The organism is Desulfosporosinus metallidurans (assembly GCF_001936615.1).
GTDB lineage: Bacteria > Bacillota > Desulfitobacteriia > Desulfitobacteriales > Desulfitobacteriaceae > Desulfosporosinus > Desulfosporosinus metallidurans.
On record NZ_MLBF01000043.1, the window covers coordinates 1 to 41,205 of the forward strand.

The window sequence follows — 41,205 nt, forward strand, 5'->3', positions numbered from 1 at the left end:
GAATATCGTATAATCTGGGTGGTCTGCGGTTCCAATGCCCATGTTCAGGCAAGAGACTATTCCTTGTTAGCTGTAATGAGTATTCAAAGTTCCTAAGGACAAGGGGTTTGCCACTTGTCATAATAAAAAAGTGGCTATTGGTATAGTTGTTTCGCAAAGCATCGCGCTTATTCTGGTAATCGCGCAATTTAGCTATCACCGTATCGTGAATCGGAAGACATCGGTGCTTGTAAAACTTGGTTTCCCGAACATGAATTAAGCCAAGATCAAGATCAACATCTGAATCTAAAAGATTACAGGCTTCTGAGGGTCTTATTCCCGTAGCCCACATCAGACCGATTGCGGTCGGGATTGTAAGGCGTCTCAACCCGTCAGGGGAATGGAGACGTGCAGACTCATCCATAATGATCGAGATTTCTTCTTGAATATATAAGGATTAATTCGTCCGTGACACTTTTTCAAAAGCCCTTTCGGTGGGACTTGTGCATTAGGATCAAATATGCTGATGTACTTGGCAAAGGTGCGCACGGTTTCCAAGCGCCTTGACATATACCACAGGGTGTAATTCGGTTTTAGCGTAACCCATTTGAAGGCAACGTCTGCTGTTAACGATCCGTTGTGCCCTATTGCTACCGTATATGCTGCAAATCGCCGCAGTTCTTCGGATTCAATCTTGATTTTATAGCCAAGAGCTTGCTTGTAGTTGATATAGTCTTCGACTTGCGCGGAGATGAGGTTGCTCATACAATCACCTCCGGCCATTTTCCTGCCACAAAAGAAAGCTCGGGAAAATTTATCTTCGTATAAATCATGGTTGTTTCAATTGTTTCATGTCCAAGGATATCTGCAATTGTCTTGATATCGGTACCCGATGAAATCATGTCTTTGGCAACAGTATGCCGAAACATATGAGTCCCGGTAAAATGCCGTAATCCAGCCCGAACAGCCGCGCGCCGCATCGTATCCCGAACCTGTGAAGTACCCATTGGGAATCCAGCTGATTTCTTAAATCTCACAAATAGAGTACGTTCTTTAGTATTTGGTCTTGCTTTAAGCAGATAGTTTACTATTGACTGGCCAGCTTTCAGACTTAGTGGGAGCTTTCTTTCTGAGTGATTTTTTGTTTTGTGCACACATACTGTACCATTCTGCCAGTCGAAATCATCTAGGCTAAGGTTGGCAACCTCCACACATCTTAAACCGAGATCGGAAAAACATCGATTGCGTAATCGCGTAGGCCAATCTCTGAATTTAGGTTGTATGTCGATAGAAATGTTTTTATCTTCCGCGGACAAATACTTTGGAACTTGCATTCTTTTCCACACTGGCGGCGTCATGGGTAATTTCAATATTTCATCAGCATTGAATCCGTCCTCGAATTCGAGAAACCGGAGGTAGTTTCTGATCCTTACCAATATTGTCTTACGACTTGCCGGACTTAAGTGCCTTAGCTCTTTCATAAGAAAATTTCTGACTTGATCCGGTGAGATTTTATTCCCATTCGCAATTGCATTCTCTATTGAGCAAAAACATAAAAATTGGCGGACCGTATTGTAGTGACTAATTAGGGTTGTTTCGCTTAAAGAGGCCACTTCTTTAAGATATGTATGGAATCTCGTGAGTTCGGCCTCAATAAGTTCATTGGCTTCATAAATCCTGGGTATTATGCGTTTGTTGAAGTGCTTTCCAGTTGTAAAGTGATAGTATGCATGAAGTGCAGCTTGTATTGTCCCAAAAGTTGAAGTTAGAGGTAAGCCCGCCGTATATCATACAATTAACTTTCTGAGTTGCTCTTCATCGGAAAGAAGGTGTGTTGAGTTGAAGGAGTTAAGAAAGCAGGATACCCGACTTGTATAGACTTCAACAACCCATTTGGTATAATTGTTTGTCATCAGGTGATTCTCAAAGTCTGACAAACTTGATGTGTCATACTTTTTGCGGCACATAATATCTACTCCTTTTTGCTTTATATAGTAGCAAAAAAGGATGATAGATGTTATGTGCCGAATATCTGAACAGAACCTACCAGAAAAGACTCCTTAAACCTGATTCAGCACATAACCAAACTCGGCACATAATTTCGGCCGATTGTAAACGGACGTATACTTCGTTCGACCAAATTATTAGTTAGCTCTAAGCGGCCGTCTAAAAGGATGTTTTCAAAGTACGGCCACTGATTCAGCGCATAGTTCACAGCCTCATAAGCGTGGGATTTGGGGACTGTAAGGGGCTTTGTCTCTTTAAGCCACAACAAAAAGGCATCCATCGCCGGTTTTAACAGGGCGAGGCGCTTTCTCTGACGCTCTTCGGGTTCGGCATCTTTGTATTTCTTTTCAATATGGAACAGGTGATCACAGTACTCCTGTCCCTTGAAGCAAACCGTCTTCTTTTGCTCCTCCGGATTCAGTGCTTTAATGGCGTCCGTGAATTTGCGTTTTATATGGGCAAGGCATCCAACTACCGTGATTCCAGGACCCAGACGATGGTAGACTTCGTAGCCATCTGAATGCAAGTAACCGGAATAGTCCTTAAGGAACTCCTTAGCCGATTCTGAAGCCCGGCTTTCGTGAAATTCATAATAGACAATTGGCTCGTCATGCGCTCCGCTGCAGTAAACCCACATATAGCATTTCTTCTTGGATTCCCTGCCATCCTGTTGCACAACTTTGGTCCAGGTTTCATCAGCATGTAAGACGTCCTTGCTCAGTAGGGTACTTCTCATATGGGTATAGATCCTTGAAAAGTATTCCTCCGAACATTGGAGTATCCAGTTGCTCATGTTCTACCTGGAGATACGGACGCTGTCCATCCGGTCAAACTCACGCTCGATCCGGGCGAGGGGCATCGCATTGGTATATTTACTGTTGATGATGCCGGCGATCAGCTCCGGTGTGGCGAAGCTTCCGGGAATCGGTAAGTTGGGCATGTCGGCACGAACGAAGGGGATTTTATCGCCTTCGCTTTGGGCCTTTTCACACACACGGCAGGTATAGACATGACGGCGGTGTTCCTCGACTTCGAAATGGGCCGGTACAAGCTTTAGTGTCCTCGTAACTTCAACCTTCATATCGTGCAGAGAACTGTCACACACCGGACAGACTTGCTGTTCTGCCGGAAGCTCATGTTCAATGACGGTAACCTTCAAATCTTTGAAGTCTTGTTCGCGTTTACCCTTTTGTTTGGGTTTTCTGGGGGTCCTCTCTGTCGCCTCTTCGAAGGTCGGTTCTGGCTCCCCCTGTCGGGCAGTGGCTTCAGCTTCGTTGAATAAGGAGAGTTGATCCAAGCCCTCAGGATAGGGTACAGAATCACCGCTGGTACCGTACTTCTTTTGAGTATTCAAACGGATCATCTCGATGAGACGATTCATGTTCTGAGTCAGCTCGGCAATGGCCTTTTCCTATCTTTCGCAGAGCGCAGCCAGTTCTGACTGTGACATTTCCCTGTAATTCAGTTGTGGTTTTTGAGGTGATTTTATCTCGTCATTCATATTCTCATTATATAAGAGTATAGCGTAAATTCACAGGATAATAGCGGTAAAAAGCCTTAAAATAGGTGGAAATAGGGCGATTTCGTTAAGTTTATTTAGGTTTTTTTTGCAGATGCGATTAAAGAATAATCCGCTGCTTAACAGGCTTATGTGCGGATGGCTGATCCATAGATAAACCATCCAAAAGCCATCTAAACTGAGGTTCGGAAACCTCAAGGACCTGCTTGTTTTCGTAAAACTTCCAGCGAAAGACGCCGCGGCTCAATTTGCGGTAGTACAACCACTAACCATTATTGGACCAATGAAGGATTTTACATTTGTCACAGGCTCGGTTACAGAACACGTAAAGACAGTTTTCGAAAGGATCCATTTGTAACTGTGTCTGGACCAATGTAGCGAGACCTTCGATGCTTTTTCGCATATCGCAAGGTTTGCAGGAAAGAAATATTCTGAGGCCGACAGCGTTCAGGCTCATAAGGGACGAAGAGCAGCAATGGCCTCACGCAGAGTCTCCGCTTGAAAGCCTGAAATACAGCTCGATGGAAACCGTCCCAATCTTAACAATGATCGGAACTTCCTTGACGGAGGGTTGCTTCAACTTCAATAAAGGCTTCTTGTTTAAGGTCAGCTTTGTCTTCGCGGTTGCACTTAGTCAACCAGTATCGGAGTGTATTGATGCTTAGGTTGTTTTCTGAGCACCATGCAGCAGCCGTTTGGCCGGAAGCACGGTAAGCGTTTACCTGCTGGCGTCTGATCTTGGACTGCTCGTCAAGAGTCATGGATAATTCCTCCTCAATTAGTCTTGAGGTTATTATCCCAGTTCTAAACAGGTATTGCTATCCCCCTGTGTTACGATAGTTGACGTAGAGACTTAGGAAAAGTATCCTTGAAGGAACACAGGAGGGAAAACGGCATGAGATATCCAAAAGAGTTAAAAAGTTCTATTATTGCGAAGATGTTACCGCCAAACAACCAGTCCCTTAGTCTGATTCAGCAGGAGACAGGCGTCCCAGAGGGGACTTTGAAGTTGTGGCGGAAGGAAATACGGGGAAAGGGATTTGCAGCCCCTGCTGGTGAGCAGCAAAGTGAGCAGTGGAGCACACGCGACAAGTTTCTCATCGTGATTGAGACATCCACTCTCAGTGAGATCGAACTAGCAGAATACTGCCGCAAGAAAGGCTTGTATGTTGAGCAGGTTAAGTCCTGGCAGGACAACTGCATACAGGCGAACGGCGGTGTGGCCCAGGAACTAGCCACTTCACAACGGCGAGAAAAAGAAACCGAAAAAGAACTAAAGCGAGTAAAGAAGGAACTCCAGCGGAAAGAGTCAGCACTAGCTGAAACAGCAGCCCTGTTAGTTCTAAGAAAAAACATCAATGCGATTTGGGGACCAAAGGACGAGGAAGTCTAACCAGCACTGCGAATCGCGACATAATTATTAAGCTGGTAGAAGAAGCAGTAACAAGCAGAGCACGCCAACAGATGGCTTGTGAAGAAATTGGCATATCGGTACGAACATTACAACGTTGGTGTAAGGATGGAGCCCCTAAATCCGATCAGCGACCCTTGGCAAAGCGCCCTGAACCGGCGAATAAACTCACGGAAGCAGAATGCAACCAACCTGAATTTCAAAGTTTGCCACCCAGTCAGATTGTCCCGATTCTTGCGGATCAAGGTATCTACATCGCCTCTGAATCAACCTTCTATCGAGTCATGCACGAAGCGGGTGAACAGAATCATCGTGGTCGTTGCAAGGCACCCTCCAGCAAGCCTAAATCCACGCATTGCGCTACCGAACCCAATCGCTTATGGTCTTGGGATATTACATATTTGCCGGGCCCTGTTCGAGGACTCTACTTCTATTTATATCTCATCCTAGACATCTTTAGCAGGGACATTGTCGGATGGGAAGTCTGGGTCGAAGAATCAGCAGAAAACGCTAGCCAACTCATTCGGAGGGCGGTCATGGCTCAGAATATAACCAGACAAGAAAGCCCTTTAGTCCTGCATTCCGATAATGGAAGCCCGATGAAAGGCGCATCCATGCTGGAAACACTCTATCAATTAGGTATTACGCCTTCTAGGAGCCGCCCGAGGGTTAGTAATGACAATCCTTATTCGGAGTCTATTTTCAAGACCTGCAAATACCGTCCAAGCTATCCAATGGGAGGATTTGCAACGATTAATGATGCCAGGACATGGGTCAAGGAATTTGTCCATTGGTACAACTACAACCATCACCATAGCGGTATCAAATTCCTCACGCCACACCAGCGTCACAGTGGCCAGGGAGAAGAGATACTTAAGAAACGGCACCCGCTCTATGAGGCTGCAAAAGCTCGTCATCCGGAACGTTGGACACGTCAAACAAGGGACTGGTCCTTGCCCAATGAAGTATGGCTTAATCCAGAGAAATCTCAGGTTGAGGATCAAGTGAGTCTAAAACGGATGCGTCAAAGTTCTATTTAATGAAGTAATGAGTTAAGTGTCAGGGTGCCACGCGGGATACCGCAGGCTGAAGGCCGAGGATATGCGCGCTGTCATCCCAGTGACACTAGCGAACAAGTAAGCTGAAGGACCGAAGGGACTTTTTGATCCGCAGATCACAAAAGTTCCTTCTGGCAAGCGACGAGCGTCCGGGCTTGTTTCGTCGTGATTAACACATTAGTAAATAAAGTAATTTTGGTCAAATGCGACAACTATCTTGACAATGCAATTCTTACACCAAATTCTTTTAAATTTCTAAGTTCATTGGCAACACTATCATAATTATTAATAAAACTACTCTCTGTTACTTCCAATTCAAGACTTGTTGGCTTTAACCCAGAAGATTTGATCGCCTTCATAACAATTTCGCCAAATTCCTTTTGCCTAAATTGGATGGGGGAAATATTCACCGCCATAACTAAGTCACAATCATGTTTATCTTCAAACTTTCTACAAGTAAGAATTGCAGTGTTTAAAACCCACTCGCCGATCTGGATAATCAGGCCTGTTTCTTCGGCTATAGGTATTAATTCCATAGGATTCAAAAAACCCATTTCAGGATTATTCCATCGTATTAATGCTTCAAAGCCACGGAGTTTCCCTGTAACGGTATATTGCGGTTGATAATGCAAAACAAATTCATTTCTATTTATTGCTTTCCTTAATAATCTTTCAATATTTGATTTTTTCAAGAGAATTCAATGTTTCATCTTAAATCAAAAAATTCGTATCGATTTTTCCCGAGCCGTGTCTTTTCCGTCTATACATTTTAGTAATCTTGTTGACGTTTCGATTAAAAGAATATCCCCCATGGCATGTCCTAGAGTGTCATTTACTGCTTTAAAGTTGTCAAAATAAGGATTACTATGATCACTTGAGTTGCTTTCTTTTTTGATAATTTAATTGCATTTTCCAACCGTTCTAAGAAACGAGCCCTTCTGGATAGATCTGTTATATCGTCGTAATAAGCCATATGTTTTATTGTTTTTTCGTTTTCTATAATAGTTGTTATATCCTGATTTGTGCCTATTACTCCAATAATCTCTTTTCTTAGATCAAATAAAGGTGATAGAGTCACATCATAATAGCCAACAACACCACTTCCAACTTTTCTTTCATATCTATAAGTAAAAGAATTAACTTTACCATTATTAATAACACTTGAAAATGCATTATTCCATTCTTTGATATAACCAGAATCTATTTGGACATCATTTATAGTCTTTCCGATAATTATCTCTTTTGGCAAACCTACGACTTCACAAAACTTTTCATTGATTGTAGTAAAAGTTCCATTCAAATCACAACTAAAAATTACATCATGGGAATTGTTCAGGCGGAACAAGCGGTTCCGGTGGCCGGACTCAAAATTAGGACGTGGGTGAGTTGATGATTACTCTCAAAAATATCGTCAAAGTCTATAAAACGGGTGATCTCGAGTTAAAAGCGCTAGACGGCGTGAATCTGACGGTGAAAGAAGGAGAATTTGTGACTATCATGGGCCCTTCCGGCTCGGGCAAGTCGACCATGATGAATATTCTCGGCTGTTTAGATACGGCTTCCTCCGGCGATTTCATATTGGATGACTTAAATATTAACCAAGCCAGCGAGGATGAATTAGCGGAAATACGCAACCGCAAAATCGGTTTCGTCTTCCAGAGTTTCAATCTTTTATCCCGAACAACGGCTTTAGAAAATGTAGAATTACCCATGCTTTATAACGGCGTAAACGCTCGGGAAAGACGGGCCAAAGCCTTGAATGCTTTGACAGGCGTGGGGCTATCCGAGCGTATCCACCATAAACCCAATGAACTATCCGGGGGGCAACAGCAGAGAGTAGCTATTGCCCGCTCCCTGGTCAACAACCCGGTGATCATTATGGCCGATGAGCCAACTGGTAATCTCGACAGTAAGTCCAGTGTGGAAATAATGAGTGTCTTTCAACAGCTCAACACCATGGGAATTACCATTATCTTAGTTACGCATGAACCGGATATTGCTCAGCACAGCAATCGCATTATCCATTTTAAGGATGGACTTATTGATCGAGATGAGATGGTTGAGGATAGAAGCATGGCCGAAGGTGAGCGTCTAAAACTAGACTTCCATAGGAGAACGGAGGTGGCCAGCTAATGAATTTTATTGAGAATGTTAGGATTGCTATGCGCGGCCTGAAGTCTAATAAACTCCGCTCAATTCTCACGATGTTGGGAATCATTATCGGTGTGGGAGCTGTCATCATCATGGTCGCCATCGAACAAGGAGCGAAGGCTTCAGTAGCTGGACAGATTCAAGGGTTGGGCTCCAACTTACTCATTGTATCCCCGGGTCAGTCCAACACAGGTGGGCTCAAAGGTGGAATTGGAAGTCTAACCAATATGACCATGGATGACGTAAATACGATTAAAAGCGGAGCGGATGCGGTGGCCAATGTAGCACCCTCGACCAGCAAACAGGTTCAGGTTGTTTTGGGGAGCCAAAATACCAGTACGCAGGTGATCGGTACAACACCTTCTTACGCTGATACGCGTTATCAGCAAGCAGACATTGGACGATTTTTCACGGATCAAGATGTCCTAAATAATGCGCAGGTTGCTGTGGTAGGTACTTCTGTCGTGCAAAACTTACTTGGTAATGCTAATGCCAACTTTTAGGCCAAACCATAAATATCAATCAGGTCCCTTTCGAAGTCATTGGAATCTTACAAAGTAAGGGTTCAAGTGGGACGAGCAATAACGATGACCAAATCTTGGTGCCGATCTCCTCTGCTCAGACCCGGCTTATTGGTTCTAAAAGTATCCGAACGATCTATGTCGAAGCTAAAAGCTCCAATTTAATGGAAACGGCTAGCGCAGAAATTACCCAAATTCTAAGGCAGCAGCATGGCCTTAGCTTTGGCGCAGCTAATGACTTTACCGTTACCAGTCAATCCGATATTCTATCAACCGCCGAGGGTGTATCCCAATCGTTAACCCTCTTACTCAGTGGAGTGGCGGCGATCTCCCTCTTGGTTGGGGGAATCGGAATTATGAACATTATGTTGGTTTCTGTAACGGAGCGTACTAGAGAAATAGGGATTCGTAAAGCTATTGGGGCAAAGCAAAAAGCTATTATGTTTCAGTTCTTGATTGAAGCAGTCATCTTAAGTATGCTTGGCGGCATCATGGGCATTTTGTTCGGGGCAGGTGGTTCGGCATTATTGAATAAATTTGCTGGCATGACTACCCAAATGTCAACGTCTCCAGTGATCATGGCGTTTGCCTTTTCCGTTGCAATCGGGATAGTTTTCGGACTATTTCCAGCCCAGAAAGCAGCCAAATTACACCCAATTGATGCTCTACGCTATGAATAGGCAAACCTTTAAGAGCCTTGCACCACTTGCGAAGTGTCTGAAAAGCTCTTGTTTATCCATAGGGCTTTTGCCTATTCGAGTTATTTTAAAGAGTCTAAAACCTGTTGATAGATATCCTGTGGATTGAATGTGCCCCGAGTCTGCTGACCACCAGCTCCGCCTTGGGGGTTAGTGCCATTTTTGTTGTTCCCATTTGAGTTGTTCGAGTTGTTTTGGTTATTTGAGTTCTGGTTATTCCCCTTAGCAGGTCTCTGTGTAGCTGTAGCTAAATAGCTTTTTTGTTGGTCGGTAAGAACAGCGTTAATTGCGTCTGCCTTTTATTCCTGTCGCCCTTTCGCCAAACCCACACTTCCTATCAAGCTATTTCTAAGAATACAACTAAACTTTAATAAGGATGTGATAGGCGCCTTAAGATTTTATTAAGATTGATACGCTTGGACAGGATTTTTGTTATGAGCAGAGAATATTTCAAATCGACAAGTGGTTTTTAGTATAAAGTAACAGAAAGAGAGAGTGACATAATATGCTTTCGATAATTGCTGGACTCGCCTTGAGCGCCCAAATGTAACCCGTTGGTTCAGATATTTGGATCCCACTGTATAACATCAAAAGACACCCTGCTAAGGTGTCTTTTCGTTATCCTAGGGAATTTGTCACTCACATGAAAATAATTAATTCAGCATAAGCATGTTTTCAAGGACGTATGGTTAAAGTAACAACAAGGTTCCATAATCGAGGAGGGTAATCGATGGATAAATTGGATAAATTGCACGATACACAGGAGAAAGCCGAACAAAATAAGAAGCATCGAGGTAAAGGGAATCCAAGCAAAAATTTACCCAATAAGCAGCACGGTACTAATAAATAACCCTTCACGAAACCATGATCTTGACGATCATGGTCCTTTTTATGCCCATTTCCCCCTTACTCCCATTCAATCGTCCCAGGAGGTTTGGAGGTAATATCATAGACGACGCGGTTGACCCCTTGCACTTCGTTGACAATCCTCGAAGATATACTTTGCAGGAGTTCATACGGAAGCCTTGCCCAATCAGCCGTCATGGCATCTTCGCTGGTGACCGCTCTCAGGATGATGGGATACTCATAAGTACGCCCATCTCCCATCACGCCCACGCTTTTAATGGAAGGGAGGACGGCAAAACTTTGCCACAAATCACGATACATTCCCGAACGACGAATTTCTTCCAAAATGATAGCATCCGCTTCCCGCAAAATGTCCAGCTTCTCACGGGTCACTTCTCCTAGAATTCGAATAGCCAGTCCCGGCCCCGGGAACGGTTGACGCCAGACTATCTCTTCACTCATCCCCAGTTGAATTCCGAGTTCTCGCACTTCATCTTTAAAAAGCATCCTCAAGGGTTCGATCAATTCAAATTCTATATCGTCCGGCAAACCCCCGACATTGTGATGACTCTTAATCGTTTCCGCAGTTTCCGTCCCGCTCTCCACAATATCGGGATAAAGTGTCCCTTGGACCAAGAAATCAACCTTTCCAAGTTTTAACGCCTCAACTTCAAAGACGCGAATAAACTCATTGCCGATCGCTTTGCGTTTCGCCTCAGGGTCGGATACCCCTTCGAGCTTTTGCATAAACCGTTCATGGACATCTACAAACACTAAATTAAGTTGAAATTGCTCTGTGAAGATCTTTTTAACCTGCTCTGCCTCATTTTTACGCATGAATCCATGATCAACAAAGACACAGGTCAATTGATTCCCTATTGCCCGATGCACCAAGGCTGCTGCTACAGATGAATCGACTCCTCCGCTTAAAGCACATAAAACATGCCCCTTGCCGACCTTGGCTTGAATCTCAGCGATTTGCAACTCGATAAAGGACTCCATCGTCCAGTCCCCAACGCAACCACAAATATCGTAAAGGAACTTTTCTAATATGGCTTGTCCATCCGGGGTATGTTTTACTTCCGGATGAAATTGAACACCATAAAAATGACGTCCAACATCCATCATTGCTGCAACCGGGGTATGTCCGGTATGAGCAGCGACCTTAAAGCCCTCGGGTAACGTCTTCAAAGAATCACCATGACTCATCCAACACGGACGTTCTCCACTCAAGCCTTCCCATAGACCAGTTGCATCATCAACCGAAAGGATTGCATTTCCATATTCACTGGCTTCTGGATGTTCTACAGTTCCACCTAATTGTTGGGCCATTAGTTGCATTCCATAGCAAATTCCCAGAATAGGAATCCCCAAGTTATAAATCTCAGGATCCACTTTGGGTGCATTCGCCTGATTGACACTTGCCGGGCCACCCGAAAAGATAATGCCCTTGGGCTGACGAGCCCGAATCTCCTCAACGGAAGTCTTATAAGAAATCATTTCAGAATACACATGCGCCTCACGCACACGGCGAGCTATTAATTGGTTATACTGTCCTCCAAAATCTAAAACCAAAACGACTTCCTGTGTCACGTTTTATCATCACCATTTCCTATAAAATTCAAAAATAAACCCTTACGATCCTTCATGCAGCCGTGTGCGAACAGGCTAAGACACTTCCTCCCGATTAGTTCACCTCATAGGCTTCTTGCTTTAAGATCCCAACATAGGGTAAATTCCGGTACTCTTCGTTGAAGTCGAGACCATATCCCACCACAAATTCATCCGGAATCGAAAACCCATTGTAATCTGGAAAGACTTCAACTTGTCGTCGGGCAGCTTTGTCAAGTAGAGTAACTACCTTTACGCTTAAAGGATTCCGTGCTCTCAAGTTCTCTTTTAAGTATTTTAACGTCAACCCTGTATCCACGATATCCTCAGTAACCAAAATGTGAACATCTTCAACACTTCGTTCTAAGTCCTTGAGGATTCGCACAACGCCAGAAGATTGAGTTGACATTCCATAGCTCGACAACGCCATAAAATCATAGGCGAGAGGCAATTTGATCTCTCGTATGAGATCAGCCATAAACGGAACGGCCCCTTTTAGAATTCCCAAAACCAAGATTTTCTTTCCTTCGTAATCTCGGGTAATTTCTGCGCCCAATTCAGCTACACGTTTTTTTAATTCTTCCGGGGAAATTAAAACTCTTGCAATATATTCTTCCACTATGGACACCTCCGCTAATCAACATATGTCAAAACTATATCAGAGGAATGTCGAATGTGCAAATAAATTTAGGGGCAGGAATAGCCCCACTACTGGGTATATCCCTGCCCCGTTTACACGCCCTAAATGTCCGGTGTTTGTATAGTCATCTTCTTTCCAATATCCTTAAACTCAAGTGTCATCGTCATGGGGTCGGACTTAGCTTTATTTTTCGCTTCAATTGTGGCTTTTACGAGCATTTTGTCAGATTTACGAATATAAAGCGTATACTGGAAATCGGTCCAAAATACCTCCATCATTTGATTCTGCACACTAGGTTTTAATTGACACACCCATACTCTGTCTCCATTCACTTTCTCCTGACCGCTAAGCATCACCTCCCCAAGCTCTTTCATTTGTAGCGATGACAGGGGGTTGAGCTCCGCCAGAAAGACCTCCTGTGCCGCTGGAGCATTAGCAAACCTAATCCACCTCTTACTAAAAGGATCTTTACTATAGGTAGAATCTCCGATTTTGATCATCTCTACTTCGCTTCCCGTCATCTGCCCTAAGACTCGTGAGTTTTCTCCTTCTTTTTCTCCCTGAATCTTAGTGAGAACCCGATCTTTTCCCTCAACCCATTGATGCTGGGTCAAACTGTAGCGAAAAGAGGTCGCTGAGTTCAATCGTTCTATGCCGTGTGTAACTAAATTCGTGGGGTCTGGCTGCCAAAAAAGGCGTCCAACAAGTCCCCCCAACAACACGATACTGATTCCGATGAGTAACCCTAATCCTCTTTTCTTCATCACATGCCCCCCTGGCGGAGTTCTTACCTTACTAATATGATGACTAAGCTTGCTCTATTCCACTTACGGGCTAAACATAGGCCATCCCGCTTATCATCAGAGGAATATTGATGGTGAGCGGCTTAGTAGCCTTTGGGCCAATGGTCACTCGCATATCGATGCTGGCGCTTTCCGGAAGCGATAATTTTGACATAATTGAGGTAGAAAACATTAACATATCATAGCCGGGAAAATGCTTGGGAGATCCTAATGGTCGATTGATGGTCTTTCCGTCTTGAGCTCGCATGTTAAATTCAATCATGTTTAGAGTCGACATTCGTTTTAGTGAAGTGATGATCTCCGCAATATTTTGGGAATATTTGTCTGAAAGTAACCTGGCAATCGTATAATTACTGATTTTATTCACGTAATAATGAAACATAGGTTTAAACATCGGTAATCCAAAAATAAGTGGTAAAAGCTATCGATTAATATGCAATCGAAAGGGAGCACCACACAGGGCGTAACCTTGGGTGCATTTGTGGGTATCATTGAGCAATACGTTTCGATTACCAATAGTGCTTGCATTTGGCCTCTTGACTTTTGCGATTTTTGCACCTTGGTTTGGACCTTTTCAGCTTCTTATCATTAATAACCTCCTTGTAAGGGAAAACAATTAGGTTCATCTATATAATTACAGCTGCTTCATACAGCGCCCTCTTCGCAAATGTTCTTAAAAACCTTGGTATTTTTGAGTGGCCTTATGAAAGGGTCATCATACCATTTTGCATCTATCTAGCATGGCACTCAATATCTACGTGGGGATATTTGAAATTAAATCTGGAATAGAATTTATTGGCACTTTTTTGACATTGTTAGACTTCGCCTTTTGATAGATTTGCCGCCTTTATTCTTGCAAACTAATACCCATCCGTCATATAGTTTTGTCTGTAAAGCTGGCCAAGCATTCATCGATAATTCTTCAATATTTGTAATCATATTTAAACCTCATTTCCGTGCTCTTCGTGTGCATTATTCCACCGTCACGCCCGCTCCGGCTGAACAACTCACCCTCCCAACGTTGAAATCAGCGCGGGAGGGGTACATTCGGAAGAACTAATATGTACCACAATACTTCCATTACGGTTCAAAGATTCAAGAAAACAGAATTTACATCACCAACGATATCGGTATCCAGTTGTCCAACTTCTGCCATGCTCTTTAAAATTTCCATAGCTTTATTATGATCCATAGGTTTTCTATAGGGTCTTTCTTCTCTAAGAGCCTGATAAATGTCTAAACAGGCTATTAACCGTGAATTAAAATCAAGATCTTTGGCAATCAATCCTTCCGGATACCCTGAACCATCCAATTTTTCATGATGATTGGAAGCCCACTTTGTAATTTCTTCAAACCCATTAATTTTTTGCAAACTAAGACTAGTTATTTTTGGATGCTTCTTTATTTCTTCAAATTCTTGTTTGGATAATTTTCCCGGCTTATCTAATAAATTATTACTAATGGCTAGCTTACCAAGATCATGCAAATCCGTTGCAATCAATAATTTTAATGTCATTATAGTGTCCATCTTATAAAATTCGGCCATTTTCTTAAGTTTCTCTGAAAGACCTGAAGAATGTGTTTGAGTATACTTAGATTTAGCATCGATTATTTTTGATAAGGTCTTTGTTATCGTGTGTATTTCATTATAATTTAGCTCATTGCTAAAAATAGGTGTAACTTTTTTTAAGTTATCATCTATGTTCTTGTCAGAAAAAGCTTCCCAAAATTCATGCTGATTAGCAATATTTAAAAACACATCTGATAATAAAGGGGAAAAAAATGTATTTCTATGTTCATTAACAAACGCAGTAACTATTTCTTGATTAAAAGCGCTTCTCAGATCAAAGGCCAAGTCCAATGTATCTGAAAGGGCAATAATTTGGGCCAAAAGAGGAATTTCATCTTCTGATAATCCGAAAAAGCCGGAGCCATCATATTTTTCATGATGATATCTAATGATATTTTGTGGACTTGTCAAGAAGGGGAAATCTCTAAGATTATCCTCTCCTATTATGCAATGTTCCTTTTTACTTTCTAAGAGATTAATTTTTTCTTTGGCCGTACCCTTTAAATTATCATGCAGAATTTTCATACTTGCTCCATTGTCATGCATTATAGCCAATGAAGCCAAATCAAATATTTCTTCATTAGTTAATTGAAGTTCATGAGCGATTTTCACGGAGATAAAGGCTATCCTTTTAGAATGATTTGTAGCCATTCCAAATATATCAATTTCAATAGTGTCTAATGTATTCGCTACGGCTCCTAAAAATTCATTTAAGTTAAAGTCCATTCCTGCATCTCCCTACGGTTCTAATCGTTTTTGTTAAATCAACCCCAGTATTTGTTATATCTGAAGTTTACAATATCAAAATTACTATTATCTAAAACCATTTTAAGTGCCTGCATAATACTTTTGCTAATGTTGTAGTACCAGAGCCTGATGCCCCTAATATATGTATTCTATTAATCAAACACTATCTCCTTTTTCGATCTTGTCCAAATCAACAGCAAGCAAAAAGCTTTACTAACTACGTTTTCCCGACACATCCCAACCGCTGAAATTCAGGCTGTTTTATGGGTTCGAAACTTCAATACTACCATATATGATTTCACCAATTTTTCGATTTTTGTTAAATATCTAACATTTTACTTTTTAGCCCTATGTTAAGATTGAATAAGACAGTTAAGTTGTTAGCTCCAATAACTTGAGGTATAACGTAGCTCAGAGAGGAGGTGATATCAATATGGAGGTGCGCATAGTCGCCTGTGGCATCTTCCAACTGGAGCTTGAGCGAGTACTAGAGGAAATAAGGGCGGAATGGGCATCTGATGCCGAGTTCAAAGTTACCTATACAGCACCAGCTTTGCATGTAAACTATGAGAAGCTAAAAGATGGCATCATCGAGTCTCTAAATATTGCGACCGAAGAAAAGTTAGTACTCTTTTTCGGCTCTATGTGCCATCCTGAGATCAGCGATATTACGGAAAAATATCAAGTTATCAAGTTACAACCCAGGAATTGTATTGAATTGATTTTAGGTAAGGAAAAACTGGAGGAGATAGAAAAATCGGTTAAGGTCTTTTACCTTACTCAAGGATGGTTGCAGAACTGGCGGGAAATTTTCAAGCAGGGACAGGGCTGGGACGAGATTGACGCAAGGCAGAATTTTGGTTTCTACGATAAGATTTTGCTTCTGGACACCGGTGTTTCTGAGTTCAATGATGAGGATATTCTAGAGTTTTTCGAATATACACAGGTGCCAATCGAAATTGAGAGCGTTGAGCTGGCAGTTTTCAAAAAGAATGTGGCTGAAACGTTAAAGAAAGCATTAACAAAAAAGGCCCCTACTTTCATTGGTTAAATTTCGTTACATACTCAACAAAACGTTTAAGGAGTGAATTTGTATGGTTATAACTCAAGAAATTAAAGATGTGGTATCAAAGGCTCCGTTTATTCCCATCACCACTGTTTCCACCCATGGAGAGCCGCACATGATCGTGGTGGGCAAAGTGGCGGAAATAAGAGAAGGGGACATACTAGGGTTTGGTATCTACAAGATGGAGGTTACCCAGCAAAACATCAAAAACAACGGAATGATGCAGGTTGTAATAGCAACGATGGAAGGTGGCCCGAAAGGCTTCAGGCTTACAGGCAAGGCATGTATAGAAGAGAAACTGGTTTTGTTTAAGGCAGAAAAGGTAGAGGTGCTCCTGTAGAATCTTCTGAAAAAATAATAATCCCGCCCATAACAGGCGGGATTATTATTTTTCAGTTTTTATAGTGGTGTTGGACCATTTTTTGATACACTCTATTTATAGGAACCGTTGATACAGGAGGAGGAAAAAGTATGAAACGTTGCATCATCTGTCTTCAGGAATTGGACCTATTTCAAGGGCTAGAACGAGAGCAATTTGCTAACTTGTGTCAATGTACAAAGAGAAAGAGATTGTCCAAGGGACACTACCTCTTCCATCAAGGAGAAACAACAAGCACCATATACCTGATAAAATCGGGTAAGCTGAAACTTGTACAAACTGCCCTGGATGGCCATGAAACAATTCTGGATGTATGCGGCCCCGGTGAGGTCCTTGGTGAAATGTCCTTATATCAGGAACAAAATGAAAACTCAAGCGCCATAGCCATGGAAGAGGTTCGCATCTGTTGTTTCAGCAAACTTCAATTTGAGTCGTTAATAAAACAAGATCCTTCGTTTGCCATGAGGATTATTAGCTACTTAGGACAAAAGCGTTATGAAACCATGTTGAAGCCAAGTAAGGAGGCCGGACTAACTGTTAAAGAGAGATTGTTGCGACTTTTTTATCGTTTAGCCGAACAATATGGACGAAAAACGCCAACCTCGACGTTGATAGATCTGAAAATTACCCAGCAGGAATTAGCTGATATGATTGGCTCTTCGCGCGTAATGGTCATTCAGGCACTTAAAGAGTTGAAAGCGGCTAATATAATCGACCGAGAAAAAAGATATTTTGTCTTGAAAGATGACCCTTGCATCAGTGTTCATACGTTTAATTAAATGTACCTAGAATACTGTATGAATGCAAACTTTCTATATAAACATTCATGAACCTTTAATGGTTCATGAATAGCATGAAAATGTCATAAGAGTATTCAATGGCATCTATGATTTTCGATTTCTCTAATAGGCGGGTTTGTTAACCGTTCTTTTTGTGGTGGTTTGACCAGACTTTACACCGGCTGGGTCTAGCGGGGCAGAATGTGGGAGCTGGCAAGATGGGCAGGGAATACGCTGTTGCGATGTGCCTATCCTCAATTTTTGGTTGCTAAAATCTCATAACGATATGTGGTTATGTAATCATCCCCGAAAGGATAGCGGATTTTACACTCTGCAGACAGGCTGTTGAGTATTCGAAATATTTCTTCTCTACTATTTTGGTCAGTTCCCATCCTGTCGAACCACCGTGGCAATTCATACTGTTCTTTAAACATAGATGTGTGATCTATTGTCAAAGGTAGTTCCTTTAATAACTGATGCCATAATCGTGGCGAATAAGAACACTGATGTGAACTATCTCTTAATAACTCAATACGATTAATTTCTTTCTCCGTTTCCTCCCCATCAATAACCGAACAATCGAGAATGTAAAATTTACCCCCAGGCTTTAATACTCTACACATTTCCTGAAGGGCCCTATTCACATCGAAGAAATGATGGACCGCAAACCTTGATGCAACGATGTCAAATTGACAGTCTGAAATGTTCAAGTTGTGTACGTCTTCCGCCCTAAACGTAATATTGCTTATGCCCGCTTGACTTGACCCCGTTTTCGCCTCTGCCAACATCTCTGGAGTAATATCAATTGCAACTACCTGGTTCGCGCATTTGGCTAACGCAATAGCAGTATGCCCTCCTCCTGTCGCAACGTCTAAAGCAGAAGCGTCTGAACGAGGCTTTATAAGATTAATCATTCTTTCCAGATCTGTTGGATTACCGTGAGTAGAACTTAATCTGTAATCCGAAGCTCTTTGCCCAAAGTTCTTCCGAACCTCATTCTGATTGCTCATTCTATTTCCCTCCTCAAATTAGGCAGACAGAAATTTAATTGCCAACGAGCATAATGATGGAACACTTTTTCCTTTAATACCCACGGTTATGTTCGCTTATTTTATCAAAAAATAAATACGAAAAATAGTTTGGAGGAGGAATTGACTTGGCAAAAATCAAGGATAGAAATACCTTAGCAATTGTATCAGGGTTCATTGGTTTAGCAGGGCTAATGTCTGTTGACATACTCTCTCATAGCGCAAGTATCTCTAAGAGGTCATATAGGGAGGCTTCAGCAGGAATTTTTGTCTCAAAAAGTGAAGCGAGGAGTTTGAGAGGACAAATCCTTGGTGTAATAATGAATTCTGCTGTGAGCATTTTAGGAGCTAAATATATAATCAATGACATGTCGAAAAATGGGCGGGATAAAATTATACCAAAAGGAATATTAGCAGGAATTACCATTGGAGCAATAGCTACAGTCATTCCAAATGTTGTTCCCAAGAATAGCGTTAAGCCTAAAGATGCAGCTAGCAACCTATCTTACGTTTTCAGTAACATAGTTTATGGGTTGCTTACTACTTTCTCAGCAACTAAATTGGGGCATGATTCACTTTTCGACGCCCCACCTCAAAACGATTACTTGAAGCCGACTGAGCAAACAAGTGAGCAAATGAAATTAGCCAATGCTGCGTGCTAAGTTTAACTATTTGTTACTCAACTTTAGCTGCTACAATCAGTAAGATAAACCCTGATATAGGCGGGGTTATAACCCACAATTAAGTAAAATAAGAACTGCCAGGTTCCTGGCAGTCTTATTTTCGCTTTGTTTGTAACACGACATTATCAATTCGACACATCACAATGCTTACAACAGTAATACCAACATTGTATTTCCATTTCCAAGTATGAGGTTAAATGATTGGTCATTATCCTTCAAATAATTCTTAAGGGAATCATGCACGAACGGAAGCAATCTGATTTTTCAACATCTTTAAACTCAATTTAATTGTATCACAGACAAGCAATTCAGCGCCACCTTCGAGTAGCAAAGGTTCATTTTTGGTGTTCATAGTCTAAACGCTTATACCCTCCAAGCTTGTTTTTGCCCAAAGTCCGATTTTCTCTCATTTTCACTATTTTGCTATGGTGTCCATTTCCGGTTTTTCTCGTTCAGGTTATACCTTGTACTTGAACAAATATCTTCTATCTAGGGTTAAATAGCTAATCTGCGCCAGTGGAACGTTGTCGTCTTTGCCTGGCACAAATAGTCTTTCGTGTAGCCCGTCGTCAACTACTTTTTTACCAGTGATTCTGATAACTTCACCAACCATTCCCCAGTACCAATATCCCTTGTTTGAACAGCTTTTAATTTTTGCTTTCACTAATGATTCTCCTTTTGAATGAGCGTTGATTTAGCCAATAGCGTAATTTGATCGAGTCAGCGTAATTCTACTTAAATTAAACTTGACGAACAGATTCTTGGAGAGTCTGAACTGATTTTAAAAACTGTTCATTTTCTGCATCATCCATACTCAGCGGCAAGCGCTGGAGAATACCTTCTTTGCCAAGGACGCTTGGTACACTAAGGGCAACTTCTAGCTCTTTATATTGATCATCAAGCAAGGCGGAAACTGTTAAGACGCTTCGTTCATCGTGCAAAATAGCCCGCAAGATCCGCGTACAACTTAGACCTATACCATAATAGGTTGCCCCCTTACGATTAATTATTTCATATGCTGCTTTTCGTACTTCAGCCGTAACTTGTTTCCGGTAATCCGCTCCGCATAACCCACTACATTCCCGGCAAAGCAAACTGATTGGAGTTCCCGCCACGCTGACCGAACTAAATAATGGCACCTCTGAATCGCCATGTTCACCTACTACATAAGCATGAATATTCCCAGGGCTTAGTTGGCAGTGCTTACTGAGAATATAACGGAAACGGGCTGTATCCAAAACTGTTCCCGAACCGATCACACGGTGTGCCTTAAGTTCCGGATACGTTCTCGCAATAGTCGTCAGGACATCCACTGGATTTGTCACTAGCAGAAAAATGGCTTTCTGTTCTACCTGTAATACTTGATTTAAGATTAAACGCAGTATCTCAACATTTTGCTGGGCTAGTTCCATACGAGTTTGTCCAGGCTTTTGGTGGGACCCGGCAGTGATCACAATGACATTAGCCCCTCGACAATCCCCGTATTGGCCCGCCCGTATCTCCATCGGACTAGTGTAAGGGAGGCCATGGCTTAAATCCATGACCTCTCCTTCTGCTTTATCTTGATTACTGTCGATAAGAACAAGTTCCGTACACAATCCTTGGATTAAAGTTGCATAGGCAATACTTGAACCAACAAATCCGCTACCAATAATTACGACTTTACTGGGATTTATGTTCAATTCAAAACCCCCTTTTTGGGGATTATAATCTCCCGAGCAGTAATGTATTATTCACTAGATAAGGTAGTGCTAGGGTCAACATCCCTTCTGGGTTTCACTACTCATGTATAATCTATTTTACCCTATTCGGGGTATAAAAGAGGCCCCCACCGTTTTTGGGTGAGAGCGAAACAAAAGGAGAGATGTGTAATTAAGAATTATTATGCCCGAGATTTGGTTATTATACGGAGATGAAAAGACAAAACCTACCAGCTTACAGACTCACTATTAGGATATAATAGAATTAGAATGGTAGCTGAGGCTTCTTGAAGAAATACCACCGCCAACTTACAAGAAGTTATCCGTTCCATTTATTTGATGACACCCTATATACAGTTAATGTGGCTCCTTGCTCATTCTTGAAAATCGCAAGGGGAAATTCAGGCGGTGTCCCTTCAGAAGGGAGAATTGTTGGATCAGCCGTAAAGATCTCACCGAGCGCATTGTGGATTGCTATTGCAGCTTCAAATCCAACAAATCAACACCAGCACATAATAACATTCATCACACAAAGAGAAGATGAGCAAAATGAAACGGATCAAAATTGGAATCGCACTCATTACAATGTTCGGTCTATTATTAGGTACAGCCAGTGTCGCAAGCGCTAAAACCGTTTCCCGAGTCAATCATACGAAAGTATCCCAAAGCACAACCAAGAGCACACACCATCAGGCAAAAACTCAAGCCTCTAAGAAGTCAGTCCATAAGTCGGCTAAGTCATTGGTAAAGAGGTAAGAATGATGTTTAAAACTACTCCTAAGTCCAAAAATCAGCAAAGTCGCTGCCGCTGCCGTTGTCCCTTGAGGTGCGGATTGGAAGAGATCATGGAACGGCTTGGACACGCCGACGATGAGATCACCAGAAGAGTCTATTTGCATGTTACAAAGACAATGAAAAAAGAGGCTTCCCAAAAGTTCAGCGAACTAATGAAAAGCCTCTAATTTTTTAAAGTGAAATGTGGTCATGATAGGGGTGCTATGTTACAAGATCCCTGATACCAACTGTTTCAGGACAACCTTACATCATGCCGCCCAATTAGTTTTGACTGAAACATCTTTGCTAATAAGCCAATTGCTCTCGGATAATCATCAATGATGGCAAACAACATCGCCTTTTTACGTTTCTTTGGATTGAGTGGGTCTGGCAAATAAAGGGTATGTTGAAAATCTGCCTGCCACATGAGATGAACATCCTCCACTTCAAAGCGTCGATGCCCCCTGGACGATTCCATCGCCTGCAAGAGTTCCTGGCGGCTGACACCTGCCTTGCGTAAGTGCCGGGATAAGGTACTTGACGCAAGGGTTCCCTCGGAGGCCATAGCGCTATGTTCTAATAAGTAGATGATCTGCTCCACACTACGCTCGGGTCGTTCACGGCGTAGCTCAATCGCTTTTTGTAAAACGGGAGATGGTGTTCCATCACAAAGTTAGGAAGTAACGAGGTCGATCTCCCACACTTGATACATTTAAACCGGAAGATGGAACTGCAAGCACGGAGGCGAGGGGCGGAAGGAACTTAGGTGCGTTACCTTTTTGGTCTTTGGTTTCTTATTTCCATCCAATCTAATGGACGGGAAATAGATTTAAAACCGACTTTACTGTAAACTCCATGGGCATCTTTTGTTATTAATAACCATTGGTAAACATCTTTTAATTCGTTATGAGAAAGGATGTAATTTATCATTTTCTGACCGATTCCTTTTTTTCTATAGTTTTCATCTACATACACGTCAAGAATATATGCAAATCTTGTTTTATCAGAAATTACTCTTGCATATCCAACCTGACGTTTATCCTGTATAAACGCACCAACAACCAAAGCAGAATTAATTGCCCCCTTCTTTACCTCATCAATCTTAATTCCAGGACACCAAAAAGCATTTGAAAGCATTTTCGTTACTTTTTCAAAATCCATTTCTTCTATTCCGTCTTTAATAATTTCTTCCATATACCTTCCTCCTCGACTACTACAATAATCCACAACTCGATCTCGCGGTAATGCGTCCGATTTCAGCGTCATAATAGGGATACCAGTCATCCGTCACATATCCCCACGCCCCAAGTTTGGCTAGACTTTACCCCGGCGGGGGTAAAATGTGCGATTTGGCAGGATGGACTAGGATTACGCTGTGAAAATTGTGGCGCAAAATTAGAGGCTACCACCGATGGCTACCTTCTATAAATGGTTTAGTCTTATTTATTATCAGCAAACTTTTTATAGCCTTGTAATGACTGCGCAGCGTAGTTAGAAAAACCGCCCTTGCCTTCAATTGCCTTGAAATTACCAATGCGGGCTCGTAATCATGCGGTTTTAGCAGGTCAACTTTACATAATTACTTTCTTGTCATAATTCTATTGAGACAAACTACGGTCTCGACGTGCTACGTCCACAGCAATATCACTACTAACACAGAGGAGTTTGGTCAGAGACTTCCCCCAGTGGGAGCTTGCGGGTGGGGTAGTAACAGAAAGCGGAATAAAGGGAAGCAAAAGTTATACTGTAACATTATATCACGTAAAATCTCCATCAGGTGGAGAAGTGTTCTTGGCCTTTAAGGACGATAAACTTATTAATAAAATGGAGGTCAACTTACAGTAGCAAGGTAGTTTTACCCTACGCTGGTATTCCAAAGGCTTGTTGACCCTTCTACATAGAACGCATCTTAATTGTTCGGTTGCTTTTTTTAAATAAAAAGCAAGTCCTTCGCCTATCTTAGAATCTTCTGACGACGAATACTTACCAAGGTATGCAAACGTCCATGGTTGGATAAACTTTAAGAATCTGGAATGAATATTTCAAAGGAGTCTGAGCATGAACTATAAAGTTACCAAGGAAACTTTATGCACATTGGATACCTTAGGAAATTGGTGGTCAGTGGTTCTTTTTGTCATAGGGATATTAATAATCGTTGCTTTTCTGTACATAGACCGTGGTCAAGCAGTTTCCAATATTATACTCTCCGCGGGGTGGCTGGGGATTGTGACAGCTATTTTTCTTATTACTCTTTTTAGTATGACACCTATCCCCACGGAAAGCTTAACGATTATGTGTTTAAAGTCTTATGGGATTGGTTGGGGAATTTTTTACTCTTGGGTTGGCTCTACACTAAGTTCAGTAGCAATTTTTTTGTTGGTGCGAAGTATTAGAGAACCAATATTACAACTAGTAATTTCTCAGGAACGTTTTGCCGCTCCGGTACATCATCCAAAAGCACCGCAAATCTCAACCAAGATTACGCATCACCCAACAAAGAGCCACGTCTCTAAAAAGTCAGTTCATAAGACAGTTAAGACCATTAAATCAGTTAAGACGGCCAAGTTGGCAAAAACTAAGCCGAAAGCAAAGCAATCTACTGTCCATGCCTAATACCACAAAAGGGGCTGTCCCAGAAATCTTCCGGGACAGCCCCTTACTTTACTCCATTTTTAAACGTATAAAAGTAGTCTTTCGTATCGCAATACCCTAACACAAAACCCTTGAACTTTCCTCATTTTCCTAAATCGTCAGACTTTGTACCTTCCAACCAACTCACTCAGTTTACCAGCCAGTTGTACCTTACTAAAATGCGTTTATGTAGTTGATGCAACGCTAAAAGCTAATAAACTTACTCGTACCTTAAGGCATCAATTGGATCCATTGCGGCGGCTTTTCTCGCCGGGAAGACCCCGAAGACGATGCCGATCGCGGCCGAGAAGCCGAAGGCAACCAACACGGAATTCAGGGAAATACTGGTATTCATCGATAAGGCCTTTCCTGCAAGATTAGAACCCACATAACCGAGGGCAATGCCAATCCCCCTCCCAAGGCACTGAGCACGATCGCCTCGATAAGGAACTGCAACAGAATATCCATGCCTTTAGCCCCGATCGCTTTTCGAATTCCGATTTCCCGTGTTCGTTCTGTGACCGAAACAAGCATGATATTCATGATTCCAATTCCGCCAACCAGCAAGGAAATGCCCGCAATTCCGCCAAGGAGCATGGTCAAAGTTTGGGTTACTCCTTGCATGGTTGCTAACATATCGGCCTGATTCTGAACCCTGAAATCGTCCGCTTTGCCCGCCTGGATTTTATGGGCTTTTTCCATCGCTAACGTAATCTCATCTTGAGCCGTTTGCATAAGGTCCGCTGAAGAAGCCGATACCAAAATATTACGCAACGTCTTTTTACCGAGTAATCGCGCCTGAACGGTTGTGATCGGAGCTGTAATCATATCGTCACTACTCTGAAACCCGGTTGACCCTGTGGCCGTTGTTACCCCAATAACTTGAAAAGGTACGTTTTTTATTTTAATGACTTGCCCAATGATTGAAGCATTCGCATCTCCCATAAGGTTTTCCACAACAGTCGGGCCGAGTACAGCAACTCTTGCGTTGCTCTCCACATCTGCTTTTGTAATAAAGCGGCCACTGGCCATAGTAACATTTTTAATGACTTCATAACTCTCTGTTGTCCCACTTATTTGCGTGCTGGTGTTTCCAGAACCCAAGACCACTTGAAAGTCGTTATCCGTAAACGGGGCTACAGCTTTCACGGCTGTTCCAATTTTTATCTTGTCTGCATCATCAATGCTTAGGGTGTTTGAACTGCCAACCCCTCCTTTAACCCCTCCTGAATTCGACTGCCCCGAGGTAATCGTAAGAAGGTTCGAGCCCATGCCCTGAATCCGGGCAGTGATTGAAGCGGTTGCTCCATTCCCGATTCCGACCATGGCAATGACAGCTGCTACTCCGATAATAATACCGAGCATTGTCAATGCTGATCGTAGTTTGTTCGCTCGTAAAGCCCTGAGAGACACCCGGATACTTTCAAAAAAGTTCACTTTCTACTCCCTCCTTAATGACCTGTGCTTGGCTTTAGGTGCCTGGCAATCAAGTTACGTCTTTGCATTTATTTTTAGATTCATTGGCTTGTTGCTAAACTTTCTTTATGGGATACCAGGTGGATGCATATAACACTAATGTAAAAAAGGCAATACTGGTGCCTCTATCTGTAATTATTTCCGACCCTTAGTCCCCTCTCTATATCACTTATACCCAATACTTTAACATTTTTTTCTTAAAAACAGCTTAGAAATATTAAGGTACTTAATATTTAACTGAAGATGGGGAGCAAGAACCAAGCAGGTTAAACGATAAGTAGATGAAATTTACACATGTAGTATGAAATCAAGCATTCACTTTATAAAATTCCTCCGGTTCAATCCCGATTCCACCGATTCTCAGCCAGCTTTTTGCTCCGCCTGACGAAAAGCCAAACAGTAGGGTAACCAGCAACAATCCAACCGCTAAAAGTCCCCAGAGGTATCTATACCTTCCTAACTGTCGATAATCCCAGTTCACCCATAAAACTGTAAAAAGTCGCACACTAAATGGTACAGTAGAACTGTTAGTACCACTTGATAAAGTAGAAAAGTTTATGTTTGACAAAGACATAATAAGACAAAACAAAAGTTGTAAATACCGTTCAATGCACCGAAAAGGGTGGTTCTACATGCCTGATTATGAGATTGTAGAACGCTGACAAACCACCCAGTCACAAAATTGTAGTCGATTCGATTCCCTGGTATCAGTTCCAGTAACCCTCGATCCACCCAAGCCTGATAGACGACTTGCTTGGAATGTTCGGCTTCCTCAAAGGTTACGTGGGGCATCCAATAGTGTTGAAGGCATAAGAACTTGCCTCCGGGCTTAGGGACTAGGATGGTCGCCGAGGTTAAATCGGTTGTGCTCGCTAGGTCAACCTCGCCAACACAGTAGACGTCATAGATCTCGTCCATTATAAGTCAGTTGCATTTTTTCCGGCGGCATGTCCTTAAACAAGTCCGTGAGCCGATGGATCTCAGTTTGGAGCGCCGTTTCCTTGAATCGTTCTTTGTTTCCATGGCAGTCACTCTTTTGCGAAGACTAGATCGCCCTTACGATCAAACCGTAGCCCATCCCCACATTTGCTGTGGTGCAGTTCATGGCATACCCGGCATACCAGTTTAAGATTATCCCAACAACACTTTGCGGGGTCGGTTCTTACGTCACGGACTGAAATGGGATCTTTATGGTGGACGATCTCCCCTGGCGCTCTGTAATCTTCGCACAGACCAAAGGCAATTTTGGATGGTAGGGGCACACGGCAGCGCGGAAGCGAGACAATGGGGAGACCGGGGGGATGAATGGTTCTTACTTTTGTCCCTCTTGCATAAAATGGACAAAGTAAAAGGGAGGTAGTAGTAATGAAAAAACGGAATGAACTTACCGCTGTTTGCATTGGAATAGGAGTTATAGGACTAATCAAACATTTTACGGATTTCCAGACGGCGGTTACTATAGGTTTGGGCTTTACCTTTGGTTTACAACTTTTACGATTTACACCTCATTCGAAAGTTTAATGTCTACCGCAACAGTGCCTTCACTTTAACCGCAAGTTCTTGTGCCATCTGTTCATTGTGGTGGTCTACCCGCTTCATAATGTAAAACAGTTCAACCAGAGCAACGATCCCAGGTATAAACGTCCAACTAAATAAGGTGTATACTAGGTCCAACCCAATCTGACCCACATAATATCGATGCGCACCGACATGCTGTTTAAATCTTAATAATCGGGAGATCACTGTAATGACTCACAAATATATTAAAACCAGCAAATCTGAACACCCCCCCCGCCGTATAGACAAAGTCCTCAAAAGAACATATACCCTGAAACCCGCTCTACAAGCGGGTTTCAATGTGTTTTCTATTGAGACAACATAAGGTCTCGACGTGACTGGTCCACGGAAACATATTCACCACATGTATTTCACATAAATCACATCAGAACACAAGATGATCCACCGTTTCTTCCAATTCTTCTTTAGATGGCTTGCTGTACCGCAAGATCATATCCGGCTGAGGGCTTGTACGATAGATAGTTAGCCCAAGATAGTAGATTTAATCTTGTTTCTAAATGCAAAAATCCAGAGCGTTAAAATCTTGTGCGATAAAAACATCCGAATTTTCCCCAAAATAGAATGCGTCGTTTACTCAAGATAGCTAGCTTGAGCACAAATCTCACACCTCACACCTCACTCCTTGAGGTATACACACACATCATTACTTGCTGAAGCTGGAGTTAGTCTACCGGAAATCATGGAGCGCCTGGGCCATAAAGACGATGAGACCACAAAGTTTGTCTATCTAAACGTAACAAAACCATGAAAAAAGAGGCCCCAAAAAGTTCGGTGAACTGATGAGAAACCTCTAAGAGCCCTCATACCCCTCTCCGTGCGTTTTACGTCTTTTTCTTTGAATAACTCAATATTCGACAGATGATCATCTCCTTAACAAACCAAATCCTCAGTAGTTACTTATTACCATATTGTTCCACATACCCCAACCTATGCATATTATGTACTATCTCTTAACAAAGGAGGAAATGCAAATGGCATTCGGTGGTGTTGATGTAGATGATTGCAGACCAAGAAACCGTTTTGGAGAAGGAATCGCAATTGTTGTCGTAATTATTCTTCTGCTTATCGCAATGGGAATCGTATTCTAATTAGAAAGGGGAAATTGCCAATGTTTGGAATGGGTTATGGTGGAATGAGTGGAGCATGTTGTCATCCATCAGTTGCTTCTTATGGCTATGGCGGCGTCGGTCGTGGCGTCGGTGTAGGAATCATTGCAGTTGCTATTTTAATTCTTATCGCTTTAGGTGTAATCTTCTAAAAAATACTATTATTAAAAGGGCTATCATCTGAAAAGGTGGTAGCCTTTGCCGAAGCCTACGTAAATCCTGTTCCTCAAGATGCCGAAGAATTGAAAAGAAATCTTATTCTTGGTTTACGGACTGGGGGTAATTCCTTTTTCGTTGTGGTCTCACTCATGATGGCATCCGGTATTGCTAGATAGCCATCATCCGAAATCTTCTCGCGTTCCCTTCACTGCTAGGCAATTTCATCTGCACCCTGAATTTCAGCCATGGAAAGTGTTGCGTTACTCTTTTTAGCTTCTGTTGACCTTAGACTCGCAATATTTATCAGTTGCTCCATTGTATTCCATGGATCATCAGCACGTTCTTCATGCCGCCGTCCCCCAATTGCTCCTGCCGAAATACTTATCTCTATTCCGCGGACAAAACTGTGCCGGCCTATAATATCCGCCAAACAGTAAGCTAAGGCTGCTCCTTCGTCCAAGTGCGCAGGTAATAAAACAGCAAATTCATCTCCCCCAAAACGGCATAAAAAGGCCTCCGAAGGAATATTTTCTCTTAACAGTTTGCTCACTTCGATTAGAATAATGTCCCCCACTGTATGACCGTAAGTTTTATCAATTACACCAAAATTGTTTATGTCAAAAAAAACAATGCTGATTTCTTGCTTATTTTCCAGGAGTCGAACACCGTGATAATATATGTAATCACTCTTATAAAGCCCGGTCAACAAATCAATATGAGACCCCAGTTGTATTTCGAGCAGGTTTCGGGATAGAATACCGGATAGCCGTCCTTCTTCCTCTACTAAGAAGACATCCAATCCGGTCTCGTCAAAAAGTTCTTTGGCTTGCCAAAGCGGCATTTCTGCAGGAACTGTGACCGGGTTCCCTCGCATAGCATCCGCAATGATTCGATTGGGATGTGTTCTCAATAGCTCCTTGTAGGTTATTACTCCCACCAGATTGCCCTCATCCATGACCGGACAACAACCATTTTCTGTTTCCAATAAAAATGACCTTATCTTGGAGACTCCATCCATTACATCCACTGCGTAAAATTCTTTAGAATAAATATTTGCGACTCGCTTAATATTTATCATAAGTCGATAGATTTGCTGACATGTACAGTAATATTGACATGGGCTTTGATAATCGAGCTTGCATCAACAATCTTTCCCCCCTCTTCTAAAATGAACTCACTTAATTTCTCTTCAGGGATCATGTTCATAAGTGCATTGCGTATTACGATGGCCTCAATGACTGGGTGGTCAACTTTAATGATCTTGTATTGATCCGGGCTGAGGACATCAACCATCCTTTTCAATGCCTCTGGACCTATAGGTGCATTACGGCCCACTATTACAACGTCTTGCATAGGAGGCATTTCAAATTCAGTCAGATGCATTTGGATTTCTGCTTTTTTGGTTTCTTTCATAACGCTCACGGGTAGACCTCCGTTTTCTTTTTGATTGTCATAACTAGTTTGTCCAAAATAGTCTTTTGATACTTCTACAAAAAACACCGCTTTGGCTACTTATCAACGAGAAAACAACTAATCGCTCAATTGACTTATGCACTCCCATGCCATCGAACCTTTCTCATCCCACTTCTTTAAACTCCACACGCCCAATAAACCGAGTTAAATCCTGCATTAAGTCCACATATATCTCCCAATTGAAAATCTACCATTATTATCAAATAAAAGATGAATAAGGGGTCAAGTTGGCATTTGCAAGGATACTGCCTCGACCTCCAATTTCTCTCGTATTGAGAGTAACGATAGCATTTTCCGGGTATAGAATGAGGAATTCTCGAAAAGCCTGCACGACTTTCGGGTTAAAGACTTTCCCCGACCAGGCAATAATCATTTCGAGAGCATGGTAAGGTGGTAAGCCTTTGCGATAGGGTCTGTCTGCGGTTAATGCTTCATAAACGTCGGTGACGGCTACGATTTGAGCATCGAGATGAAAGTTGAAGCAGTGCCCCCAAGGTCAAATACTTAAGTCTCTTCTCTTTATATCCAAACGCATACCGGTAATTGTTGCTAATAAAGCGACGTTCACGCTATGGTAACCGTTCCAACAACCAATTCATTTATCTTTTCCCTCCTTCCTATATACCTGCTCTTATCTTCTTTAACGTTTATATTGTTAACGTTGAATTAAATCTGTTGCTATAGAAGGAAAGTAGAGACCCCTGTATGTTTACCTATAAGTATTTAGTTTATATCGACTTACAGTCTTATGTTACACCACCACAATTGATAATCCCACAAATTTTTCTCGACATATTTCGCATGAGACAAAAGACAAAAGCAGGAAACAGTTTTCAACTGCTCCGGCTAAACTATATGCTACCTCTCGCGGTGTGACACGAAAGTGAAAATTGAATATTAAGTCTTCAACCATAAAAAGTAAAATTACCATAAAGAAGGAATCTCTCCTTTAAAGTTGTTCCTCTTAACGAACTTCCGAAAGAATTAAGGCCTGGCGACTGCTTTTTGTACAGTGATGGACGATATGTAGCAGCACCTGAGGAAACCGTGAAGAGACGGGCGAAAATAAAAAAGCTTATGGAATCTATGTGGAACGATAAATAGCCTAAAGAGCCCCCAGCGCAGCAGCTGAGGGCTCTTTTGAAAGAATGATCAAATAATTATGGCAAATTTTCTTCTTTTCCTGTCACTCTGGGTCTGGAGCCTTGTACTCTTATACTACACATTAAAATGGCTGTCCGCAACGGAGTGCAGCACGCAAATTCGGGACTGATTGAATCTGTAAGGGCGATCGAAAGATCCGTTGATGAATTGAAGAAGGCCAAGGAATAAATCATAGAACAAACCTTCGCACTTCCATATTCTCCAAAATTCAAAGCCAAGAATGACTGGTAGCGACAACTTGACGGCCATAAACCCTGTAGGGCTTATGGTGATATAAAGGGATTTGCTTTAGAGCTTGACTTCTTAAAGGCTGTGAAACCATTTTTATCTCCCCACCGATATAATATTTTATAATATAAACGAACTTCTAAAGTGTTCATAATATTCTCGATGGAAATACTGGATACCGTGGGGATAAAGATAGGCGAGCAGTTTCTCTAACTCCCGACGATGAGTTGAGTCTTCACATTAGCCTCTTTCCAACTAAACTATGTCTGATGAAAGACCTTCCCATTTATTTCCACAAATCGTTCATTAGCTTTTCAGCTTCATCTTTAATCCGTTTCGTTTCCTCAATATCGACTTCGTACTTTCCATTAATTGATTTTAGAGCATCGCCTTCTTTAGCTGTTGCAGCAATATCGGTTTTAGGAATATCTTTCATTGCTTGACCATCGACTTTAACTATCGCTAAGGTTTGTCTGCCTTGGTTGGTCCATGCATTAGATTTCGATTCAATTCGACTTAAAAGTAACTTAGGCTTCAAGTAATTTTGATGTTTGTTAAGAAGAAATCTTACGCTGTTCTACACCTAGGGCTTTAAGTATAAGTTCCATTGGACAAAAACCTGTTAATGCCGAAGTCATTAACATAATACCTACAAACCCGGTAAAAATCAGCCAATAGTTGCTGACAAATACGGCTAACAGGACACTAACGAACACAAAAAAACCGGCGATCAAGCGAATCCATGAACCTTTACCGTTTACGATGTACATAATTCTACACCTCCTATGCTATATATCCCCGAAAGGCAGGGGGGGTATATCCACAAAGTATAAGGTATTCCTTTCTAAAGATCAAGAGTTACTTAAAAATTATTGCCCATAACTTTCGACAGATAGCTCGGTTCTTTAAAGGAGAAATCCGTAAGAAAGCAAAACTATCCACTTTCAACCAAGGGATACCTGTCTCAATTTGATAGAGAAATCCTAAAAGAGGTGAAGGAAACATGACGTTGTGCTGTTTATTTATCTTACTCTCATAATCTATAAGAATTTCCTGCCGTTACAAGATCCGAATAACCTTTGGCTTTTATTTTGATGACACTAAAGCCATTGCTCTCGTTTTCGTAGTAATTCTCTCGACAACCCCGCCTAAATACTCCATTATGAGCCCTGCCAATCATACTTCAATAGACAATGCACTTCGTAATATCTTTTCCTTACTTGGAACCAATTCTTTCTCCCATACTTACACTACATTCCATTCCCTTTGCAGTTTGCTCTATGATATCCTTGTCAATTTTACATACATCTTTTTTTAGAAACAAGATGACGGTTGAACCACCAAACTTAAAATAACCTTTTTCATCTCCCTTTTCTACTTTTTTATTATTGTATGTTTGTATAATGGAACCTACAAAAGTAGCACCTACTTCAACATACAGTATCTCCCCAAAATTTTCTGAGTCTAGAATGCTCCATTCGCGTTTATTTGCGCAGAAGATCTTCTTGATTCGATTTAACGAAGTAGGATTTACGGAATAGTAAAATCCTTTGATCTTTGTTGTTGGACTACAAGTTCCATGGTCCACAAAATGAAATCTGTGATAATCTGAGGGGGGCAACCTAACAATAAGGCAACTGCCTTCTGTATAGTTTGAATCTATAGAATCATGTCCTATTAGCTCTGCTAAAGAATAAGTTATCCCTTTTATCTGGATAAGCATCTTTATATCAATGTTCTCATAAGCCAGAATTTTCCCATCACAGGGAGATATTAAAATCTTCTTATCACTCTCTATGTTAATTTTTTCCTTTTTTAATTTTCGATAGAAGAATTCATTAAAGTTATTAAAACCCTTTTCAGGCATTTCAAAGCGTGCCATATCAATCTTAAATTCGTTTACAAATTTTTTTATTTTAATTTTGCTTATAGCTCTATCACAATAATACCCGCAAATTCTAGAAGTAATCTTTTTCTTGACAAACAGCTCTAAGATTTTCATTCCCAGAGGGGAGGAGTATATCCAATTAATATAAGATTCTCCTGCCACTAGTTCAATTTCATATTTTTCCGTTTTTCTATTATAAAACTTAATCATGTTTACCTCATTTTTTCTTCATCATTTTTTCTAAACAATATGCCTATTAAGTAAGAAGCCTACATTCAAGCCTCTTATTATAAAGCACTCATATGCTTTAAACCTTCTATATTCCTAATTTTAACTGCAGTCAAATGAAAGTCAATAATTCCCTCATCTTTCATTTTACTCATTTCTCTTGACATGGATGGACGGGAGACATTTAGAAAATCCGAAAGTTCATTCCGATTTAACGGCAGAGTAATATTTACATCTCCTTCCCTACGATATTGTTCCAGCAAATATGTACTGATTTTCCCTCGCATACTCTTGATCGTAAGATATTCAACCTTCTTGTTCAACATCATCGCTCTCTCAGAGATTACCCTTAAGAAATTCTGAATAAGAGTCCTGTGCCATGAGCACATCCTGTCACATTCCCCGACAATTTTTCCCCTCGGCAAGAAGAGAACTACACAAGTCTCTTGTGCCTGAACAGTTGCTGGCCAGTTCATTTGGCTGGAAAAGGCTATTATTTCGCCGAAAATATCCCCTTGCTTCAGAAGTGTCATCACAATCCTGTTCCCTTCAGCATTCTCTTTACTAACCGTTGCTGCACCCTTAAGAACTATGCCAACGCTTTCATAAGGATCCCCACCGGTTACTATATAATCGTTTCTGTTGTAACTGCACACCCTAGGCTTCAAGCAATTAAGCATGGCTAGAATATCAACTCTTTCAATCCCTTGGAATAAGCTCGTTTTTGAAACTTCTTCAAGATATTTTTCAAACATTTTCATCACCGCCTTGTTTATGTATCCTCAGATACCGACTTAGTTCTTTTATTGTAATATAATGAAGCTGTTAAAACAAATCGTTTGAAAGGGGTTCTAAGCATGAAACGAAGCATAATAAAAATAGATGAATCCAAATGTAACGGCTGCGGCCTTTGCGTGACTGCCTGTCACGAAGGAGCCTTACAACTCATTGACGGAAAAGCACGTCTTATTTCCGAAAGTTATTGTGACGGTCTTGGTGACTGTCTGCCTGAGTGCCCGACCGGAGCTATCGTCCTTGAGAAACGTGAAACGGCCGAATATGACGAAGAGGCGGTCAAGAAGCATATAGAGAAAAGCAAGCCTCAGCCTGAAGCTGCTCTTCCCTGTGGTTGCCCTGGTACCCAAGCAAAACTGCTTGCCAAAAAGCAACTTGAATCCACACCCGTTCTCGCCAATGAAAACTTACACTCCCAGCTTGGTCAGTGGCCCTGCCAGTTAAAACTAGTACCCATAAACGCATCTTACTTAGATAACGCTCACTTACTGATCGCAGCTGACTGCACAGCCTTTGCCTACCCGAACATTCACCAAACGTTCATGCGCAATAAAATTACTCTGATAGCCTGTCCCAAACTAGATGACATTGATTATTCAGAAAAGCTGACTGCGATACTGAAGCAACACGAAATAAAAAGCGTCACAATATTAAAAATGGAAGTCCCCTGCTGTGGAGGGATTCTTCAAGCTGTAAAGAAAGCCTTGTCAAACAGCGGAAAAATGATTCCCTGGAATGTTGTAACAATCTCAACCGATGGAAGAATTTTAGAAGATTAATTTCAGTGAGCTATCGCTAAAACAGGTGGATAGATAAGCTTAGACAAGCATCTATCCACCTGTTTTATTTTACATTATCTTCGTGAGATAATACCAACCATGTTTAGCCCAAAGACATTAGAATCTTTGCTTACAACTCTGTTTTTACCCTTACTTTTGGCTTGGTATAATGCCTCATCTGCTCGCTTTAAAAATTCATCCCCTGCTCTGTCAAGGGAAGCGCATCTAAAATTCCCTCCCTTGTAAGATAGATATAGGGATAAGGTTACAAAACCAACCCGAATGTTCTTTGACAACTTACTTTTTGACATTCTTCCTAAGTGGATGCTCTGATTCATTCTGTTCGAAAGGTTGTGTTCCCTTGTCCCAGTTTCTTAACGATTTCGTGGTCGGAATCGATGTTTCTTTCGAATTCTCTATTGTCGCCATGCTAGCACCAACTGGGGAACTTATCCGTAAACCGTTTAGGATTGATCATTAATCCTACCGGCTTTCGCAAACTGCACGATATTCTTAAAAAAGAAGAAGAGCGGTTAAATCGAAAGCCCATCTACTTCGTAGAATCTACGGGTATCTTTCATTTACCACTCTTCTTGAGATCGAATGACCTCAAAGGTTTTGTGCTAAACCCTTTGTGTAGCCTTAAGGCCGAGGATATGCTCGCTTTCATCCCTCCTATTCCGGGGGTGAATCAGGAGCAGGAGTACAGGAAACTGGAGCCACATGGGTGCTCTCTGCCGAAGGTAAAACTATTGCTGATGCCGAGAGTGACTTATCCAAGGTGGTCAAACAACAGATCACACTTACCCTGGAGAAAGCCCAAAAACAACGTACCCATCTCAACGCATGGCTCGAACAACTTCGCTAAGCAAATAAAAGCGAAAAGACCTTTCGCGCCTATAGCCATGGCTTCCCGAAATATCTTAATCACACCCCTACCATGGTGTAAGTAAGTTTACCCGGCACTAGGCCGGGATTTTTTAGTTATAGGCTTTATTAAAAAGATGTGCTAACTCGGCGGTGGATGTTTGACCCCCATAAGCATGGGCGTGAGCAAATCATTCCTCCGTAATCGCCATCTGGCCGGAGCTTATATAGTACGAGCTACAATGCATGCCGGTTTTATGAGCGTGTTGACTTATCTACCATTTAGACTTAGCCAAGCACCATATCGATTGAGTAATTCACAGATAAGTTTCATCTATATACTCTATTTACTTGGAGCTTTAGTAGCTCCACGAGCCGGTCGTTTGTCCGATCGCCTAGACGTCGTTACGTTCTTGGCTTCGAATCTAGATGAAATAATTCCCTAAGCGTCACAAAGCGGTAACCATTAACTCGTAGTTGGTCTATCACCTGTTCTAGCGCTTTAACCGTTTGACTCCGCATACCGCCGCCATCGTGAAAAAGAACTATTGCGCCTGGGAACACATTAGAAAGTACGTTTTTCTTGATGCGATTAACACCTGGTTTACGCCAATCTCTGCTATCTGCGCTCCAAAGGATAACTTCATAGCCGTTTCTGTTAATAATCTCTGTTTGACTTTTTAATGTGAATCCCCCTGGCGGACGATAAAAATAAGTATGAATGCCAGTCGCCGCATATACAGCTTTATCGGTGCGCCTAATTTCATCGAGTGTCTTACTCTGAGAATAACGCTGAGAATAATCGTGGGTATATCCATGGTTGCCAATCTCATGTCCTTCCTTGAGCATTCGACGCAATAAATCTGGGTTTGCTTCTACGCATTCTCCTAAGACAAAAAATGTTGCTCCTACCTGTTTCTTTTTTAGAATATCAAGGATTGGCCCTGTATAAGCAGGATCAGGACCGTCGTCGAAAGTAAGCACAACCACTTTTTCTTGAGTTTGATCGATGAAATTGGTAGGTATTGGTTCTAGAGATGGTACGACCCCTAACCATAAGACATACGTCAAAGAGATTGCAAGTATAACGAATGATATTATAAAAGTGATTTTTGGTCTTCGTAACACTAAAATCTTCATTGCAGCACTCCTTCTTGTTATAAATTATTATGAGTGCCTATTGATTTCAAGTACCCTAGCGCTAAAACTGGGGCTTTACTTAAAAGCGTATACTATTAAGACAGAGAGCAAGATTTCCAGCGTCATCTCACGTTCGGCAAGTTCCTCAGTGCTTGCTAGCGGTGCGAAAGGCTGTTCTTCATCAGGATGGTCAGACTCAGCAGAGATTATACTGCTGAGCCTTTCAAGTTGCCCCTTATGGTACATATTCCATCTTACCCAGACACCCAATCCGCAACATCCGGATAGTTAATTCTCAAGGCCACCTGACTTCAAACAGCGTCCTAATTGCTGGTGATCACGCTTACCGACATTGACGGATGGCGTGACAATTTTCGTGGGGTGAGCATTGGGTACCATTTTGGTACCCGTTAGCTTGAGCGAATCCAACCTCAGAATGAGAATATACTGAATGCCGGTTTTTAACATAAAATAGAACCCTTATACAAATACTTAATTCTATAGTAAACATTAAAACACAGGAGGAAAAACATGAATATAGAAGAACAAAAGAACTTTAAACAGCCACCCCAGTCTTATTGGATGGCTTCTACGCTCCAAACTGAGTATCCAACTTTAAATGAGGATATAAAAGTTGATATTGCAATTATCGGAGGTGGTATTACCGGAATCTCCTGTGCCTACATGCTTAATAAAGAAGGGATAAAAACAGCAATCATTGAGGCTGATCGTATTCTACAAGGTACAACCGGGCATACGACAGCAAAAATCACCTCCCAGCATGGACTGATCTATAGTAAAATAAAACATCAAATGAGTGAGGAATTTGCCAACCAATACGCTGATGCAAACGAGTCTGCTATCCGTATGATTGAAACGATAGCCAATGATAATCAAATCAAGTGTGATTTTATTCCTCAATCTGCCTATATATATTCATTACAAAGTGAGTATATTGATAAGATAAGTGATGAAGCAAAAGTCGCCTCTTCACTTGGGATTAAAGCTACTTTCCTGGATGAAATACCCTTGTCCTTTCCTGTAAAGGCGGCTGTGCGTTTTGATAATCAAGCTCAATTTCATCCACGTAAATTTTTGCTGACTCTTGCTAAAGATTTTATAAATAGTGGCGGCAATATATTTGAACAAAGTCGCGTTGTTGATATAGAAGATGAAGGCGCCTATGTAATCAGGACGAATCGAGGAAAAAAAGTCACTGCTGAAAAACTAATTATTGCCTCCCACTACCCTTGTTATAATAAAACCGGACTATATTTCACCAGAATTTACCAGAATAGGTCATATGTAGTTGCTATTAAGGCAAGAGAAAATTATCCGGGCGGGATATATATAGCAGCTGAAGAATCCGGTCACTCACTTCGTAATCAAATGTCTGATAATGGTGAATTGATATTAGTAGGCGGTGAACAGCATAAAACTGGGCAGGGTGAGGATACATCCAAAAACTATGAAGCATTAATAGATTTTTCTAATGAAATTTATACAGTAGAGGATATTCCTTATCGATGGTCTACCCAAGATTGCATGACTTTGGATGGGCTCCCTTTTGTGGGACATTTCACATCAAAAACTCCAAATATGTATATTGCAACTGGTTACGGCAAGTGGGGAATGACCAACAGTATAGCTTCCGCAATGATTTTAAGGGACTTAATAATTAGTGGAAAAAGTCCTTGGCAAGATGTATATAACCCCTCACGTCAAACCATATCCGCTTCCGCCAAGAATTTTGTTATTGAAAATCTTAATGTTGCAGATAAACTAATAGCGGGAAAAGTTTCTCCGTTGCCGGAGCATGTTGAAATTAAACCCGGTAAAGGAGAAATAATTGAAGCAAATGGAGAAAGAGCTGGAGCACATAGGGATGAACAAGGTACATTACACGTCGTAGATACAACATGTACACATATGGGCTGTGAATTAAAGTGGAATTCTGCTGAAAAATCCTGGGATTGCCCTTGCCATGGCTCAAGGTTTTCCTATGAAGGAGATATAATTGAAGGACCTGCAGTTAAACCCTTAGATTTCCACAAGGATGTAAACACAATTGAAAAGTTAATCAAAGACCATTTTTAATGGAATTATCGGATTAGAAGGGACCTTCACATGAGGTAGCTTATTAAAATTGTTTTATCAACCTTAAAAGCACTTTACAGATAACTCGGTAACCGGATGTTTCTACTTCCGTTTCATTTTATTTATTAAATAAAAAGTTATAAAACCAAAGGCATGTCTACCGGGAGGGGGCTTTGCCTCCTTTTATCCAACTCCCCGGAATGTCGGAGTAGCAAAACGCACCACATAACGCTGTGACTTTCAGATTCGCTAGCGGAAAAATTTGGGTGAAGGGGGTTACCGTTTTGGACAACCACGAAGTTATTGAGCAAACACTGGCCAACTACGAAGCAGCTAATGACGCCTTATTAACCATTTGGGAACAGCTAGATCCGGGTACACTTTGCACCCAAGTAAAAGTTAACATAACTCCAATCTTTTAGCAAAGTGGGGAACTTCTTACCTGGAAATGTTCAAGAGGTCTGCTAGCATAAAAGGAGGCATAGCCAAAAAACATGACTAATTACACCCCTACCGATATCCTCAATTTTATAAAAGAGTTACTTAAGGACGATACTAACCTAGTGAGTGTGACTATGAACCCTCAAAATGAACCCTTGCAAACCGAAGCGGGTACTACTGTATTGTTAGTCCAGAATGCTATTAAAATTGAGTTTAAAGACATCAACAAATCAGATTGTTTTCGTTGCATTGACATAAAAAAAAGATGTAATTATATCCCTACACCTCAGAGTTAGTTGCATTAGATTTAAAGCAGCTGGAAATAATGTTTAGAGAAGTAAATCCCTTAAGAATAACTCAGCACAGGTGTTGTCCATAAAAATTCTGTTGATCGAGTTGCGGATGTAATAATAAGTCTGTGCAATTATCAATTCCAATAAAGTAGAAGAAACACTTGATTTTGATACCATATATTATGCTTAAATTAAAATTTCCCTTTTAAACTTACTAACTGGAGGAGTTAAGTCATTATGCCGTTACGGACTTTTTTGTTAAAAGGTAGTTGGATGTTATTAATTCCATTAATAAATTCAATATATTTACTCCTTAACCATAGCAACGAACATGTTCATATGCTTGTTACTGTATTTGATAAAAGTATTCCTTTTAAACAGTTATTTGTTGTACCGTATATCTCATGGTTCGGGTTAATTTTTATAGCATTAATCTGGTTTATGTATCAGGATTTTAAGTTATATATATTTAGTATTATCTCAATTATTTTAGGCTTGCTAATAAGCTTCATAATATTTTTTCTATTTCAGACTACAGTTCCAAGACCTGAGATTCTTGGCGATGATATTTCTTCTCAGCTTACTAGATTTATCTATACGTTAGATAACCCTTTTAACGCTTTTCCTAGTATACATGTTTTAACAAGTTATATTATCTTCCTGGGATGTCAGCAGACTAAAGGCCATTTTCCGAAGATTTCATTAGTAATCCAAGGAGAAACTATTCTAGTAATCTTAGCGACATTATTCTTAAAACAACATACTCTTCTCGATGTATTAGGCGGACTGATACTTGGTGGAAGCTTATTTAAAATTGTTGATTGGTTTGAGGGTGCATTTTATTATAATAAATGATAGTCTTTTCCTGACTTTCTAAATATCATATTTAAAC

48 protein-coding genes and 6 pseudogenes are annotated in these 41,205 nt (G+C 41.3%); 21 read left to right on the plus strand and 33 right to left on the minus strand.

Annotated elements, in window-relative coordinates; translation table 11 throughout:
• The 7 genes and pseudogenes from DSOL_RS19315 to tnpA all read right to left on the minus strand — a co-directional run.
• Positions 1-403, minus strand: a 403-nt coding sequence (locus DSOL_RS19315) for a tyrosine-type recombinase/integrase (protein ID WP_170871565.1), incomplete at its 3' end; no start/stop codon positions are given.
• Complete coding sequence (locus DSOL_RS19320) at positions 364-744, minus strand: hypothetical protein (protein WP_075366443.1); 381 nt, start codon at positions 742-744, stop codon at positions 364-366. The genes DSOL_RS19315 and DSOL_RS19320, both read right to left, overlap by 40 nt.
• Positions 741-1,727, minus strand: a complete 987-nt coding sequence (locus DSOL_RS19325; RefSeq protein WP_345788407.1) for a tyrosine-type recombinase/integrase — start codon at positions 1,725-1,727, stop codon at positions 741-743. Before DSOL_RS19325 ends, DSOL_RS19320 begins: the two co-directional genes overlap by 4 nt.
• A 323-nt stretch (positions 1,728-2,050) precedes the next feature.
• Positions 2,051-2,779 carry an IS66 family transposase gene (tnpC, locus tag DSOL_RS19330; protein ID WP_075366445.1) on the minus strand — a complete coding sequence of 243 codons (729 nt, stop codon included), beginning with the start codon at positions 2,777-2,779 and terminating at the stop codon, positions 2,051-2,053.
• Between the two features lie 3 nt (positions 2,780-2,782).
• The gene (locus DSOL_RS19335) at positions 2,783-3,367 is read right to left on the minus strand and encodes an IS66 family transposase zinc-finger binding domain-containing protein (RefSeq protein ID WP_075366446.1); all 585 of its coding nucleotides are present in this window, start codon (positions 3,365-3,367) and stop codon (positions 2,783-2,785) included.
• A gap of 238 nt (positions 3,368-3,605) precedes the next feature.
• Positions 3,606-3,962: pseudogene (gene tnpB / locus DSOL_RS29610) on the minus strand (IS66 family insertion sequence element accessory protein TnpB).
• An 82-nt stretch (positions 3,963-4,044) separates the two neighbouring features.
• The gene (gene tnpA / locus DSOL_RS19350) at positions 4,045-4,266 is read right to left on the minus strand and encodes an IS66 family insertion sequence element accessory protein TnpA (RefSeq protein ID WP_075366448.1); all 222 of its coding nucleotides are present in this window, start codon (positions 4,264-4,266) and stop codon (positions 4,045-4,047) included.
• Positions 4,267-4,400: 134 nt separating this feature from the next.
• On the opposite strand from tnpA, the gene DSOL_RS19360 reads away from it, so the two are divergent.
• Positions 4,401-5,956 (plus strand): IS3 family transposase gene (locus DSOL_RS19360; RefSeq protein WP_248283516.1). Its coding sequence is split into 2 segments (ribosomal slippage): positions 4,401-4,877 and positions 4,880-5,956, totalling 1,554 coding nucleotides; the frame shifts between segments, so codons are not numbered across the junction.
• A 230-nt stretch (positions 5,957-6,186) separates the two neighbouring features.
• Here the strand turns inward: DSOL_RS19360 and DSOL_RS29075 are convergent.
• From DSOL_RS29075 to DSOL_RS29080, 3 genes are read right to left on the minus strand one after another with little or no spacing between them, the layout of a single operon-like run.
• Entirely contained in the window at positions 6,187-6,666 is a 480-nt protein-coding gene (locus tag DSOL_RS29075; RefSeq protein WP_075366450.1) for an EAL domain-containing protein, read from the minus strand.
• A gap of 24 nt (positions 6,667-6,690) precedes the next feature.
• Positions 6,691-6,786, minus strand: coding sequence for a hypothetical protein (locus DSOL_RS30145; protein ID WP_427854435.1), 96 nt, complete (start codon positions 6,784-6,786; stop codon positions 6,691-6,693).
• 20 nt (positions 6,787-6,806) lie between these two features.
• Positions 6,807-7,319, minus strand: a complete 513-nt coding sequence (locus DSOL_RS29080; protein ID WP_075366451.1) for a PAS domain S-box protein — start codon at positions 7,317-7,319, stop codon at positions 6,807-6,809.
• A 44-nt stretch (positions 7,320-7,363) separates the two neighbouring features.
• Here DSOL_RS29080 and DSOL_RS19380 point away from each other — a divergent pair, with 44 nt between their 5' ends.
• From DSOL_RS19380 to DSOL_RS19390, 3 genes and pseudogenes are all read left to right on the plus strand, one after another.
• Positions 7,364-8,107: an ABC transporter ATP-binding protein gene (locus tag DSOL_RS19380; protein ID WP_075366452.1), complete on the plus strand. Its 744-nt coding sequence runs from the start codon at positions 7,364-7,366 to the stop codon at positions 8,105-8,107.
• Positions 8,107-9,326: pseudogene (locus DSOL_RS19385) on the plus strand (ABC transporter permease). The gene DSOL_RS19380 and the pseudogene DSOL_RS19385 overlap by 1 nt, the downstream one beginning before the upstream one ends.
• A gap of 748 nt (positions 9,327-10,074) precedes the next feature.
• Positions 10,075-10,194: a DUF4023 domain-containing protein gene (locus tag DSOL_RS19390; RefSeq protein ID WP_075366453.1), complete on the plus strand. Its 120-nt coding sequence runs from the start codon at positions 10,075-10,077 to the stop codon at positions 10,192-10,194.
• Positions 10,195-10,250: 56 nt separating this feature from the next.
• On the opposite strand, the gene guaA is transcribed toward DSOL_RS19390, so the two are convergent.
• The 5 genes from guaA to DSOL_RS19415 all read right to left on the minus strand — a co-directional run bounded on the left by guaA (position 10,251) and on the right by DSOL_RS19415 (position 15,540).
• Positions 10,251-11,783 (minus strand): glutamine-hydrolyzing GMP synthase, encoded by a 1,533-nt coding sequence (gene guaA / locus DSOL_RS19395; protein WP_075366454.1) that lies wholly within the window; start codon positions 11,781-11,783, stop codon positions 10,251-10,253.
• A 94-nt stretch (positions 11,784-11,877) separates the two neighbouring features.
• Positions 11,878-12,420, minus strand: a complete 543-nt coding sequence (hpt, locus tag DSOL_RS19400) for a hypoxanthine phosphoribosyltransferase (protein WP_075366455.1) — start codon at positions 12,418-12,420, stop codon at positions 11,878-11,880.
• A 122-nt stretch (positions 12,421-12,542) separates the two neighbouring features.
• Complete coding sequence (locus DSOL_RS19405) at positions 12,543-13,205, minus strand: LolA-like protein (protein ID WP_075366456.1); 663 nt, start codon at positions 13,203-13,205, stop codon at positions 12,543-12,545.
• A 70-nt stretch (positions 13,206-13,275) separates the two neighbouring features.
• On the minus strand, positions 13,276-13,638 hold the full coding sequence (locus tag DSOL_RS19410; RefSeq protein ID WP_075366457.1) for a hypothetical protein: 363 nt from the start codon (positions 13,636-13,638) through the stop codon (positions 13,276-13,278).
• A gap of 693 nt (positions 13,639-14,331) precedes the next feature.
• The gene (locus DSOL_RS19415) at positions 14,332-15,540 is read right to left on the minus strand and encodes an HD-GYP domain-containing protein (protein ID WP_075366458.1); all 1,209 of its coding nucleotides are present in this window, start codon (positions 15,538-15,540) and stop codon (positions 14,332-14,334) included.
• A 454-nt stretch (positions 15,541-15,994) separates the two neighbouring features.
• On the opposite strand from DSOL_RS19415, the gene DSOL_RS19420 reads away from it, so the two are divergent.
• From DSOL_RS19420 to DSOL_RS19430, 3 genes are all read left to right on the plus strand, one after another.
• A complete protein-coding gene (locus tag DSOL_RS19420) occupies positions 15,995-16,612 on the plus strand; it encodes a DUF1638 domain-containing protein (RefSeq protein ID WP_075366459.1) in 618 nt (205 codons plus the stop codon).
• A gap of 43 nt (positions 16,613-16,655) precedes the next feature.
• Positions 16,656-16,967, plus strand: a complete 312-nt coding sequence (locus tag DSOL_RS19425; RefSeq protein WP_075366460.1) for a pyridoxamine 5'-phosphate oxidase family protein — start codon at positions 16,656-16,658, stop codon at positions 16,965-16,967.
• Positions 16,968-17,098: 131 nt separating this feature from the next.
• The gene (locus DSOL_RS19430; RefSeq protein ID WP_075366461.1) at positions 17,099-17,785 is read left to right on the plus strand and encodes a Crp/Fnr family transcriptional regulator; all 687 of its coding nucleotides are present in this window, start codon (positions 17,099-17,101) and stop codon (positions 17,783-17,785) included.
• A 254-nt stretch (positions 17,786-18,039) separates the two neighbouring features.
• On the opposite strand, the gene DSOL_RS19435 is transcribed toward DSOL_RS19430, so the two are convergent.
• Positions 18,040-18,795 carry a class I SAM-dependent methyltransferase gene (locus tag DSOL_RS19435; RefSeq protein WP_075366462.1) on the minus strand — a complete coding sequence of 252 codons (756 nt, stop codon included), beginning with the start codon at positions 18,793-18,795 and terminating at the stop codon, positions 18,040-18,042.
• Positions 18,796-18,941: 146 nt separating this feature from the next.
• Between DSOL_RS19435 and DSOL_RS19440 the strand changes: the two genes are divergently transcribed.
• Positions 18,942-19,475 (plus strand): hypothetical protein, encoded by a 534-nt coding sequence (locus DSOL_RS19440; protein ID WP_075366463.1) that lies wholly within the window; start codon positions 18,942-18,944, stop codon positions 19,473-19,475.
• Between the two features lie 478 nt (positions 19,476-19,953).
• Here the strand turns inward: DSOL_RS19440 and DSOL_RS19445 are convergent, their stop codons facing one another.
• Complete coding sequence (locus DSOL_RS19445) at positions 19,954-20,160, minus strand: hypothetical protein (RefSeq protein WP_075366464.1); 207 nt, start codon at positions 20,158-20,160, stop codon at positions 19,954-19,956.
• A gap of 76 nt (positions 20,161-20,236) precedes the next feature.
• Entirely contained in the window at positions 20,237-21,178 is a 942-nt protein-coding gene (locus DSOL_RS19450; protein WP_075366465.1) for an L-lactate dehydrogenase, read from the minus strand.
• Between the two features lie 567 nt (positions 21,179-21,745).
• Between DSOL_RS19450 and DSOL_RS19455 the strand changes: the two genes are divergently transcribed.
• Positions 21,746-21,952, plus strand: coding sequence for a hypothetical protein (locus tag DSOL_RS19455; protein ID WP_075366466.1), 207 nt, complete (start codon positions 21,746-21,748; stop codon positions 21,950-21,952).
• Between the two features lie 2 nt (positions 21,953-21,954).
• Positions 21,955-22,158 (plus strand): hypothetical protein, encoded by a 204-nt coding sequence (locus DSOL_RS28460; protein WP_207649648.1) that lies wholly within the window; start codon positions 21,955-21,957, stop codon positions 22,156-22,158.
• 65 nt (positions 22,159-22,223) lie between these two features.
• Here the strand turns inward: DSOL_RS28460 and DSOL_RS19465 are convergent, their stop codons facing one another.
• Together DSOL_RS19465 and DSOL_RS19470 are read right to left on the minus strand one after the other, a co-directional pair.
• Positions 22,224-22,571 (minus strand): hypothetical protein, encoded by a 348-nt coding sequence (locus DSOL_RS19465; protein ID WP_139314539.1) that lies wholly within the window; start codon positions 22,569-22,571, stop codon positions 22,224-22,226.
• 170 nt (positions 22,572-22,741) lie between these two features.
• Entirely contained in the window at positions 22,742-23,164 is a 423-nt protein-coding gene (locus tag DSOL_RS19470; protein WP_075366468.1) for a GNAT family N-acetyltransferase, read from the minus strand.
• An 864-nt stretch (positions 23,165-24,028) separates the two neighbouring features.
• Here DSOL_RS19470 and DSOL_RS19480 point away from each other — a divergent pair.
• The gene (locus DSOL_RS19480) at positions 24,029-24,583 is read left to right on the plus strand and encodes a TVP38/TMEM64 family protein (protein ID WP_075366470.1); all 555 of its coding nucleotides are present in this window, start codon (positions 24,029-24,031) and stop codon (positions 24,581-24,583) included.
• Between the two features lie 238 nt (positions 24,584-24,821).
• Here the strand turns inward: DSOL_RS19480 and DSOL_RS19485 are convergent.
• The 3 genes and pseudogenes from DSOL_RS19485 to DSOL_RS27460 form a co-directional block, all read right to left on the minus strand.
• Positions 24,822-26,038: pseudogene (locus DSOL_RS19485) on the minus strand (ABC transporter permease).
• Positions 26,039-26,393: 355 nt separating this feature from the next.
• Positions 26,394-26,573: pseudogene (locus tag DSOL_RS27455) on the minus strand (FtsW/RodA/SpoVE family cell cycle protein); the annotation flags it as partial.
• A 59-nt stretch (positions 26,574-26,632) separates the two neighbouring features.
• A complete protein-coding gene (locus DSOL_RS27460) occupies positions 26,633-26,995 on the minus strand; it encodes a hypothetical protein (protein WP_139314540.1) in 363 nt (120 codons plus the stop codon).
• A 447-nt stretch (positions 26,996-27,442) separates the two neighbouring features.
• Between DSOL_RS27460 and DSOL_RS28105 the strand changes: the two genes are divergently transcribed.
• Entirely contained in the window at positions 27,443-27,598 is a 156-nt protein-coding gene (locus tag DSOL_RS28105; RefSeq protein WP_170871568.1) for a hypothetical protein, read from the plus strand.
• Positions 27,599-27,601: 3 nt separating this feature from the next.
• Here the strand turns inward: DSOL_RS28105 and DSOL_RS19495 are convergent, their stop codons facing one another.
• Positions 27,602-27,820 (minus strand): TM2 domain-containing protein, encoded by a 219-nt coding sequence (locus DSOL_RS19495; protein ID WP_075366471.1) that lies wholly within the window; start codon positions 27,818-27,820, stop codon positions 27,602-27,604.
• A 433-nt stretch (positions 27,821-28,253) separates the two neighbouring features.
• Here DSOL_RS19495 and DSOL_RS30150 point away from each other — a divergent pair, with 433 nt between their 5' ends.
• Together DSOL_RS30150 and DSOL_RS28110 are read left to right on the plus strand one after the other, a co-directional pair.
• Entirely contained in the window at positions 28,254-28,403 is a 150-nt protein-coding gene (locus DSOL_RS30150; RefSeq protein WP_427854436.1) for a tyrosine-type recombinase/integrase, read from the plus strand.
• 360 nt (positions 28,404-28,763) lie between these two features.
• Positions 28,764-28,913: a hypothetical protein gene (locus DSOL_RS28110; protein WP_170871569.1), complete on the plus strand. Its 150-nt coding sequence runs from the start codon at positions 28,764-28,766 to the stop codon at positions 28,911-28,913.
• A gap of 218 nt (positions 28,914-29,131) precedes the next feature.
• On the opposite strand, the gene DSOL_RS19505 is transcribed toward DSOL_RS28110, so the two are convergent.
• Both DSOL_RS19505 and DSOL_RS19510 read right to left on the minus strand, forming a co-directional pair.
• Complete coding sequence (locus DSOL_RS19505; protein WP_075366472.1) at positions 29,132-29,998, minus strand: diguanylate cyclase domain-containing protein; 867 nt, start codon at positions 29,996-29,998, stop codon at positions 29,132-29,134.
• Positions 29,995-30,333: a hypothetical protein gene (locus tag DSOL_RS19510; RefSeq protein WP_075366485.1), complete on the minus strand. Its 339-nt coding sequence runs from the start codon at positions 30,331-30,333 to the stop codon at positions 29,995-29,997. Before DSOL_RS19510 ends, DSOL_RS19505 begins: the two co-directional genes overlap by 4 nt.
• 1,026 nt (positions 30,334-31,359) lie before the next feature.
• Between DSOL_RS19510 and DSOL_RS30155 the strand changes: the two are divergent.
• Positions 31,360-31,497: pseudogene (locus DSOL_RS30155) on the plus strand (DUF3006 domain-containing protein); the annotation flags it as partial.
• A gap of 574 nt (positions 31,498-32,071) precedes the next feature.
• Here DSOL_RS30155 and DSOL_RS29615 read toward each other — a convergent pair.
• The 4 genes from DSOL_RS29615 to DSOL_RS19540 all read right to left on the minus strand — a co-directional run bounded on the left by DSOL_RS29615 (position 32,072) and on the right by DSOL_RS19540 (position 34,656).
• Positions 32,072-32,323 (minus strand): DUF3006 domain-containing protein, encoded by a 252-nt coding sequence (locus DSOL_RS29615; protein ID WP_282433558.1) that lies wholly within the window; start codon positions 32,321-32,323, stop codon positions 32,072-32,074.
• A gap of 16 nt (positions 32,324-32,339) precedes the next feature.
• Positions 32,340-32,555: a YgaP family membrane protein gene (locus DSOL_RS19530; RefSeq protein ID WP_045575558.1), complete on the minus strand. Its 216-nt coding sequence runs from the start codon at positions 32,553-32,555 to the stop codon at positions 32,340-32,342.
• Between the two features lie 446 nt (positions 32,556-33,001).
• The gene (locus DSOL_RS19535; protein WP_075366474.1) at positions 33,002-33,883 is read right to left on the minus strand and encodes a phosphatidylserine decarboxylase; all 882 of its coding nucleotides are present in this window, start codon (positions 33,881-33,883) and stop codon (positions 33,002-33,004) included.
• 77 nt (positions 33,884-33,960) lie between these two features.
• Positions 33,961-34,656, minus strand: a complete 696-nt coding sequence (locus DSOL_RS19540) for a Crp/Fnr family transcriptional regulator (RefSeq protein ID WP_075366475.1) — start codon at positions 34,654-34,656, stop codon at positions 33,961-33,963.
• A gap of 102 nt (positions 34,657-34,758) precedes the next feature.
• Here DSOL_RS19540 and DSOL_RS19545 point away from each other — a divergent pair, with 102 nt between their 5' ends.
• The 3 genes and pseudogenes from DSOL_RS19545 to DSOL_RS28115 all read left to right on the plus strand — a co-directional run bounded on the left by DSOL_RS19545 (position 34,759) and on the right by DSOL_RS28115 (position 36,343).
• Complete coding sequence (locus DSOL_RS19545; RefSeq protein ID WP_075366476.1) at positions 34,759-35,475, plus strand: ATP-binding protein; 717 nt, start codon at positions 34,759-34,761, stop codon at positions 35,473-35,475.
• A 361-nt stretch (positions 35,476-35,836) separates the two neighbouring features.
• Positions 35,837-36,110: pseudogene (locus DSOL_RS19555) on the plus strand (IS110 family transposase); the annotation flags it as partial.
• A 92-nt stretch (positions 36,111-36,202) separates the two neighbouring features.
• Positions 36,203-36,343, plus strand: a complete 141-nt coding sequence (locus DSOL_RS28115; protein WP_170871564.1) for a hypothetical protein — start codon at positions 36,203-36,205, stop codon at positions 36,341-36,343.
• Between the two features lie 404 nt (positions 36,344-36,747).
• On the opposite strand, the gene DSOL_RS19560 is transcribed toward DSOL_RS28115, so the two are convergent.
• From DSOL_RS19560 to DSOL_RS19570, 3 genes are all read right to left on the minus strand, one after another.
• Positions 36,748-37,482 carry a polysaccharide deacetylase family protein gene (locus tag DSOL_RS19560; RefSeq protein ID WP_075366478.1) on the minus strand — a complete coding sequence of 245 codons (735 nt, stop codon included), beginning with the start codon at positions 37,480-37,482 and terminating at the stop codon, positions 36,748-36,750.
• A 75-nt stretch (positions 37,483-37,557) separates the two neighbouring features.
• Positions 37,558-37,752, minus strand: coding sequence for a hypothetical protein (locus DSOL_RS19565; RefSeq protein WP_075366479.1), 195 nt, complete (start codon positions 37,750-37,752; stop codon positions 37,558-37,560).
• A gap of 18 nt (positions 37,753-37,770) precedes the next feature.
• Complete coding sequence (locus DSOL_RS19570; RefSeq protein WP_075366480.1) at positions 37,771-37,950, minus strand: hypothetical protein; 180 nt, start codon at positions 37,948-37,950, stop codon at positions 37,771-37,773.
• Positions 37,951-38,013: 63 nt separating this feature from the next.
• On the opposite strand from DSOL_RS19570, the gene DSOL_RS19575 reads away from it, so the two are divergent.
• The 3 genes from DSOL_RS19575 to DSOL_RS19585 all read left to right on the plus strand — a co-directional run bounded on the left by DSOL_RS19575 (position 38,014) and on the right by DSOL_RS19585 (position 41,168).
• Entirely contained in the window at positions 38,014-39,579 is a 1,566-nt protein-coding gene (locus DSOL_RS19575) for an FAD-dependent oxidoreductase (protein WP_075366481.1), read from the plus strand.
• Positions 39,580-39,863: 284 nt separating this feature from the next.
• On the plus strand, positions 39,864-40,001 hold the full coding sequence (locus DSOL_RS28120; RefSeq protein WP_170871571.1) for a hypothetical protein: 138 nt from the start codon (positions 39,864-39,866) through the stop codon (positions 39,999-40,001).
• A 549-nt stretch (positions 40,002-40,550) separates the two neighbouring features.
• A complete protein-coding gene (locus tag DSOL_RS19585) occupies positions 40,551-41,168 on the plus strand; it encodes a phosphatase PAP2 family protein (protein ID WP_075366483.1) in 618 nt (205 codons plus the stop codon).
• Positions 41,169-41,205: the final 37 nt, after the last annotated feature.

Excerpts from the sequence above, each read along its gene's own strand:
- DSOL_RS19320 (WP_075366443.1), bottom strand. The coding sequence starts at position 744 with ATGAGCAACCTCATCTCCGCGCAAGTCGAAGACTATATCAACTACAAG.
- tnpC (WP_075366445.1), bottom strand. The coding sequence starts at position 2,779 with ATGAGCAACTGGATACTCCAATGTTCGGAGGAATACTTTTCAAGGATC.
- DSOL_RS19335 (WP_075366446.1), bottom strand. The coding sequence starts at position 3,367 with ATGAATCGTCTCATCGAGATGATCCGTTTGAATACTCAAAAGAAGTAC.
- tnpA (WP_075366448.1), bottom strand. The coding sequence starts at position 4,266 with ATGACTCTTGACGAGCAGTCCAAGATCAGACGCCAGCAGGTAAACGCT.
- DSOL_RS30145 (WP_427854435.1), bottom strand. The coding sequence starts at position 6,786 with ATGGGGGATATTCTTTTAATCGAAACGTCAACAAGATTACTAAAATGT.
- DSOL_RS19380 (WP_075366452.1), top strand. The coding sequence starts at position 7,364 with ATGATTACTCTCAAAAATATCGTCAAAGTCTATAAAACGGGTGATCTC.
- DSOL_RS19390 (WP_075366453.1), top strand. The coding sequence starts at position 10,075 with ATGGATAAATTGGATAAATTGCACGATACACAGGAGAAAGCCGAACAA.
- DSOL_RS19405 (WP_075366456.1), bottom strand. The coding sequence starts at position 13,205 with ATGAAGAAAAGAGGATTAGGGTTACTCATCGGAATCAGTATCGTGTTG.
- DSOL_RS19410 (WP_075366457.1), bottom strand. The coding sequence starts at position 13,638 with ATGTTTAAACCTATGTTTCATTATTACGTGAATAAAATCAGTAATTAT.
- DSOL_RS19415 (WP_075366458.1), bottom strand. The coding sequence starts at position 15,540 with ATGGACTTTAACTTAAATGAATTTTTAGGAGCCGTAGCGAATACATTA.
- DSOL_RS19420 (WP_075366459.1), top strand. The coding sequence starts at position 15,995 with ATGGAGGTGCGCATAGTCGCCTGTGGCATCTTCCAACTGGAGCTTGAG.
- DSOL_RS19425 (WP_075366460.1), top strand. The coding sequence starts at position 16,656 with ATGGTTATAACTCAAGAAATTAAAGATGTGGTATCAAAGGCTCCGTTT.
- DSOL_RS19430 (WP_075366461.1), top strand. The coding sequence starts at position 17,099 with ATGAAACGTTGCATCATCTGTCTTCAGGAATTGGACCTATTTCAAGGG.
- DSOL_RS19435 (WP_075366462.1), bottom strand. The coding sequence starts at position 18,795 with ATGAGCAATCAGAATGAGGTTCGGAAGAACTTTGGGCAAAGAGCTTCG.
- DSOL_RS19455 (WP_075366466.1), top strand. The coding sequence starts at position 21,746 with ATGAAACGGATCAAAATTGGAATCGCACTCATTACAATGTTCGGTCTA.
- DSOL_RS28460 (WP_207649648.1), top strand. The coding sequence starts at position 21,955 with ATGATGTTTAAAACTACTCCTAAGTCCAAAAATCAGCAAAGTCGCTGC.
- DSOL_RS19470 (WP_075366468.1), bottom strand. The coding sequence starts at position 23,164 with ATGGAAGAAATTATTAAAGACGGAATAGAAGAAATGGATTTTGAAAAA.
- DSOL_RS19480 (WP_075366470.1), top strand. The coding sequence starts at position 24,029 with ATGAACTATAAAGTTACCAAGGAAACTTTATGCACATTGGATACCTTA.
- DSOL_RS27460 (WP_139314540.1), bottom strand. The coding sequence starts at position 26,995 with ATGGACGAGATCTATGACGTCTACTGTGTTGGCGAGGTTGACCTAGCG.
- DSOL_RS28105 (WP_170871568.1), top strand. The coding sequence starts at position 27,443 with ATGAAAAAACGGAATGAACTTACCGCTGTTTGCATTGGAATAGGAGTT.
- DSOL_RS28110 (WP_170871569.1), top strand. The coding sequence starts at position 28,764 with ATGTTTGGAATGGGTTATGGTGGAATGAGTGGAGCATGTTGTCATCCA.
- DSOL_RS19505 (WP_075366472.1), bottom strand. The coding sequence starts at position 29,998 with ATGATAAATATTAAGCGAGTCGCAAATATTTATTCTAAAGAATTTTAC.
- DSOL_RS19510 (WP_075366485.1), bottom strand. The coding sequence starts at position 30,333 with ATGAAAGAAACCAAAAAAGCAGAAATCCAAATGCATCTGACTGAATTT.
- DSOL_RS19530 (WP_045575558.1), bottom strand. The coding sequence starts at position 32,555 with ATGTACATCGTAAACGGTAAAGGTTCATGGATTCGCTTGATCGCCGGT.
- DSOL_RS19535 (WP_075366474.1), bottom strand. The coding sequence starts at position 33,883 with ATGATTAAGTTTTATAATAGAAAAACGGAAAAATATGAAATTGAACTA.
- DSOL_RS19540 (WP_075366475.1), bottom strand. The coding sequence starts at position 34,656 with ATGTTTGAAAAATATCTTGAAGAAGTTTCAAAAACGAGCTTATTCCAA.
- DSOL_RS19545 (WP_075366476.1), top strand. The coding sequence starts at position 34,759 with ATGAAACGAAGCATAATAAAAATAGATGAATCCAAATGTAACGGCTGC.
- DSOL_RS19560 (WP_075366478.1), bottom strand. The coding sequence starts at position 37,482 with ATGAAGATTTTAGTGTTACGAAGACCAAAAATCACTTTTATAATATCA.
- DSOL_RS19570 (WP_075366480.1), bottom strand. The coding sequence starts at position 37,950 with ATGTTAAAAACCGGCATTCAGTATATTCTCATTCTGAGGTTGGATTCG.
- DSOL_RS19575 (WP_075366481.1), top strand. The coding sequence starts at position 38,014 with ATGAATATAGAAGAACAAAAGAACTTTAAACAGCCACCCCAGTCTTAT.
- DSOL_RS19585 (WP_075366483.1), top strand. The coding sequence starts at position 40,551 with ATGCCGTTACGGACTTTTTTGTTAAAAGGTAGTTGGATGTTATTAATT.